58 protein-coding genes (2 of these 58 running past the window's edge) are annotated in these 57,671 nt (G+C 48.4%); 26 read left to right on the top strand and 32 right to left on the bottom strand.

Annotation, left to right across the window (positions count from 1 at the left end):
• The 17 genes from AC1RVX_RS17800 to AC1RVX_RS17720 all read left to right on the top strand — a co-directional run.
• Nucleotides 1-231, top strand: the final stretch of a protein-coding gene (locus AC1RVX_RS17800; RefSeq protein ID WP_493217924.1) for a thiamine pyrophosphate-binding protein. The gene continues 285 nt to the left of window position 1, outside the view; the window shows 231 of its 516 coding nt (coding positions 286-516); the start codon falls outside the window, past its left edge; it ends in the stop codon at nucleotides 229-231.
• An 8-nt stretch (nucleotides 232-239) separates the two neighbouring features.
• Nucleotides 240-839: a thiamine pyrophosphate-dependent enzyme gene (locus tag AC1RVX_RS17795; protein WP_493217923.1), complete on the top strand. Its 600-nt coding sequence runs from the start codon at nucleotides 240-242 to the stop codon at nucleotides 837-839.
• A gap of 27 nt (nucleotides 840-866) precedes the next feature.
• The gene (locus AC1RVX_RS17790) at nucleotides 867-1,550 is read left to right on the top strand and encodes an alpha/beta hydrolase (RefSeq protein ID WP_493217922.1); all 684 of its coding nucleotides are present in this window, start codon (nucleotides 867-869) and stop codon (nucleotides 1,548-1,550) included.
• Between the two features lie 34 nt (nucleotides 1,551-1,584).
• On the top strand, nucleotides 1,585-3,063 hold the full coding sequence (locus AC1RVX_RS17785; RefSeq protein WP_493217921.1) for an aldehyde dehydrogenase: 1,479 nt from the start codon (nucleotides 1,585-1,587) through the stop codon (nucleotides 3,061-3,063).
• A 37-nt stretch (nucleotides 3,064-3,100) separates the two neighbouring features.
• Complete coding sequence (locus tag AC1RVX_RS17780) at nucleotides 3,101-3,634, top strand: hypothetical protein (RefSeq protein ID WP_493217920.1); 534 nt, start codon at nucleotides 3,101-3,103, stop codon at nucleotides 3,632-3,634.
• A gap of 106 nt (nucleotides 3,635-3,740) precedes the next feature.
• Nucleotides 3,741-4,649: a LysR family transcriptional regulator gene (locus AC1RVX_RS17775; RefSeq protein WP_493217919.1), complete on the top strand. Its 909-nt coding sequence runs from the start codon at nucleotides 3,741-3,743 to the stop codon at nucleotides 4,647-4,649.
• 149 nt (nucleotides 4,650-4,798) lie between these two features.
• The gene (locus AC1RVX_RS17770) at nucleotides 4,799-5,599 is read left to right on the top strand and encodes an NAD(P)H-dependent oxidoreductase (RefSeq protein WP_493217918.1); all 801 of its coding nucleotides are present in this window, start codon (nucleotides 4,799-4,801) and stop codon (nucleotides 5,597-5,599) included.
• 54 nt (nucleotides 5,600-5,653) lie between these two features.
• Nucleotides 5,654-6,112: a VOC family protein gene (locus AC1RVX_RS17765; RefSeq protein WP_493217917.1), complete on the top strand. Its 459-nt coding sequence runs from the start codon at nucleotides 5,654-5,656 to the stop codon at nucleotides 6,110-6,112.
• A gap of 268 nt (nucleotides 6,113-6,380) precedes the next feature.
• Entirely contained in the window at nucleotides 6,381-7,130 is a 750-nt protein-coding gene (locus AC1RVX_RS17760; protein WP_493217916.1) for an electron transfer flavoprotein subunit beta/FixA family protein, read from the top strand.
• On the top strand, nucleotides 7,130-8,062 hold the full coding sequence (locus tag AC1RVX_RS17755) for an electron transfer flavoprotein subunit alpha/FixB family protein (RefSeq protein WP_493217915.1): 933 nt from the start codon (nucleotides 7,130-7,132) through the stop codon (nucleotides 8,060-8,062). The genes AC1RVX_RS17760 and AC1RVX_RS17755 overlap by 1 nt, the downstream gene beginning before the upstream one ends.
• A gap of 134 nt (nucleotides 8,063-8,196) precedes the next feature.
• Entirely contained in the window at nucleotides 8,197-9,837 is a 1,641-nt protein-coding gene (locus tag AC1RVX_RS17750; protein WP_493217914.1) for an electron transfer flavoprotein-ubiquinone oxidoreductase, read from the top strand.
• A gap of 114 nt (nucleotides 9,838-9,951) precedes the next feature.
• Nucleotides 9,952-11,247, top strand: a complete 1,296-nt coding sequence (locus AC1RVX_RS17745; protein WP_493217913.1) for an aspartate aminotransferase type Ic — start codon at nucleotides 9,952-9,954, stop codon at nucleotides 11,245-11,247.
• Between the two features lie 45 nt (nucleotides 11,248-11,292).
• Nucleotides 11,293-12,657 (top strand): MmgE/PrpD family protein, encoded by a 1,365-nt coding sequence (locus AC1RVX_RS17740; RefSeq protein WP_493217912.1) that lies wholly within the window; start codon nucleotides 11,293-11,295, stop codon nucleotides 12,655-12,657.
• Nucleotides 12,658-12,672: 15 nt separating this feature from the next.
• A complete protein-coding gene (locus tag AC1RVX_RS17735; RefSeq protein ID WP_493217911.1) occupies nucleotides 12,673-13,515 on the top strand; it encodes an HpcH/HpaI aldolase/citrate lyase family protein in 843 nt (280 codons plus the stop codon).
• 177 nt (nucleotides 13,516-13,692) lie between these two features.
• Complete coding sequence (locus tag AC1RVX_RS17730; protein ID WP_493217910.1) at nucleotides 13,693-14,559, top strand: HTD2 family dehydratase; 867 nt, start codon at nucleotides 13,693-13,695, stop codon at nucleotides 14,557-14,559.
• Between the two features lie 18 nt (nucleotides 14,560-14,577).
• Nucleotides 14,578-15,738, top strand: a complete 1,161-nt coding sequence (locus tag AC1RVX_RS17725; protein ID WP_493217909.1) for an acyl-CoA dehydrogenase family protein — start codon at nucleotides 14,578-14,580, stop codon at nucleotides 15,736-15,738.
• 11 nt (nucleotides 15,739-15,749) lie between these two features.
• Complete coding sequence (locus AC1RVX_RS17720) at nucleotides 15,750-16,928, top strand: CaiB/BaiF CoA transferase family protein (protein ID WP_493217908.1); 1,179 nt, start codon at nucleotides 15,750-15,752, stop codon at nucleotides 16,926-16,928.
• Nucleotides 16,929-17,106: 178 nt separating this feature from the next.
• Here AC1RVX_RS17720 and AC1RVX_RS17715 read toward each other — a convergent pair whose 3' ends face one another.
• Nucleotides 17,107-17,736, bottom strand: a complete 630-nt coding sequence (locus AC1RVX_RS17715) for a GntR family transcriptional regulator (protein WP_493217907.1) — start codon at nucleotides 17,734-17,736, stop codon at nucleotides 17,107-17,109.
• A 127-nt stretch (nucleotides 17,737-17,863) separates the two neighbouring features.
• Between AC1RVX_RS17715 and AC1RVX_RS17710 the strand changes: the two genes are divergently transcribed.
• Nucleotides 17,864-19,048 carry an NAD(P)/FAD-dependent oxidoreductase gene (locus AC1RVX_RS17710; protein ID WP_493217906.1) on the top strand — a complete coding sequence of 395 codons (1,185 nt, stop codon included), beginning with the start codon at nucleotides 17,864-17,866 and terminating at the stop codon, nucleotides 19,046-19,048.
• A gap of 155 nt (nucleotides 19,049-19,203) precedes the next feature.
• Here AC1RVX_RS17710 and AC1RVX_RS17705 read toward each other — a convergent pair whose 3' ends face one another.
• Nucleotides 19,204-20,229 (bottom strand): DNA-binding protein, encoded by a 1,026-nt coding sequence (locus tag AC1RVX_RS17705; protein ID WP_493217905.1) that lies wholly within the window; start codon nucleotides 20,227-20,229, stop codon nucleotides 19,204-19,206.
• 204 nt (nucleotides 20,230-20,433) lie between these two features.
• On the opposite strand from AC1RVX_RS17705, the gene AC1RVX_RS17700 reads away from it, so the two are divergent.
• Both AC1RVX_RS17700 and AC1RVX_RS17695 read left to right on the top strand, forming a co-directional pair.
• A complete protein-coding gene (locus AC1RVX_RS17700) occupies nucleotides 20,434-21,405 on the top strand; it encodes a site-specific integrase (RefSeq protein WP_493217904.1) in 972 nt (323 codons plus the stop codon).
• 118 nt (nucleotides 21,406-21,523) lie between these two features.
• Complete coding sequence (locus AC1RVX_RS17695; protein WP_493217903.1) at nucleotides 21,524-22,009, top strand: HAD domain-containing protein; 486 nt, start codon at nucleotides 21,524-21,526, stop codon at nucleotides 22,007-22,009.
• Between the two features lie 139 nt (nucleotides 22,010-22,148).
• Here AC1RVX_RS17695 and AC1RVX_RS17690 read toward each other — a convergent pair whose 3' ends face one another.
• On the bottom strand, nucleotides 22,149-22,472 hold the full coding sequence (locus tag AC1RVX_RS17690; protein ID WP_493217902.1) for a helix-turn-helix domain-containing protein: 324 nt from the start codon (nucleotides 22,470-22,472) through the stop codon (nucleotides 22,149-22,151).
• Between the two features lie 301 nt (nucleotides 22,473-22,773).
• On the opposite strand from AC1RVX_RS17690, the gene AC1RVX_RS17685 reads away from it, so the two are divergent.
• The 3 genes from AC1RVX_RS17685 to AC1RVX_RS17675 all read left to right on the top strand — a co-directional run bounded on the left by AC1RVX_RS17685 (nucleotide 22,774) and on the right by AC1RVX_RS17675 (nucleotide 24,240).
• The gene (locus AC1RVX_RS17685) at nucleotides 22,774-23,136 is read left to right on the top strand and encodes a hypothetical protein (protein ID WP_493217901.1); all 363 of its coding nucleotides are present in this window, start codon (nucleotides 22,774-22,776) and stop codon (nucleotides 23,134-23,136) included.
• A gap of 88 nt (nucleotides 23,137-23,224) precedes the next feature.
• Nucleotides 23,225-23,674, top strand: a complete 450-nt coding sequence (locus AC1RVX_RS17680; protein WP_493217900.1) for a hypothetical protein — start codon at nucleotides 23,225-23,227, stop codon at nucleotides 23,672-23,674.
• A 71-nt stretch (nucleotides 23,675-23,745) separates the two neighbouring features.
• Nucleotides 23,746-24,240, top strand: coding sequence for a cyclic-phosphate processing receiver domain-containing protein (locus AC1RVX_RS17675; RefSeq protein WP_493217899.1), 495 nt, complete (start codon nucleotides 23,746-23,748; stop codon nucleotides 24,238-24,240).
• A 91-nt stretch (nucleotides 24,241-24,331) separates the two neighbouring features.
• On the opposite strand, the gene AC1RVX_RS17670 is transcribed toward AC1RVX_RS17675, so the two are convergent.
• On the bottom strand, nucleotides 24,332-24,844 hold the full coding sequence (locus tag AC1RVX_RS17670; protein WP_493217898.1) for a hypothetical protein: 513 nt from the start codon (nucleotides 24,842-24,844) through the stop codon (nucleotides 24,332-24,334).
• Nucleotides 24,845-25,011: 167 nt separating this feature from the next.
• Between AC1RVX_RS17670 and AC1RVX_RS17665 the strand changes: the two genes are divergently transcribed.
• Entirely contained in the window at nucleotides 25,012-27,603 is a 2,592-nt protein-coding gene (locus AC1RVX_RS17665; RefSeq protein ID WP_493217897.1) for a DEAD/DEAH box helicase, read from the top strand.
• A gap of 152 nt (nucleotides 27,604-27,755) precedes the next feature.
• Nucleotides 27,756-32,828 (top strand): DEAD/DEAH box helicase family protein, encoded by a 5,073-nt coding sequence (locus AC1RVX_RS17660; protein ID WP_493217896.1) that lies wholly within the window; start codon nucleotides 27,756-27,758, stop codon nucleotides 32,826-32,828.
• A gap of 997 nt (nucleotides 32,829-33,825) precedes the next feature.
• Here AC1RVX_RS17660 and AC1RVX_RS17655 read toward each other — a convergent pair.
• From AC1RVX_RS17655 to fliQ, 26 genes are all read right to left on the bottom strand, one after another.
• Entirely contained in the window at nucleotides 33,826-34,515 is a 690-nt protein-coding gene (locus AC1RVX_RS17655) for a DUF1345 domain-containing protein (RefSeq protein ID WP_493217895.1), read from the bottom strand.
• Nucleotides 34,516-34,528: 13 nt separating this feature from the next.
• Nucleotides 34,529-34,951, bottom strand: coding sequence for a hypothetical protein (locus tag AC1RVX_RS17650; protein ID WP_493217894.1), 423 nt, complete (start codon nucleotides 34,949-34,951; stop codon nucleotides 34,529-34,531).
• 33 nt (nucleotides 34,952-34,984) lie between these two features.
• Entirely contained in the window at nucleotides 34,985-35,737 is a 753-nt protein-coding gene (locus tag AC1RVX_RS17645) for a sigma-70 family RNA polymerase sigma factor (RefSeq protein WP_493217893.1), read from the bottom strand.
• A 14-nt stretch (nucleotides 35,738-35,751) separates the two neighbouring features.
• Nucleotides 35,752-36,531 carry a flagellar type III secretion system pore protein FliP gene (gene fliP, locus AC1RVX_RS17640; protein WP_493217892.1) on the bottom strand — a complete coding sequence of 260 codons (780 nt, stop codon included), beginning with the start codon at nucleotides 36,529-36,531 and terminating at the stop codon, nucleotides 35,752-35,754.
• Nucleotides 36,524-36,802 carry a flagellar biosynthetic protein FliO gene (locus tag AC1RVX_RS17635; RefSeq protein ID WP_493217891.1) on the bottom strand — a complete coding sequence of 93 codons (279 nt, stop codon included), beginning with the start codon at nucleotides 36,800-36,802 and terminating at the stop codon, nucleotides 36,524-36,526. The genes fliP and AC1RVX_RS17635 overlap by 8 nt, the downstream gene beginning before the upstream one ends.
• 149 nt (nucleotides 36,803-36,951) lie before the next feature.
• Nucleotides 36,952-37,266, bottom strand: coding sequence for a FliM/FliN family flagellar motor switch protein (locus tag AC1RVX_RS17630; protein WP_493217890.1), 315 nt, complete (start codon nucleotides 37,264-37,266; stop codon nucleotides 36,952-36,954).
• Between the two features lie 42 nt (nucleotides 37,267-37,308).
• Entirely contained in the window at nucleotides 37,309-37,908 is a 600-nt protein-coding gene (locus AC1RVX_RS17625) for a FliM/FliN family flagellar motor switch protein (protein ID WP_493217889.1), read from the bottom strand.
• 194 nt (nucleotides 37,909-38,102) lie between these two features.
• On the bottom strand, nucleotides 38,103-39,275 hold the full coding sequence (gene flgF / locus AC1RVX_RS17620) for a flagellar basal-body rod protein FlgF (RefSeq protein ID WP_493217888.1): 1,173 nt from the start codon (nucleotides 39,273-39,275) through the stop codon (nucleotides 38,103-38,105).
• A gap of 23 nt (nucleotides 39,276-39,298) precedes the next feature.
• A complete protein-coding gene (locus tag AC1RVX_RS17615) occupies nucleotides 39,299-39,700 on the bottom strand; it encodes a flagellar hook assembly protein FlgD (protein ID WP_493217887.1) in 402 nt (133 codons plus the stop codon).
• 1 nt (nucleotide 39,701) lies between these two features.
• The gene (locus AC1RVX_RS17610) at nucleotides 39,702-40,754 is read right to left on the bottom strand and encodes a hypothetical protein (protein WP_493217886.1); all 1,053 of its coding nucleotides are present in this window, start codon (nucleotides 40,752-40,754) and stop codon (nucleotides 39,702-39,704) included.
• On the bottom strand, nucleotides 40,751-41,218 hold the full coding sequence (locus AC1RVX_RS17605; RefSeq protein ID WP_493217885.1) for a hypothetical protein: 468 nt from the start codon (nucleotides 41,216-41,218) through the stop codon (nucleotides 40,751-40,753). The genes AC1RVX_RS17610 and AC1RVX_RS17605 overlap by 4 nt, the downstream gene beginning before the upstream one ends.
• Nucleotides 41,215-42,558 (bottom strand): FliI/YscN family ATPase, encoded by a 1,344-nt coding sequence (locus tag AC1RVX_RS17600; RefSeq protein WP_493217884.1) that lies wholly within the window; start codon nucleotides 42,556-42,558, stop codon nucleotides 41,215-41,217. The genes AC1RVX_RS17605 and AC1RVX_RS17600 overlap by 4 nt, the downstream gene beginning before the upstream one ends.
• A 91-nt stretch (nucleotides 42,559-42,649) precedes the next feature.
• Nucleotides 42,650-43,159 (bottom strand): hypothetical protein, encoded by a 510-nt coding sequence (locus tag AC1RVX_RS17595; RefSeq protein WP_493217883.1) that lies wholly within the window; start codon nucleotides 43,157-43,159, stop codon nucleotides 42,650-42,652.
• Nucleotides 43,159-44,631 carry a flagellar basal-body MS-ring/collar protein FliF gene (gene fliF, locus AC1RVX_RS17590; protein ID WP_493217882.1) on the bottom strand — a complete coding sequence of 491 codons (1,473 nt, stop codon included), beginning with the start codon at nucleotides 44,629-44,631 and terminating at the stop codon, nucleotides 43,159-43,161. Before fliF ends, AC1RVX_RS17595 begins: the two co-directional genes overlap by 1 nt.
• A gap of 11 nt (nucleotides 44,632-44,642) precedes the next feature.
• The gene (fliE, locus tag AC1RVX_RS17585; RefSeq protein ID WP_493217881.1) at nucleotides 44,643-44,936 is read right to left on the bottom strand and encodes a flagellar hook-basal body complex protein FliE; all 294 of its coding nucleotides are present in this window, start codon (nucleotides 44,934-44,936) and stop codon (nucleotides 44,643-44,645) included.
• Between the two features lie 38 nt (nucleotides 44,937-44,974).
• A complete protein-coding gene (gene flgC / locus AC1RVX_RS17580; protein WP_422981876.1) occupies nucleotides 44,975-45,409 on the bottom strand; it encodes a flagellar basal body rod protein FlgC in 435 nt (144 codons plus the stop codon).
• Complete coding sequence (gene flgB, locus AC1RVX_RS17575; RefSeq protein WP_493217880.1) at nucleotides 45,409-45,792, bottom strand: flagellar basal body rod protein FlgB; 384 nt, start codon at nucleotides 45,790-45,792, stop codon at nucleotides 45,409-45,411. The genes flgC and flgB overlap by 1 nt, the downstream gene beginning before the upstream one ends.
• 56 nt (nucleotides 45,793-45,848) lie before the next feature.
• Nucleotides 45,849-46,982 carry a flagellar basal body P-ring protein FlgI gene (locus AC1RVX_RS17570; protein ID WP_493217879.1) on the bottom strand — a complete coding sequence of 378 codons (1,134 nt, stop codon included), beginning with the start codon at nucleotides 46,980-46,982 and terminating at the stop codon, nucleotides 45,849-45,851.
• Complete coding sequence (locus AC1RVX_RS17565) at nucleotides 46,982-47,554, bottom strand: flagellar basal body L-ring protein FlgH (protein ID WP_493217878.1); 573 nt, start codon at nucleotides 47,552-47,554, stop codon at nucleotides 46,982-46,984. The genes AC1RVX_RS17570 and AC1RVX_RS17565 overlap by 1 nt, the downstream gene beginning before the upstream one ends.
• A 5-nt stretch (nucleotides 47,555-47,559) precedes the next feature.
• Entirely contained in the window at nucleotides 47,560-48,540 is a 981-nt protein-coding gene (gene flgA / locus AC1RVX_RS17560; protein ID WP_493217877.1) for a flagellar basal body P-ring formation chaperone FlgA, read from the bottom strand.
• 13 nt (nucleotides 48,541-48,553) lie between these two features.
• Nucleotides 48,554-49,327 carry a flagellar basal-body rod protein FlgG gene (flgG, locus tag AC1RVX_RS17555; RefSeq protein WP_493217876.1) on the bottom strand — a complete coding sequence of 258 codons (774 nt, stop codon included), beginning with the start codon at nucleotides 49,325-49,327 and terminating at the stop codon, nucleotides 48,554-48,556.
• A 66-nt stretch (nucleotides 49,328-49,393) separates the two neighbouring features.
• Nucleotides 49,394-50,140 (bottom strand): flagellar hook-basal body protein, encoded by a 747-nt coding sequence (locus AC1RVX_RS17550; RefSeq protein WP_493217875.1) that lies wholly within the window; start codon nucleotides 50,138-50,140, stop codon nucleotides 49,394-49,396.
• A 54-nt stretch (nucleotides 50,141-50,194) separates the two neighbouring features.
• On the bottom strand, nucleotides 50,195-52,264 hold the full coding sequence (locus tag AC1RVX_RS17545) for a flagellar biosynthesis protein FlhA (RefSeq protein ID WP_493217874.1): 2,070 nt from the start codon (nucleotides 52,262-52,264) through the stop codon (nucleotides 50,195-50,197).
• Nucleotides 52,261-53,361 (bottom strand): EscU/YscU/HrcU family type III secretion system export apparatus switch protein, encoded by a 1,101-nt coding sequence (locus tag AC1RVX_RS17540; protein ID WP_493217873.1) that lies wholly within the window; start codon nucleotides 53,359-53,361, stop codon nucleotides 52,261-52,263. Before AC1RVX_RS17540 ends, AC1RVX_RS17545 begins: the two co-directional genes overlap by 4 nt.
• Nucleotides 53,362-54,123: a flagellar biosynthetic protein FliR gene (locus AC1RVX_RS17535; RefSeq protein WP_493217872.1), complete on the bottom strand. Its 762-nt coding sequence runs from the start codon at nucleotides 54,121-54,123 to the stop codon at nucleotides 53,362-53,364.
• A gap of 6 nt (nucleotides 54,124-54,129) precedes the next feature.
• The gene (gene fliQ, locus AC1RVX_RS17530) at nucleotides 54,130-54,396 is read right to left on the bottom strand and encodes a flagellar biosynthesis protein FliQ (protein ID WP_493217871.1); all 267 of its coding nucleotides are present in this window, start codon (nucleotides 54,394-54,396) and stop codon (nucleotides 54,130-54,132) included.
• 351 nt (nucleotides 54,397-54,747) lie between these two features.
• Here fliQ and AC1RVX_RS17525 point away from each other — a divergent pair, with 351 nt between their 5' ends.
• On the top strand, nucleotides 54,748-55,635 hold the full coding sequence (locus tag AC1RVX_RS17525) for a hypothetical protein (protein WP_493217870.1): 888 nt from the start codon (nucleotides 54,748-54,750) through the stop codon (nucleotides 55,633-55,635).
• A 165-nt stretch (nucleotides 55,636-55,800) separates the two neighbouring features.
• On the opposite strand, the gene AC1RVX_RS17520 is transcribed toward AC1RVX_RS17525, so the two are convergent.
• Complete coding sequence (locus tag AC1RVX_RS17520) at nucleotides 55,801-56,817, bottom strand: tetratricopeptide repeat protein (RefSeq protein WP_493217869.1); 1,017 nt, start codon at nucleotides 56,815-56,817, stop codon at nucleotides 55,801-55,803.
• Nucleotides 56,777-57,671, bottom strand: the 3' portion of a protein-coding gene (locus AC1RVX_RS17515; RefSeq protein ID WP_493217868.1) for a hypothetical protein. It continues 71 nt past the right edge of the window; only the last 895 of its 966 coding nucleotides appear in the window; the start codon falls outside the window, past its right edge; its stop codon occupies nucleotides 56,777-56,779. The genes AC1RVX_RS17520 and AC1RVX_RS17515 overlap by 41 nt, the downstream gene beginning before the upstream one ends.

Below are 57,671 nucleotides of genomic sequence, written 5' to 3'. Positions count from 1 at the left end.
ATCGTCACCATGCGTGGCGAATGGGGTGAATTCAATCCGTGGCAAATCCCTATGGGTAAATCAACCCAGGAATCAATGGAGGCGGCCGGCATGTATGTTTACCGCGCGGATTCAACTGATGAGATCGCGCCAACGGTGCGTGCGGCAGCCTTGATGGCATATCAGACCGGACGTTCAATTGCTGTGCTTATTGCGCAGCGTGTTATCGGAACCAAAAACTTCAATAAGTGAGTATCGCAATGTCATCTACAGTCTCGAAACTTCTTAATCGCCGCACCGTGGTAGCACAAATCCTGCAAAATCGTGGAAATGCTCTGGCGGTCACCAGCCTCGGAAATCCGACGTTTGACGTTGCCGCAGCCGGTGACTCACCACAGAATTTTTACTTGTGGGGGGCAATGGGAGGCGCAGTCATGGTCGGTATGGGAATAGCACTTGCTCAGCCTGATCGTCGCGTCGTCGTATTCACGGGCGATGGCGAAATGATGATGGGCATCGGTTCGCTAGCAACCGTTGCGGTCGAGAAACCTGACAACCTCGCAATCATCGTTCTGAACAATGAACATTACGCTGAAACGGGTATGCAACCAGCCCACGCAGGACGCGGCGTGAACTTGACAGGTATCGCACGTGCATGTGGCTTTGAGCAAGCGCACAGTATCGCTACAGAAGATGAAGTCGCCTCGCTCGCATCACGCTTATTCACAGAAAAGGGACTGATATTCGCAGCAATCCGCATTGCAACGGACCCTACACCTGTCGCGCTGCCGCCACGGGATGGTCCGTATTTGCGCAGTCGCTTCAGGGAAGCGCTGCTCGGGCAAGCTGCATTGAAATGAACTGAGCAGGGTAACCAGGCGATATTCATGGAGCTTTCTCGTGTCATTTTGCAAGATCGCGAAAGACTGATCATTCGTGGGCCTATTGGCGCTATTGATTTGTATGTCGATCATCCGGCAAGAGATCCACAGGGAGTGGCGCTACTTGGTCACTCACATCCTTTGCTCGGTGGTTCACCAGAGGATCAGGTCACGTCTTCAATTGCACAAACTTTATGTGATCTTGGTTATGTCGTTTTGCGACCATGGTTTCGCGGTACCGGAAAGACCGAAGGCAATCACAGCAATGGAGCAGGGGAAGCAGAGGACATGCTTGTTGTCCATGCATACGCTGCGGAACGGTTTAGTGGGTTGCCTGTATTGCTGTGTGGATTTTCATTCGGCGCATATGTTCAAAGCAAACTGGCAACGAAGCTGGTTGCGCAGGGGCAAGCGCCAGCTGAAGTTATTCTGACATCCATTGCGCTTGGGATTGTGAGGAATGTGCGCTTTTATGACACAGATGATTTGCCCGTGCATAGCGTGCTGATACATGGAACCCTGGATAACCGCGTGCCTATCGGGGATGTCATGCGGTGGGCGGAAAGGCAAGCACTACCAGTCTTGGCAATTCCTGATGCCGACCATTTTTTCAATGAGAAACTGCAGTTACTTTGCAAGGCAATCCAGATGACAGCGAGGCTCCGTACGTCAGTGACATCGCCAGCTTAATGATAAAAAACGTGGATTAGATAAAAAGGTTTGTATGCAACGTTATCAAATGTATATTGATGGGCAATCGGTTGATCCCATCTCTGGCAATTGGTTTGAAACCAGCAATCCCTATACAGGATTGCCATGGGCAGAAATTCCTGAAGGCGGCGCTGCCGATGTCGATGCTGCAGTTAATGCGGCACATCGGGCATTTAGTAGTGGACCATGGGCTGCCTTGTCGCCAAGTCAGCGTGGAATGTATTTGCATCGCCTGGGTGATCTGATTGCACGGGATGCAAAAAAACTCGCAGAGATCGAAGTCCGTGATAACGGCAAGCTGATGGCTGAGATGCACGGCCAGCTTAACTATATTCCACAATGGTATTACTACTTCGGCGGCTTAGCCGATAAAATCCAGGGTGCGGTTGTTCCTCTGGACAAAAAGGGCTATTTCAACTTTACCGTGAATGAACCCTTGGGTGTAGTCGCAGTCATCACACCGTGGAATTCGCCATTGCTGTTGGCGGCGTGGAAAATTGCCCCCGCCCTTGCAGCAGGTTGCACTGTTGTGATCAAGCCATCCGAGTTCACGTCAGCTTCGACTATCGAATTCGTGAAATTGTTTGAAGAAGCAGGATTTCCTCCGGGAGTAGTGAACGTTGTCACTGGTTTTGGCAAAGAGGTAGGATCGCCACTGGTTGAGCATCCGCTTGTTAAAAAAATTACATTCACCGGATCTGATAGCACAGGCCGGCAAATTAATGAGCAAGCGGCAAGGCATTTCAAGCATGTCAGCCTGGAACTCGGTGGCAAGTCTCCCAATATTGTATTTGCCGATGCCAATCTGGACGATGCCCTGAACGGTGCGGTGTCCGGTATTTTTGCGGCAACTGGGCAGACCTGCATTGCTGGCTCGCGTCTGCTGTTGCAGGATAGCATTTATGACCTTTTTGTCGAGAAATTACTTGCCTTGACCCGTACTGCCCGCATGGGCGACCCGATGTGTATGGATACACAGATAGGCCCGGTAACTACGCAGCCACAGTATCAGAAGGTGTTGGGCTATATCGACATCGCGAAAGCGGAAGGTGCAAAGCTACTGCTGGGTGGTGGGCCTGCACAACGAGCCGAATGTGGAAACGGATGGTTCATCGAACCAACCATTTTTGGTGAAGTCGACAACAGTATGCGTATTGCCCAGGAGGAGGTATTCGGGCCAATTCTCTCTATTATCCGCTTCAAGGATGAAGACGACGCAGTACGCATCGCGAACGATTCACGATTTGGTCTAGGTTCAGGTGTCTGGACCGCAGACATCGGACGCGCATTTCGCATGGCACAGCGCATCCAGGCGGGAATGGTATGGGTGAATAGCTATCGTGCAGTGAGTTACATGTCACCGTTTGGTGGTTACAAGGATTCTGGCATGGGGCGTGAAAATGGTGTCGACGCAATACGCGAATATTTACAGGTCAAGAGCGTCTGGATCAACTCAGGAGTGGTAACGGCGAATCCCTTTGTTTTGCGCTGATTCAAGCTCTGACCGACACAGAGCAGAGGAGAGTTTAATGTCTATGGACATCACATCTTCCATCTTTGGTGACCAGTATTTCCACCGGGAGCTCTGTCTGGTGACCGAGGTTCTGGCACACTTCTCGCGCTCTGCACCGAAATCATTGAGCGTTGAGCAAGTGAGCGTACGTGTCGATCGGCCTGTCAGGAAAGTGCGAGATCTTTGCCGGAAAATGGTGCAGGCTGGCTTGCTGGAAGACGATGCTGGTAGTCAACATGCCTGGCATATGCAAAACCGACGGAACTGCTTGACTTTGTCTGAGGTATACGAGTTCGTCATTGCAATGCGTGCCGACAACCGAATCAAGTCTGCATGCAACCGGACAAGCCAAACCGACGACTTCCGGGCCCAAATCTATTGGATGCAGGCTGCATTGGCGGCCAACCAAAGTGTGATACGTGATCTCAGGCAGTTCTCTGTTCATCAGATTGCCAGGTGTTCAACAAATCCGCTTCCGATGACCTCGGTTCCGATGCCGTTTTGTTGGGAAAAACAGGCGATTAATGATGAAACGGTCACAAGGTTTTAAAATTGACTACTCGGGGACAGCAATGTTGAGTATTTATTGCAGAAGTCATCAGGTGCCATATGCGCTGACCAGATTTTCCGCCACCTCACTTGAAGGCAGCTAGAGTATGCGATTACATTTTGATCTTATCGATTTGCGGCTTTTCGTTAATATCGCAGAAACCAATAGCCTCACCCGAGGTGCTGAGCGATCGCATATGGCTCTGCCATCGGCCAGTACGCGTATCAAGAATTTTGAGGAGCATCTTGGTACCAAGCTGTTGTTTCGTGCCAATCAAGGCGTAACTCTAACTGCGCCCGGGCAGGCATTTCTGCACCATGCTCGTTTGATACTGCAGCAGATCGAACATCTTCGTGGGGACTTGCAGGAGTATGTTGAAGGTTTGCGCGGACATGTCCGTATCTGGGCGAATACTACAGCCATGTCAGAATACCTGCCGGCTGTATTACCTGCATTCCTGGCCGAACATTCTGATGTGAGTATCGACCTATGCGAACGCTTGAGTCACGATATCGTGCTGGCCGTTTGCGAGGGAAAGGCTGATATCGGTATTGTTGCTGGCAACGTGCGCACCGAGGGGCTCGAAATCATTCCTTATCATAAAGACCGGCTGGTGCTTGCCACAGCACTCAATCATTCCCTCGCGAGCCGCTCTGATGTGTATTTTGAAGAGACGCTGACCTTTGATCACGTTGGCCTGTCGGAAGCCAGTGCGATTCACACGTTTTTAAATCAGGCAGCAAGTGCGATACACCGTGCCCTGAAAACCCGCATTCAGGTCGGCAGCTTCGAGACGATTTGCCGTATGGCTGAGGCCGGCGTGGGAATAGGTATTTTGCCCGGTTCGGCGGCCCGGCGCTACGCAAGGACAATGAATATTGCGATTGTTCCACTTGCCGACGAATGGGCGGCACGCAATCTTCAAATTTGTGTACGCAGCTTGAGCTTACTGCCAGCATTCGCCAGAGATTTGATCCAGATTCTTGTCGATGATGCACGGCGCTTGAGTTCTTAGTGGGTAGTTTCCAGGCACCACCGTGATGGTGCCATTGGAAATAAGTAAAATTATTTTCAGAAGGGGTGGCCGGAATAAAAAGCAGGAATCCAATTCTGGAAAGTCAGTAATGTAATTTAAAAGAAACATCAACTTCAAAAGGTATTGCCATGAAAGTCCTTATCGTTTTCGCTCATCCGGAACAGGCGTCCTTCAGCGCCGCGCTCAAGAACACAGCAGTTGCCACCCTGGAGCGGCTCGGTCACGAGGTGGTCGTCAGCGACCTTTATCAAATGAAATGGTCGGCAGCACTGGGGCCAGCGGATTTTGACAGTCGCGCAGATTCTGACTATCTGGATCTTTCCAAAGAGCAGGAACATGCCCTGGCGCACAACTGCCATTCAGCAGATGTGAAGGCTGAACAGGAAAAGGTGGCAGCGGCTGACCTCGTGTTGTTTCACTTTCCTGTCTGGTGGTTTTCCATGCCAGGAATCCTCAAGGGTTGGGTCGACCGCGTATTCAGCCGGGGTTTCGCGTATTCAACCGGGCGTAAGTATGAGTCTGGCCATTTCAAGGGGAAACGGGCGATGATCTGCCTGACGACTGGAACAGCATCCACCCTGTACGAACCTAATGGCATCGATGGTGATCTGCATCATGTGCTATGGCCTATTCACAACGGCATCCTTGGCTACACGGGCTTTACTGTATTACCACCATTTGCAGCCTGGATGCCTGCCCGTGTTTCAGCAGAAGACAGGAGCGCCTACTTGGATGCATATGCGCAACGACTGGAAACGCTTGACACCTGTGAACCTTTGTTCTTCCACCCCTGGAGTGACTACGACGAAACGCAAAGACTCAAGCCTGGTGTGCTGGCGCGCTCAGGGGTGCAATGGAACCCGACTGCCGGACAAACCTTTGAGGAATCTGCAGCGCTATTCTCAATGTCCAGGGAAGCGCAATCCTGATTTCGCCACCACGATCCCGTTACGATATCCGTCACATATATGGAGTCCCCAGAAATGAAGCATCCAGATCTCTTTCAGCAGTTGCACCACATCTGTATCGTTGTCCGAAATTTGGAAACGGCGGTGGCTTACTATGAATCAATAGGAGTCGGTCCGTGGCACGACTTTCCGCCATTGGATGCGTTCAAGTCAGATCTGAAAGTACCTGATCCTGCGGCTTTTTTCAAGCTGCGCTATCGTTACGCTGATTTGGGGAATGTACAGCTACAACTATGCGAACCAGGTGCAGGCAACAGCGCGCAAATGCATTTTCTGAAAACACGGGGCGAAGGGGTGTTCCATCTTGGCTTTACCGTGCCTGATTGCAACAAGGGTGAGGCGCAAGGTAACGAAATGGGGCTGCAGACATTAATGCGTGGGCGGCGGCCGGACCTGAGCGGCTTTACCTATTTTGACACGGCGGAAAAGGGTGCCGGTGTCACGCTTGAGATCCGCGCTACCAAGCCGTCGTAGAAAACGTTTCTCATCAACGGCATTCTGTGCATTGATTGCCGATCATCGCTGACGCACCCCAGATGTCAACTGGGGTGCCGTCTCGACTACGTGCAATCCAGTCGCGCATCCCCACTGACTGCTCTCACCACAGCCTAACTCCGGGTTCGTGACTTACGAATTGTCAGCACTGCCGCCATCACTCACACTTGCTCCGATTCCGTCAGATATTCCAGTGCAGTTGCGATTTGGAATGCCGGAGAAATTTAATTAAATTTTGGAGAACTTCATGAAAATCTTAGTGCCGATTAAGCGCGTCATTGACTACAACGTGAAGCCACGGGTGAAGGGCGATGGATCCGGGATTGAGCTAACGAACGTGAAGATGTCGATGAACCCGTTCGACGAAATTGCTGTAGAAGAAGCAATACGTCTGAAGGAACAGAACCTTGCCAGCGAAGTCATTGTGATCAGTTGCGGACCAGTTGCATGCCAGGAAACTCTGCGCACCGCACTGGCATTCGGAGCTGATCGGGCTATCTTGGTACAGACCGAGGCTACATTGCAGCCACTGGGCGTGGCGAAAATTCTAAAGGCAATTGCCGATAAGGAGGCTCCTGGTCTGGTCATATTCGGTAAACAAGCGATTGATGACGATGCTTGTCAGACAGGGCAGATGTTTGCTGGATTGATGGGGTGGGGCCAGGCCACATTTGCCTTCAAAGTAAGTCTGCATGATGGCGTTGCTACAGTAGTGCGCGAAATTGAAGGCGGCCAGGAAACGCTGGAACTTGATTTGCCAGCAGTGATTACCACGGATCTGCGACTAAATGAACCGCGCTACGTCACACTTCCCAATCTCATGAAGGCAAAGAAAAAGACTCTGGATGTCTGTACGATCGGGCAATTGGATGTGGATTGTCACCCGCGCCTCGAAGTCATCAAGGTTGAGGAGCCTCGCAAACGCAGCACAGGAATTCGGGTGCCAGATGTTGCTGCATTGTTGAATCACTTGAAAAACCAGGCAAAGGTAATCTAATGAAATCACTAGTCATTGCAGAGCACGATCATGGCTCACTTAAAGCCGCTACGCGAAACACGGTCACGGCAGCACTAAAACTTGGTGGCGAGGTACACGTGTTGTTAGCTGGCAGCGGTTGTAGTGCAGCAGCAGCGGATGCTGCCAACATTGGTGGCGTTGCAAAAGTACTTGTTGCTGACGCGTCTCATTATCAAGATCAACTGGCAGAAAATGTTGCGCCATTGGTGGCACGGGTAGCGGGCGGGTATACACATGTTTTTGTGCCAGCCACGGCTTCTGGTCGTAACCTGGCACCGCGCGTTGCCGCGCTTTTGGATGTGGCACAAGTGTCCGATGTCATCGACGTGCTTGATTCGGAAACATTTGTCCATCCCACTTATGCTGGTAATGCACTGGCAACAGTGCGCAGCAGTGAGCACATTAAGCTGGCAACGGTGCGCGCGACAGCGTTTGAGGCGGCGCCAAGTGATGGTGCCGCTGCCATGGAGACAATCCTTCCAGGGCCGGTGGTAAACACAACCCGCCTGGCTGGCAGGGAAGTACTCAAGTCCAGCCGGCCGGAATTGGGAACGGCACGCGTCATCGTGTCCGGCGGGCGCGGGCTGGGTAGTGGCAATAGTTATCAAAGCCTGCTTAGTCCCTTGGCCGACAAGCTCAATGCCGCGTTGGGCGCTTCGCGTGCTGCAGTAGATGCCGGATATGCACCAAACGACTATCAAGTCGGGCAAACCGGCCATATCGTGGCACCGGATCTGTATCTTGCCGTCGGCATTTCAGGTGCGATCCAGCATCTCGCCGGTATGAAAGACTCAAAGGTGATCGTCGCGATCAACAAGGATGAGGAAGCGCCAATTTTCCAGATTGCGGACTACGCATTGGTTGGAGATTTGTTCGAGATCATTCCAGAACTGACATCGGCACTTCAGTAAAGCATTGTTAAATGCATTGCTAAAAGGGCGTGCGTCATTGTGAAGTATTCACATGTGAATACACAGAGATCACAAGAGGTCTGCTTATTGAGTTTGATTGAGTTCTGTCAGATGGTAATGAAAAGGGAGGTGTGATGATGCGTGACGTGATGGAGTTCGATGTTTTGATTGTCGGAGCCGGACCTGCAGGGCTGAGCGCGGCGATTCGTCTCAAGCAATTGGCAAGCAACACAAAAAAAGAAATCAATGTTTGCGTAATCGACAAAGGGGCGGAGGTTGGTGCGCACATTCTTTCTGGTGCGGTAATCGATCCACGTTCTCTGGATGAACTGATTCCGGAGTGGCGGTATATGGAGGCACCACTCCAGACCACGGTCACCGAAGACAGGTTTCTGTTTTTGTCTGAAAGCGAGAGCTGGCAGGTCCCCAATTTTGCGTTGCCGTCATGTTTCAAAAACCACGACAACTATATAGGCAGTCTCGGCATGCTTTGTCGCTGGTTGGCACAACAGGCAGAAGCGCTCGGGGTGGAGGTGTTTTCAGGTTTTGCGGCGGACAGCGTCGTTTTCGGTACTGCAGGCGAAGTAAAAGGTGTTGTCACAAGCGATTATGGAGTGGGAAGCGATGGTCAGCCTACTGCGCAGTATCAACCTGGAGTAGAGCTGCACGCACGCTATACCCTGTTTGCGGAAGGATGCCGTGGGCATCTTGGGAAGATGCTGGAAACGCGCTACGCGTTGCGCGACAAAGATAATCCGCAAGTCTACGGTCTTGGATTCAAGGAATTGTGGGAAGTGCAATCAGATAAACACAAGCCTGGCACTGTGGTACACACCGCTGGCTGGCCGCTACAGAGCGATACCTATGGTGGTTCGTTCCTTTATCACTTCGGTGAAAATCTTGTCTCGGTTGGCTTTGTTGTCGGTCTCAACTATACGAATCCATATTTGTCTCCCTACGAGGAATTTCAGCGATACAAGAATCATCCCTCGATTCGCCCCATACTTGAGGGTGGGAAGCGCCTTTCCTACGGCGCACGAGCAATTGCAGCCGGAGGCTTGCAGGGAATGCCCAAGCTAGTGTTCCCGGGAGGGTGCCTGATTGGCGATAATGCGGGTTTCCTGAATGCTTCCCGCATCAAAGGAAGCCATGCAGCGATGAAATCGGGAATGCTAGCGGCGGAGGCGAGCTTTCAAGCATTGCAGGATGGTCGTTCGAACGACGAACTGTCGGATTATCCGCAGCGGTTCCGCGAAAGCTGGCTGTACGACGAACTGCACAAAGCGCGGAACTTCAAACCGTTGATGTCCAAGGGACTTTACCTGGGTTCCATTCTGTTTGGCGTCGACCAGCATGTGTTCCGTGGCCGTCTGCCATGGACACTACAATTGACGGCGGATCATGAAAAGCTTAAACCGGCAAGCGTAAGCCAGCCTATTGGCTATCCGAAACCGGATGGCAAGGTGACTTTCGACAGACTGTCGTCAGTGTATCTGTCCAATACCAACCATGAAGAGAAACAGCCTTGCCATCTGAGGCTGAAAGATCCGCGCAAAGCAATTGAAGTCAATCACGCGCTCTATGACAGCCCGGAGCAACGCTATTGTCCAGCAGGTGTGTATGAGATTGTCAATGATAAGACGAACGCACCCCTGCTGCAGATCAATTATCAGAATTGCATCCACTGCAAGACATGCGATATCAAAGATCCTTTACAAAACATTGACTGGACCACGCCGCCCGGTGGTCAGGGGCCGATTTATTCTGGGATGTAGTGTTCATTGTAAGCTAAGCCGAACTTCCAAATATCCAAATTGTGCAGATCCGGTGATTCGATCAGACTAAATCTGTATTGAAAAAATCAATCCCTTACCTTTAAAGAGCTCGATATGTTAAACCTGACTGATATGACGCAAGATGAGCTCAAGCCGCTGCACCAAAGCGTGGAGCAGCGCTATCAAGAACTCTGCTCAAAAGGCCTGCACCTGAATATGGCACGCGGTAAGCCTTCAGCGGAACAACTGTCATTGTCGAACGCTATGATGGCGCTGCCTGGTGAGTATGATTGTGTGCTGGAAGAAGGAATTGATGTCCGCAATTACGGTGGCATTCAAGGCATTCTCGAGGCGCGGCGCCTGTTTTCACCGTTGGTCGGTGTGCGACCTGAACAGGTTGTGTTAGGAGACAACTCCAGTCTGGCAATGATGTACGACTGCATTGGCTTCGCTTGGCGACATGGTTTTTGCGACTCGCCCCGGCCGTGGAGTAAGGAAGAGTCTGTATCTTTCCTGTGCGCCGTACCAGGATATGACAGGCATTTCCGCATTTGCGAAGACTACGGCATCAAATTGATCCCAGTGCCGATGGCAGAAGATGGCCCAGACATGGGGAAGGTGCGGGAACTGGTTGCTGCCGACGCCTCTATTCGTGGCATGTGGTGCGTACCGAAATACAGCAATCCGACCGGCACCGTGTATTCGTCCGACGTGGTGGAGTCGCTTGCCGCGATGCCCACCGCTGCAGAGGACTTCAAGTTGTTCTGGGATAACGCCTACGCTGTTCATCATTTGACTTCAGAAAGAGTCGAGATCGGGAACATCGTGGAGCTGTGCCAAAAGCATGGCCATCCGGAACGTGCGTTGGTCTATGCATCAACATCAAAGGTGACCCTGGCCGGAGCAGGCTTGGCGATTTTCGGCTCGTCCATAAAAAACGTTGACTGGCTGCTCAAGCTGACAGATGTGCGCACAGTAGGACCAGACAAGATCAACCAGCTCAGACATGTTCGCTTTCTGAAGAATGAGGATGGTTTGCATGCGCTCATGGCTGGACATCGGGCAATCATGGCACCTAAATTCCATGCAGTGATCACGCAATTCAAGACTGATCTTGAGGGGCGCGGCATAGCAAATTGGAGTGAGCCGCGCGGAGGCTACTTTATCAGTCTTGATGTATATCCTGGTTGCGCGAAACGTGTTGTTGAATTGGCTGCTCAGGCCGGCGTTATGCTGACCACAGCAGGTGCCCCGTTCCCCGGAGGACACGACCCACAGGATAGCAACATCCGTATTGCGCCGAGCCTGCCCAGCCTGGACGAAATCCGATCAGCGTCCAAGGCTATTACTTTATGTGTGTTATTGGCCGCGACTGAAAAATTGATGATTGAAAAATGCGCAACTCCCTGAGCGTGAAATGTCCGACCGTTCCTATACTTTGAAAGAGACAAGCCAATGAGTGAGATCACCACATCCCCGAGCAAAACGCTCGCAGACTTTGCTGCGAATTTGAAATTTATCGACATTCCTGAACCAGTAGTGCGCCGTGCGGAAGACTTGTTTCTGGATTGGGCTGGGTCTGCCATAGCGGGTGCATCAGGCGAGCCAGTCAAGATCATCAACAGGTTTTGCCAGAGGATGGCACCGTCCACCGGACCGTCGGAAATTCTTATGTCGCGCAGTAGCACGACTCCGCTGTTTGCAGCCATGATCAATGCGGCTGCGTCTCACTATGCTGAACAGGATGACGTGCATAACGGTTCCGTCTTCCATCCGGCTGCTGTGGTTTTTCCGGCAGTGCTGGCAGTAGGGCAGGCGTTGGCTTGTTCCGGGCGAGAATTGGTGACGGCGGCGGTAGCTGGCTACGAAGTAGGTATTCGCACAGGTGAATTTCTTGGCCGGTCGCATTATCGGATTTTTCATACTACAGGCACTGTTGGTACGATCGCTGCGGCCGCTGCCGTCGGACGGCTTTTGCAGTTGAACGAAGAGCAGATGCTCAATGCTTTTGGTTCCGCAGGTACGCAGGCTGCAGGCCTGTGGGAATTCCTGCGCGATGCGGCAGATTCCAAGCAATTGCATACCGCACATGCAGCTGGTGCCGGATTGACCGCCGCTTATCTGGCGGCAGATGGATTCACCGGTGCCAGGCGTATCCTTGAGGGGCCGCAAGGCTTGGCTGCTGGCATGTCCAGTGACTCCAACCCGGCCAAGCTGACCGACCGCCTGGGAGCACGATGGGCGCTTGCTGAAACCTCGTTCAAGTTCCACGCTTCGTGCCGTCACACACATCCCGCCGCCGATGCACTGCTTCAGGTAATCGTGCAACACGAGCTGACTCCGGACCGGATTGCAAATGTGACGGCGCGGGTGCATCAAGGTGCAATTGACGTACTTGGTCCGGTCGTGGATCCCAGAACTGTGCATCAGGCGAAGTTCTCGATGGGTACCGTACTGGGCCTGATAGCACATTTCCGTAGTGCTGGTATGAAAGAATTTGCTGAACATTTCAATTCAGATGCCGTTGTTGCATTTCGCAACAACGTGAAAATGGTACTGGATGACGAGGTAGACGGCGCGTATCCGGCGCGCTGGATAGGCAAGGTGACAGTAACGACTACGGATGGCGCTACCTTTCATGGACGGGTTGATGAGCCAAAAGGCGATCCTGGCAATACGCTGTCGCGCACAGAATTGGAACAAAAGGCGCTAAGACTGGCTGATTTCAGCGGTGCTGCAACTCCTGAGGACATGACACGGATGTTTGGCAGGATATGGAATATCACCAGCACGGATCAGGTGCGGTCCCTATTCAGTTAGCAAAGGAAGATGATCATGAAACAACACATTCCACGTTCCTATCTATTTGTCCCTGGCAATCGTAAAGAACGATTTGATAAGGCGCTCAAGTCAGGCGCTCATGCGGTCATCATCGACCTGGAGGATGCAGTACCACCAGGTGAAAAAATTGTTGCCCGCGCAGCAGTCGCCGATTGGCTCAGCCCCGACCACTCAGTGTTGATACGCATCAACGGTGCGGATACACCTTGGTTCAGGGACGATCTCGAAATGTGCCGCATGCGAGGGGTGGCAGGTGTGGTGTTACCGAAGGCTGAAAGAATCGACGACATCTTTCTCGTCGAATGCGCAGCTGCTACACAAACCATTTTGCCACTTATCGAAACGGCGCAAGGGATTTCCAATGCGAGGGTGCTTGCCCAGGCGCGTCATGTGCAACGCCTGATGTTTGGAACAATCGATTTCCGCCTGGATCTTGGCATTGAAGGCGATGGCGAAGAACTGCTGTATTTCAGGTCACAGTTGGTGCTGGCGTCCCGAATCGCGAATATTCTTCCACCGGTGGATGGTGTGACGACCGCCATCAATGATGGGGGGCAAGTGCTTGCGGATACCATGCGCGCCAGACGACTAGGATTCGGCGGCAAGTTCTGCATCCATCCCAATCAGGTGGAGATGGTCAATCGTGGTTTCAGCCCCACTGCGGAAGAGATCGAGTGGGCCAATCGCGTCATACAATCCGCAGGCAATACGGATGGTGCTGCGCTAGCACTGGATGGCAAGATGGTTGACCGGCCAGTCATACTGAAGGCGCAGCAGATTCTCGAGGAATCCTTGCGGCGAACCATGCACTCAGCCGAAATGCCAAGCAGAAATTAGGCCCGGGGTAGGGCAGTGATCGCGCAATATATCGACAACGCTATTAATGGTTATACGGCACCTTGATCCGTCGCTAAGCCAAAACCAAAGTCGCCCTTTCGATCTTCCGAATTGTGGTGATGGTCTGGTTAGCGCAAACTAGTTTCCATCCAGTCCAATCAATATGCGCTATATCTCATGAACACGACTTACTTGAATGAATGGCTTGGCCGTACGGAAGAACGGAGCGATCAAATTTCCGGAACACCAATTGCAGCCCTTGCAGCTCTGTTGGACAAGACAAATCTCCATCCGCAACATGGCGACCCCATTCCACCCTTGGGGCATTGGTTGTCCTTCTTACCAATTCATCCACAATCTAAAATCGGGCGTGATGGTCATCCCGAACGGGGAGGCTTTCTCCCAGCTGTTGATTTACCTAGACGGATGTGGGCCGGAGGGCGACTCAAGTTTCATCATCCGTTACGGATCGGGGATGCGGTAACCCGGATGTCATCCATAGTCGACATCAGTAGCAAGATGGGAAAGACAGGGCAATTGGTATTTGTGTTATTGCGTCATGAAATCTGCAATGCAGATGGTGTCGCAATCACCGAAGAGCAGGAAATCGTCTACCGGGACTCCCCTCGACCTGGAGATGCTGGGCCGGCACCTATCGCTGCGGATACCAATTATCAATGGATACGAGAAATCTATCCTGATCCGGTGTTGCTGTTCAAATTCTCCGCGCTGACTTTCAACAGTCATCGAATTCACTATGACCATCCGTATGCGACGAATGTAGAAGGTTATCCCGGGTTGGTTGTACATGGCCCCTTTATCGCCACCCTGCTCATCGATTTGGTACGTAGGCAACTGCCAGACGCAGAAATTGAAAATTTCTCATTTCGCGCGATCCGGCCGTTGTTCGATATTGCGCCATTCCATGTGTGTGGTCGCCTGGAACAAGACAAGAAAACACTTAGTTTATGGGCAAAAGATGCCACTGGATCGCTAGCCATGAGCGCTGTGGCGACCTTGGGTGCTCCACTTCGATTGAATTAGTTGAAAAGAGGATTTGACATGTTGAACGTAAATGACCAATACCAGGACCTGCGTGACGCCATTCGTGGACTTTGCTCGGAATTTCCCGCTACCTACTTCCGCAATATTGATGAAGCGCGTGCGTATCCAGAGCAGTTTGTGGATGCCCTGACCAAAGCAGGCTGGCTTGCCGCATTGATCCCTCAGGAGTACGGAGGCTCGGGCCTGGGCCTGACCGAGGCTTCCGTCATCATGGAAGAGATCAATCGTTCTGGCGGTAACTCGGGAGCTTGTCATGGGCAAATGTACAATATGGGGACCTTGCTCAGACACGGTTCCGATGCACAAAAAAATATCTACTTACCAAAGATCGCAAGCGGTGAACTGCGCCTGCAAAGTATGGCAGTGACAGAACCAACTACTGGTACCGATACCACGAAGATCAAGACTACAGCAGTTAAAAAAGGCGACCGCTACATTGTGAACGGGCAAAAGGTGTGGATCTCGCGCGTGCAGCATTCTGACCTGATGATCTTACTGGCCCGCACAACACCGCTTGCCGATGTCAAGAAAAAGTCAGAGGGCATGTCTATTTTCCTGGTCGACTTACGTACGGCAATCGGGAACGGGCTGACCGTGCGACCAATTCCGAACATGGTCAACCATGAAACAAATGAATTGTTTTTCGAGAATCTGGAAATTCCGGAAGAAAACCTGATCGGTGAGGAGGGTAAGGGGTTTAAATATATCCTGGACGGTTTGAACGCAGAGCGTACTCTGATAGCAGCGGAATGTATTGGCGATGGTTACTGGTTTATCGATAAGGTGACGAAGTATGTTGGTGAACGCATGGTGTTCGGTCGTCCAATAGGCCAAAATCAGGGTGTTCAGTTCCCGATTGCGAAGGCGTATGTCAATCTGGAGGCTGCCAATCTGATGCGATTCAAGGCTTGTGAATTATTCGATGCGCATCAAAATTGTGGCGCCCAGGCTAATATGGCGAAATTGCTCGCCGCCGATGCATCGTGGGAAGCGGCGAACGCCTGTCTGCAGTACCACGGCGGATTTGGCTTTGCTTGCGAATATGATGTTGAACGAAAATTCCGCGAAACCAGGCTCTATCAGGTTGCACCTATCTCGACCAATCTCATTTACTCGTATGTTGCAGAGCATGTGCTCAATATGCCTCGCTCTTTCTGAAAGGAATCGTCATGCGTCCTCTTGAAGGAATTACTGTCGTCACGCTCGAACATGCAATTGCTGCACCATTCTGCACCCGTCAACTGGCAGATCTTGGTGCACGGGTAATCAAGATTGAAAGGCCCGGCACCGGTGATTTTGCGCGTGCTTATGACGAGCGAGTGCGCGGATTGGCATCACATTTCGTTTGGACAAACCGGTCAAAAGAAAGCCTGACGCTTGACGTAAAACATGATGAGTCCAACGTCATCTTGCACAAACTGCTGAAAGATGCAGATGTACTGGTTCAGAACCTTGCTCCCGGAGCGGCGGCGCGCTTGGGTCTATCATATGAGGCACTGAAAGAAAAATATCCTCGCCTGATCGTATGTGATATTTCGGGATATGGTGCCGATGGCCCATATAAAGACAAGAAAGCCTACGACTTGCTGATCCAGAGCGAATCCGGATTTCTATCGATTACAGGAACACCTGACGAACCGTCAAAGGCAGGATGTTCGATTGCTGATATCGCTGCTGGCATGTATGCCTACACAAACATTCTCGGCGCAGTTATGCAGCGAGAAAAGACAGGCGTCGGCTGCAAAATCGACGTATCCATGCTCGAAAGTATGGTCGAATGGATGAATTTTCCTCTTTACTATGCGTTCGATGGAGCCCCGCCGCCTCCCCGTAACGGTGCCTCGCACGCGACGATTTATCCTTATGGTCCGTTCAAGGCAGGCGATGGCAAGGTTGTCATGCTCGGTTTGCAAAACGAGCGCGAATGGGTTGCCTTCTGCGAGTCAGTATTGGAGGAACCAGCACTGGCACAAGACTCCAGATTTTCGATGAACTCGCGCCGGGTTGACTCACGTTCCGAGTTAAGAGATTTAATCTTGAACAAGTTTGCGACGCTGACTGCGGAGCAGGTGATAGATCGTCTGGAAAAAGCACATATCGCCAATGCACGGGTCAACAATATGCAAGATGTCTGGGAGCATCCTCAGCTCAAGGCACGCGCTCGCTGGACTGAAGTGGAAACGGGTGCTGGCAAAATTCCGGCACTTCTTCCTCCAGGTATTCCCAATACATTTGTGCCGCGAATGGATGCTGTACCTGTGCTTGGGGAGCATACCGATTCCATTCTAAAGGAATTGGGTTATACCGATGAGAGTATTACCCAATTACGTGAGCAGAAAGCGGTTTAAGTATTTCTGATCCACAACCAGTCTGTTCATGCGTGGCTTGGTTTTGTGTCGTTGGCTACTTACTAATAGCAAGTATTTTATAGCGCCAAGTGTTCGCGATTTATGTAAAGTTTAGGCTAGTCACCAACTAGGGTGTTTGGGGTAATGATATCTAAGCTAGAGAGTCCAATCAATTGATTTATTCGTCTTGTGCAGCCAGAATTGCGCATTGTGTATGTGCAATATGCTCTTCCAGCAGCCTGACGGCTTTATCTTCATTGCCCAAGCGCAATGCAGCAAGAAGTTCATAATGCTCGCGTTGTGGCTGCTCTCTTCCCACGACATGGGAGATATAAATTCTTGTGTAACGCTGTGATCCCAGTACCAGGTCTTCGATCATCTTTGTCAGGCGGGGTTTCCCTGCTGCGCTGTACAGTGTCAAATGAAATTCAAGATTGAGCGCAGACCAGACACTGGGCTTGCTGGCCTGGTCATATCGCTCAAGTATGGCTTGGCAACTGTCAAGATGATTTTTTGTCAATTTGGGCATGGCGAGCCTCAACGCCCTGGTCTCCAGGCCTATGCGTATATCCAGCATCTCGACAATCTCTGGAATCGAGTGCCTGGTGACCACAGCACCTTTATTGGGTTCATGTTTGACCAAGCCTTCTGCTTCCAGCTTCTTGAGTGCTTCTCGGATGGGAATGCGGCTGACGCCAAATTGCTCAGCCAATTCTTCTTGCTTCAGAGGCACTCCTGCAGAGAGCAGCCCATCGTAAATATTCTTTTTCAGCGAAAAGCTGATCTGGTCTGATGTTGGCTTGGACATAAGCGCTTAATTCTAGTATTTTTTAATCTGCAAAAAAATTATACATTATTGGATCCAATTTAAGATACAATTTTTTGGCGGCTTCATTTTGCTACAAGCAAGGAAATTTTCACAAACAAGGATAGTAATGGACGCTATAGAAAAAACTCATTATGACGTGCTAATCATAGGCGGGGCCATCGTCGGTTCATGCGCGGCTTACTTCCTGAAAAAGACCAGCCCAGACATAGAGATTGCGGTGATAGAACCAGATCCTACCTATGAGTTTGCATCCACTGTCCGGGCATCTGGTGGTGCCAGACGCTTGTTTTCCTGCCCAGAAAATATCCAGATGTCGAACTTCAGCATTGATTTCATCAAGTCGTTTCCAACAACAATGGGCGTCAATGGTGACCTTGCCCCAATTGACTGGAAGGAGCAAGGTTACTTGTTCATCGTCCAGGGTGAGCACCTGCGTGTCATTGAAGAAAATGAAAAAATACAAACTGCATTTGGTGCAGAAATTCACTTACTGGATCGCCAGGGATTGCTCAAGCATTTTCCATCGATGAACGTCGATGATCTGGACGGTGGCGCATATTCCCCAAGAGATGGCTGGTGTGACCCATCCAGCTTCTTGCAAGGTGTACGCAAAAAGGCACGGTCGCTAGGCGTAGAATACATACAGAACAAAGTCGCAGGACTGAACTCCAGCAGACATGCTGTTACCAGCGCCATTTTGGCAAACAAGCGCGAAATCAACGCCGACTATTTTGTCAATGCTGCAGGTCCGTGGGCCAGCCAGATCTGTGACATGATAGGCATGCATTTACCTGTCAGTCCGCTACGCCGTTTTGAGCATTACTTTACTGGTCAAAACAAGATCGAAGCACTGCCCTACGTCAAAGATAGCAATCGCCTGGCATTCCGCCCCGAAGGTGTTGGCTATTCTGGTGGTCTAGTCAATTCTGACGAACCACGCGGTTTCAACTTTGACGTTGATCATGACTACTTTGAGCGCGTCGTCTGGCCAGTATTGGCACACCGCTTCCCTACTGCATTTGAAGGCAGCAAATGCCACCGCACATGGTCAGGCTTGTACGAACAATGTGAACTGGACGGCAATCCCATTATTGGCAACTGGAAGGGGCATTTCGACAATTTCTACGTCTCTGCAGGATTCTCCGGCCACGGCATGATGCACGCCCCAGCTGCTGGCCTGGCCATTACAGAGATGATCGTCAAAGGCCAACAAGAAACGATGGATCTGTCGCGCTTGTCTTATGCGCGAGTAGAAAAGAATGAGGCATATCGCGAGAACGGCATCCTGTAATTGAATGGGGAAATCTTAATAGCGGAACACACGATTCTCATACTAACAACGACTTCGATCCTGCGACTGTACGCTGCATTGTCGACGCGGTCATGGCAATAGATGCTGGGTTGGAGCCAATGCTGAAAAACCGCTGATCGTTCAAAGATTCAATTCTATGTGGGAGCTATTCTGGCGCTCATGAGGGCCTTAAGTTCAGTCATCATCAGTTGCTGCGCCTCAATTTTCGCAGCAGCGCTTGCCAGTTCAACCTCCATCTTGTGTAACTGTTCCTTTTGGTTGTTGGTTGTTGCGACGGATTGAAGCAACCGCGCCTCCAATTCTTTAATTTCGATGTCTTTTTCAGCTACTTGGGGCTCCAACACCTTTGCCCGTTGCTCTATTGCCCGCAGTGCATCTACCTGACTGCTGAGTTTTCGATGGCTGGTTTGCCCGTCATAGATCGTTTTTTGTGCTTGTGATATTTCCGTTACCCAGCGTGCTCCATCCTGGTTGAGACGAGTTATTTCATTCTGCTTGGTGACCAAGGTTTGCTGTAGTTGTCGTAATTCAGCCTGAAGTTGTTGCACTTGATGTTCGTGGCTCCGGATATCCTGGTCACGCTGCTCTTTCACTGAGTTGCGGTAATGTTCAAGTGCATCTCGGGAATGTTGATGTTTTTCTTCGAGTGACTGCCGATGCACATCGTTTTCTGCCAAGCGCTCCTTGAGATCTGCCACTTGCTGGGCCAGAGTGTGGTGGGCCATGGCCTCATTTTGAAGCGCCTCTTTTGTTTGCTCGTGTGATTCGATTTCTTGCTTGATAGCAGCAATTGTCAGATCCAGTTTTTCTTTTACTTGTGCATGTTTTGCTGTGATTTCTTCAATTTCTGCGGCATGTTGCCGATCCTTTTCAGCACTCTCAATAAACATGTCAGCAATACGGCTGCTAGTCTCGGATTCTAGCTGAGCAGCAAGCTGAGCAACCAGGTTTTGTAGGGCTGCACTGATTGAGGTTTTTCGATCCACTGTACTGCTACTTTCTTCTTCTAACTCCTTCAAATATTTGTGGATAGTGGTTTTGGAGCCAGTATTGCCTAGCGCAATTCTGACGGCATCTACGGATGGATGGCGACCCTGAGCTAACAGACTATTACGTGCTTTTTCGACTTCCGATTTATACAATCCGGTTCTGGCCATCATTTACTCCGTCAAATATCATAATGTATTACGTACCATGTAATTACATACTAAAATAAATTTAAAATCAAGGTAATAAAAGCAAGAGTTAAATACAGGATAAAGTAACTTTATCCAGTGTTATGGTCAAAAATGGGCTAAAATTCACAAGAAATTTGATATGCCCCAAATTGGCGCAATGAAATGAGAATTTGAGGTGGATGTAGCATGAGCAAAATCGATCATTACTTGCACGCTGGTACCCGTGACAATACGCGGGTCGCTTATCAGTCTGCCGTTAGGCATTATGAAGTGGAGTGGGGCGGTTTCTTGCCGGCCACCAGCGAAAACATTGCTCAGTACCTAGTTGATCATGCAGAAAAGCTGGCGATCAATACCTTACGTCAACGCCTGGCCGCGCTGGCGCAATGGCATGTCGATCAAGGGTTCCCTGATCCAACCAAGGCACCTCTCGTTAAAAAAGTCATTCGAGGCATACAGCGAGAACATCCAGCACAGGAAAAACAAGCCAAGCCATTTCAGCTTGATCAGCTTGGAATTGTTGATCGCTGGCTAGAGCAGGCGATTGCTACTGCGAATGCATCCGGTGACCGAGCTGCTGAACTGAGGCATACCAGGAACCGGGCATTGCTGTTCCTGGGCTTTTGGAGGGGATTTCGCGGTGACGAGCTTACTCGTCTGCAAATGGAATACATTGAAATCATTCCCGGCCAGGGCATGAGTTTTTTCTTGCCGCATACAAAAGGTGATCGGCAGAACAAGGGCGTGACTTTTAAAGCGCCCGCACTCAAGCAGTTCTGCCCTGTTGCCGCATATACGGCATGGAAGGAGCTGGCTGGACTTGAATCCGGGCCGATATTCAGGTCAGTGAACCGCTGGGGGCAAGTTGGCGATCAGGGCCTGCACATGGACAGCTTGATACCGTTGCTACGCACCATATTCAAGGATGCTGGCGTAGCTGGTTCTGACGATTACTCAGCTCACTCATTAAGGCGCGGATTTGCCAACTGGGCAACCGGTAATGGCTGGGATCTAAAAACACTCATGGAATACGTGGGTTGGAAAAGCGTACAAAGTGCCATGCGGTACGTGGATGCAGCGGATCCTTTTGCTCAGCAAAGAATTGAATCAAGTTTGACTACGTCAGATCAAATAGCTGGATCTATGCCTCTTATTTGAGTTTTCCCAGGGCGGCAGCTTTTGGACATGCATGAGACACTTTGTTTGCCATCGCAATCTGTAGTTTAATCGGGAAATTTCCTATCAGCGGTTTCATATTGGACAGGAATAAGGTAGCATGCGCGCCCCGATACTTACTCTCCGGTTGCAAATGATTCTGTTTTTAGATTTTGATGGCGTCTTACATCCGGAACCTTGCTACGATAAGGATCAATTATTCTCATGTTTGCCCCGACTAGAGGCAACTCTTCGTGATTACCCGACAGTGCAGATCGTCATTTCCAGTACCTGGCGCGAAAACCGGTCGATCTCTGAGCTGAGATCTTTTTTTTCAGATGATATTGGTGCACGGGTTATTGGTACCACACCATTGTGGGGAGACATTCCAGATATTGTGGAAGTGATTGGGTATCAGCGACATGCGGAAATTGAGGGATGGTTGCGACAATCTGGAGAGCCTTGGAAAGATTGGGTCGCAATTGACGACAAGTCCTATCTGTTCAAGCCATTCTTGAAAAATCTCGTTAAGACTGATTCATTAAAGGGATTTGATGGATTGGCCGAAAGGGATTTGCGCCAGCGCTTGAAGGAGGAGGGGAGTTAGGTACAATTTTCTGAAATCGGCTTTTGTTCAAAATGATCGGCATGAAATTCACATCTGAAGATGTGATTTGACTATTGCATTTAGTGCATCACATACCGTTGTTTGTCATAGGAATAGTTAACATGCTGATCCATTCAATTCAATCTTGCAATGCCCCTTTGACTGCATTGGTCATTTTCACCAATAACCCATAATCTGCTTTGCTTGCTGTTCTCAAGAGAAAATCGCGCAACTCCTCGGCTGACGGTTCTCCATCAAAATCAAAAAAATCTTTTAATTCGACGCCCAACTCGCTCCGAATCCGTTCCAGGGTTTCAAGGGAAGGGTAGTGAAGGCCTCGCTCTAATCTGCTTAGCGATTTTGTATCTATGTCAATTTTTCCAGCCAATTCTTCTTGTGAAAGTTGCTTTCGCTTGCGCAAAATCTGAACGCGCTCTCCGACTAGGTGCCGAACATCCTTCATGTAAACCTCCAAAGTTGACTACCGCTAGTTAATCAACATTGAGGGCTTCTTTAAACTTCCTATTGCGTTTATAATTTAATAAAATGAACGCACAAAGTTTACTTTTTGTATTTATATTTAAAATTAATTTGAACTACAGGCCATTTTAGTTAAATGGAGGCGCTTGAGCTTGTTCCTGTTGGAAAGGACTATTCGAATTGCATAGTCAATTAATGATGAGCAATCCTGGAAGAGAAGCACAACTGCCATTTGCAGATTGAAATACGTCCATCACTCAAACTGTAAGAAATAGGAGGTTCACTTGGATACGATAGAATGCCCCTACTGCAAGCATGAAGGCTTACCGCACCTGTATCATTACCGTCCATTTTTACTGGGAAAACTGCGCTATTCAAAAACTCAGCACCAATGCCGCATCTGTGGTGACGTGATGTACGTGACAGGTGGCGAGATCACTGGTTTTGGCTGGATTTGCCTGATAGCGTTGGGATATCTGCTTGGCGTGTTTTTTCTTCAGCGAGCATTTCCCAGTCTCGGTCTGAATTTGGATAATGTCATTAATCCTATTATCAGTATTTTTATTTTTGGCTTTTGGTTTTTGATCTTGCGAAAGATCATTCAGTATTTCAGAAACAAATCTCGAAAGCCGCCGTCAAAGCGATAAAGATATTCTCCCCACACTTGCCATACCTTTTTACAAGCACGACTCTGTATTTTTGAATTCAAATACATTGAAGTGACTGATAGCACCTATGATTACAACGAACGATTCCTATCTGAAGCGCAATTTTTTACCCTCCGGCGATTTCCCTATCTATACCTGGCTATGTGTTGACCTTGAATTAAACGCCCCATACTTTTTTATTGAATACGCGCAGACCGAGGAATATGCTCGTCTCACTGGCAGAAAGATTGTCAGCAATTTCCCCGATCTAGAAAAGGTTTGCAAACTCATTCATGGCGACGCCAAATCGGAATTGACGCAAATTTCCCTGCTGTCGCCTGGGTGGTTAAACAAGTCAGCTGGCTGGCAATTGGATGAATTGTCAGACGTCCAGTTTGGGAATTTCGGTCAGAAAGAGCCTTGGGTGCAAATATATACGCTAAAGGACGGTCGCCATCTGATTGAAACAAGCCTCAATTTGGACGTAGAGGATGCACTGGAACTCCAGTGCCAGTTTTCGGTAAAAGCCTACATGTAGACCGTCGGCCCTTCTGAGCTTTCTCCGAAAAATATTCTATTGGCCAGGTTTTGGACTCAAGGGGGACTGTAATGAAAATTCGCCTGAAGAAAAAATTCCTTTACGCCCGTTCTAAAATAGCCGCAAATGCCCGTAAAGAAAGAAGCGTATGCGAATGGGACAAGATGATCCCTGTCGGCCGAGAGTTTGGCAGCAAGGATTTTGATCGTTTAATGGAGCTCGACAACTTGGTGTATGCAGCCAGTTGTGCCGCCGATCCAGCTTCACTGGCCCTGCGCGTTTTCCTTGACGACGAACGAGCTACCCCAGAAGGTTGGGTACGAGTGTATTGGCCAGATGAAGCCATCTACTTGCTTGAAACCAAGGCAGTCGCAGAAATCAGTCTGGACCATGATCTGGGAAATGACGAGCGTGGCACGGGCTACGATGTCGTGTTATGGATAGAGGAAGCCGTCGCGCTTCATGGATTTACTCCACCGAAGATTAGCGTGCATTCTGCTAATTCTTCCGCCCGGGGAAAGATGCAAGCCGGAATTCGCGCCATCAATACATTTGTCAAAAAATAGTTGCCTGACAGGTAAATCGAAGAAAATGTGGCTTGCGTTACCCTTACGTAAATATGGCTCGGACTGCAGTAAAGTGTAGTCGCGCAGCATGTTAGCGACGTACCGTTCTCATTGACAGGGTAGGGAGCTCAGGCTGGTGTAAAAAATCGCGCTGGCTATGAGCAAAAATTCTGATGTGGCCCGGTTCACCGCGCGGCACTTCAAACTGAAAGGCCCTGTCCGGGCGCCCGATCCCGGCCATGAACCCGTCGACGCCCTTCAGAACCGAGGAAACGTCCATCCATGTGCCATTTCCTTCGACAAAGAAGCCGTGTGACTTGCCTGCGTACTTGAACTGTACAATGCCGCGACCGTTCAGCTCGAAGACGCGCACACCCTCCCGCGAAAGCTGCGGATCGTCTTCGATCCGAAAAGTTCGTTCGCTTTCGCCGACCAGCATCAAGTGTAAGCCCTCAGCCTTTCGCAGGCCCAGAATGAAGTTTGTGATGTTCCCGCAGTGCCTGTTTCGTGTCGTGATGATGTCAATGCGGTCTTCGCTGTCGATCATCGGGAAGTGTTCTGACAATTCAGCACCGGCACCAATCCAGGTCTGCGTGGTGATCAAGAGTATCTGTTAGCTTGCGCTGGATGATGACCCATCAATTGATCTGAATAAACATGCGTCATAAGGAGTAATGCAACGTTGTTCCAAAATATAATATTTTTCACAATAAAATTGGCTAAAGTGATATACACTTAATGCTATTGTTAAAAAGAAAACTTGGAGAATTTATGGCGTTCAAAACCCCATTTGTCGAGTCTATTGTTCCTGAAAGTCCAGATAGACTATTCCGGGACTTAACGCGTCGGCGTTTGCCGGATGTTCTGCCGCACCAAGCAGAGATCATGCGCAAGTACGCAACAGAAGCGACAGACCTCCCAGATGTAGCGTTGCAGTTACCCACTGGTAGCGGTAAAACTTTAGTTGGATTACTCATTGCTGAATGGCGCCGACGCAAGTTTAAAGAGAGAATCGTATATCTTTGCCCAACAAAACAACTTGTACACCAAGTGGCTGCGGAAGCTCATGAGAAATATGGTCTTTCAGTTTCAACGTTTGTTGGCTCAAATAAAGAGTACTCACCAACCGATAAAACAGATTACCAACAAGCACAGAAAGTCGCGATAACGACATACAGTTCACTGTTCAATACTCATCCATATTTTGATTCAGCAGACATAATATTTGTTGACGATGCACATGTCAGTGAAAACTATATCGCCAAGCAATGGACTGTGCAGATATCTCGTACAAATAAGGATCATGAATCCCTGCATCGAGCATTGACAAACCTCTTGGAACCGCAACTTTCTGCAACTGATATCACTCGATTGAGGGGAGTCTGGGATGATATTGTAGATCGAACCTGGGTAGATAAAATCCCTACACCTGTACTTGTGGAAATTGCTGACGAATTGACGGAAATCCTTGATGCCCATACTGCGGATACCTCTCTGGCATATCCTTGGTCATTAATCCGGTCCCATTTGTTGGCCTGCCAACTATATGTGTCCTCTAATGAAATTTTGTTGCGTCCCTTATTGCCGCCTACTTTTTCTCACGCTGCATTTGATCGCGCAAAACAGAGAATATTTATGTCTGCTACGCTAGGTGTCGGAGGTGATCTTGAGCGATTGACCGGTCGGAAAGACATATACCGTATTCCGGCACCAAGAGGATGGGATACTCAAGGAGTCGGGCGTCGATTCTTTATTTTCCCTGAAATGTCATTAAAGCAGGAAGAATTGCCCTATTTCCGCGCTCAGTTGATGGCACGTGCTGGCAGAAGTGTAGTATTGGTTCCATCGGATCCATTGGCAAATGCGACAGCAGAGGAAATTACTGAGACAATAAAATTTCCAGTATTTCGAGCGGAAGACATTGAAGATTCCAAAGAAGCGTTCGTAGCTGAGCCGAAAGCTGTCGCCGTGATCGCTAATAGATACGACGGTGTTGACTTTGCTGGAAATGATTGTCGCCTCCTCTTTATTGATGGCCTACCGAAAGCGACAAATTCGCAAGAAAGATTTTTAATGTCCCGCATGGGGGCAAATATCCTCTATAACGAACGTATTCAAACAAGAGTCATTCAAGCAATAGGGAGATGTACACGATCACTGGAGGACTTTTCGGCAGTAGTTGTTTCTGGAGAGGAGTTGCCAGATTACTTGACGGATATCCGCCGTCGTCGTTACCTCCATCCAGAATTGCAGGCAGAAATCTCTTTTGGCGCTCGACAGTCACGAGATACTGATGCAAAAAATATGATTGAAAATTTCGAAATGTTTTTTGAAAATCAAGAAGACTGGGAGCAAGTTAATAACCAAATAGTTGATGAGCGCTCAAGAACAACTCAGGAACAACTACCTGCAGTTAGCGAGCTTCAAAAAAGTGCAAATTTCGAAGTTGAATTTCAGACATTTATGTGGCGGGGTGATTACGAAGCTGCAGTAGATGCAGCAGAACGAGTATTGGGCAACTTACAAAGTCATGAATTAAAGGGGTATCAGGCGCTTTGGCACTACCTCGCCGGCTCAGCCGCGCATATACTGGCCACTAGTGGTAGTCAAACGATGAACGCAAAATCTCGTCAGCATTACATTGAAGCTCATCGATGCGCACCAGATATCAGTTGGCTAGCGACATTTGCTCGCAAGCATCAATTGATCGAAGCTACAGCTCAGTCGGCAGCAAATACTGCTGTACTAAAACAAGTCGAACGCATTGCTGCGAATCTGACGCGTTTAGGTACGACTCACGATCGCGAATACGCTAAGCTCGAAAGTCTGATTATGGAAGGGCTGCGCAAGCCAGAGACATTTGAACATGCACAAAAAGAATTAGGAAGTTTGCTTGGATTCATTGCTCAGAAAGTTGAACGCGAAGGTTCACCGGATCCCTGGTGGCTTTCCGGCGACAAATGTATCGTATTTGAAGACTATGTAGATACAACTAGCACAGCTACATTATCAGTTGAAAAGGCACGCCAGGCCGACTCGCACCCTAACTGGATCAGAGCAAACGCTGAAGATGCAAAAGACTGTGAAATTGTCTGTGTCCTAGTTTCCCCTGCGCGAAATTTCCGTCGCGCTGCATTGCCACACGTCAGCAAATTATTCTATTGGGAGTATGAAAAATTTGTAGAATGGTCCGATCAAGCTTTGAGTACTGTTCGCGAACTCAGACGAGATTTTGTAGAGGCGGGAGATTTGATTTGGCAAGCACGTGCTGGAACAATATTGCAAGAACGGCGTTTTGATATGGCTTCAATGATTGCTGATATAACTCAAAATCCATTGGCACAAAAAATGACTGCAGTATAGTAAGCCGGGACTGTTACTTGAATTTAAGTGAACTATGACTGGCTTTTAGTTCGTGGGAAAATAAAAGCTCCTTGCTTTTCACCGTAAGGGCCAGTAGCCAACAAAAGAATTTGGATACATTCGTACTCAGGAGGCACTGGGGCCATTCAACGATGAACAACAAAGAAGAAAAACGCGAACCATTACAGGGTACCAAAGTCGCAAGCCCAATCGCCACTGGCGGCGGCGGGGGAGTATTCCAATCCCGAGTAGGGGCGCTCTATTTGGCCAATATGCTCACCGGGTTGCCAACGGCTTTTAGCCTGCACGGTAGCCGCGTCGAAGCGCTTCGATTCGAGGCGCGCTACGCTGGCGCACACACTGATGATATTTACTGCAGGGTAAGAAACAATAATTGCACGCATCTTCAACTGATTCAGTGCAAGCGGGGACTCAACGCAACAGTCAGCAACGATGAATTTGTCGAAGGGTTGCAAGGTACTTGGCGGGATTTCCTTGGTATCGAGGGCAGTCCGTTCGACCGTTCGTGTGACGTGCTTGTCCTCGCTACGATTGCCCCAGCTACCGCTGCCAATCAAGCTGCCAAGCGGCTGTGCGAGCTATCCCGTGCTTCTGCAGACCTGGCCGACTTCCTTCTGAAGCTCAATACACCAAAACTCCTTAGCCACAAGCACAATGAGGTTTGGGGCACCTTCAAGGAGGTCTCGAAGAGCATTCTTGCGGACAAATACACTGAAGAGCTAGTCTTCCAGTTACTCCGCCGTCTTCGTGTTGACATACATGACCTCGGCACCGATTCCTCGCAAGAACTCAGTCTTGTCCAAGCTCTGTTGACATCCGGTGAGTCGGGAGACTCCGGCGAGCTCGTTTGGGATGGACTGTTCTCTTACGTCTTTGAACAAGGCGTTACCGCAGGCACTGTTACCAGAGCAACTTGGGCATCCACTGCCAAAACTGGCCTACAGGAAGCCATTAGTCGCCTGCGCCCTCGGCGGGGCCTTGGCAGCATCGCCGAGAATTTCAGCGAAAGAGCACGCCTTCAGTGCTCGCTCATCCCCACGACACTGCCCAATGACATCCACATACCACGCGGTGAATGTGTCGCTCGTGTGCTGGCAAGCCTGGAGGAACGGCAACTTGCCATCGTCACCGGAGGACCTGGTGTAGGAAAATCTGCTGTGATGGCATCCCTTGCGCCTCTCTTGCGCGAATCTGGTCCGCTGTTCTTCTTCCGTGCCGATGAGCTCGATGCGCCGAGTTTGGCGGCGGTACAGTCACTCACCGGGGTGTCCCATCCGATGTTAACAATTGCGAGCCTCCTGCGCGGAGGTACGCCTACTATTATCATCGACTCGCTCGAAAAGGTACTCGAGGCGAGAAACCCGGGGGCACTAGAGGAATTGCTGGGGCTGGTCCGGCAGAATACAGGGGCGAAGCTATGCATCACGACGCGCTCCTATGCTCTCAACCCACTTTTCACAAATTTCCTAGCCAGCTTTTCCGGTCAGGTTGTCGACATACCGCCACTCTCAGACGCGGAGATCTCTGCTGCGGTAACAGGCAGCACTCTGGAAGAAGTTGTAGCCAAAGATGTTGGTGTGCGCGAGGTGCTGCGTGCACCATACTATCTACGACTTGCTTTCGACTTCATCGCTGGTGGTGCAGCGCTGCCGGCTATATCGGGAAACGACTTGCGGCGCATGCTTTGGACTGAGCGCATTGCTCCTAGTAAGGGGTTACCCTCAGGTATGGCAGTGCGCAGGAAAACAGTCTTCGACCAGGTGTGCTACCAACGCACCGAGCGCTTCGCCCAATTTGTTGAGGCGCCAGCCGATGCAGAAGCGGTGGCGTCTCTTCTACATGACACAGTACTGATAAAGGACGCCGTTGACCGAGTGGCCCCAGCACATGATGTCCTGGAGGACTGGTCGCTCTTCTTTCGGATTGAGCGAGAGGTTGGCTCGGCTGAGCGCGACTGGGAAGCCCTCTTTGCCAAGTTGGGGACGCACGCAGGTATGAGGCGAGCTCTGCGCACATGGACGGCACAGCGGTCTGCTGAAGGAGACGCTGACGCCTACGCTTTACTCGAAGCAGCGTTAGAGCAAGAATCAGAAATTGCCCAGTTGTGGCGCGATGAGGTAGCCATAGGTCTGCTGCGATCCGACCGAGTGGAGGATTTGGTTTCAAAGCTTGGCAGCCGCGTGTCGTTTGACAACGCGAATCTTTTGAAGCGCCTGAGTCACCAGTTGCGGGTTGCTTGCAAAGGCCCGACGTCCATCGACTACTCACACTTGGCAGGTGACCTTGCGAATAACGAGATCATCTCTCGCATTGCAATGGGCACCCCTGTGGGCAAAGGCTGGGACGTGATGGTCAGGTTGATCACAAAAGCCTTTCCTGCTTTGCCTGTGGAGAATCACTCCTGGGTCGTCCAGTTTGCAGAGGATGCTATCGCGCACGATGATGATTGGTACCGACCTTCACAAAGAGTACGCGATGTGTTCAATATTGCTGAGTACCACTGTTTACGCGACAACGAGACTTGGTACCGCGAACAATCTGTCGGGAAGCGCTTCTATGGGGTGTTGATCAACTCCTGCGGCGCAGAGACGACGCGGTTCACGGAGTTTGTCGAAGCATTACTAAAGCGCGTTGACCAAAAGCCCGATAGCCGAGATTTCTATTCAGAAGAGCGTTTGGAATATCTGATTAATTTCAAGAACAGCAAGAAACCCAGTTACTTCACTCCAGACTTGGTGCGTAAAGTGTTCTGGAAACTGTATACCGAGGCTGGGCCGCGAACCCGACGTCAATTTGGAATGGGTGGTTGGGAACCCGATCTTGGACTCAGTGATCGGGCGGCTCGTGAGTTCTTCCCCCCATCTGTGCTACAAGGTCCGTTTCGCTGGCTCTTGCTCTATTCTTACACGAAGAGTTTACGGTTTGTGGTCGAGCTGTGCAATCATGCAGCCAACGCTTTCGCAAAGGCACAGCCAGACAGTGTAACCATCTTACCGCCAGAGTTTAGTCCCAACGGCCGTCGTCATATCCATCACTCCTGCTTTTGGACTACCTACCGTGGCCACTCTGTCACTAGCTACCTCATAAATTGCGCCCTAATGTCACTAGAAGAGCGTCTGCTGATCGAGGCAAAAGATCAGCAAGAATTCACGACTCGGGCGATTGAATTTATCTTGGACATTGGCGAGTCAAGCTTCACGACAGGGCTCATGGCCGGGGTGTTGATGGCGCACCCGAATCTTGTGACCGAGAAAATGCTCTCGATCTTTAAGTGCCATGAGTTCTTTGCTGATGACATGGCGCGAAGTCGGCAGGAAATCAACTCCCTTGCCATTCGTGGCGGGCATGATGGCTTGGATAGTGAACGGCAGAACGAGCGCCTAGCGAGCAACCAGCTTCCGCACAGACGGCACAGCCTGGAAGGTCTGATGCTGCAGTTGCAATTCAACCGACCGGACCTACGGGACTCCATCTTTGCAATCCTTGATGGGCACTTAGCTGTCGTAGCTACTTCTGCAGAGGTCTCTGACGGTTGGCGAATGACGCTCAAGCGCATGGATGCTCGTGGGCTACAGTTTGGTAATCGGGCAGGCGACGGAAATCTAAGAACTTTGGAAATTGCAAACCTTGAACCCGAACTGAAGCAAGTCAGTGATCAGGCTGACGCTCGCATGCAACTCCTAAACCGACTAGCCACAGTGCAGCTTTGGGTAAAGGCAATATTAGACCGCGAATCTATCGCAGACCCCAGTTGGGTCGAGAGCTTCAAATCACCTAATGAGCCTTACAACGAATTTTTCCAACTGAGTACTGAGTTCCAAGGACAAGAAAGTGTCATGCTCATCGGCTTGGAAGATGAACTTGCCTGCGCCTTAATTCAGCGGTGGCCATACGACCTCTCTAAAGCTCTACAGTGGGCCAGAACTCATTTGCTTGATATTTCTGCGCAGCTAGAAGATAAGGATGCTTGGTTGCACCACAGAGCCATGGCGGGTGATATCCGCGCCCAAACATTGATACTGCTTGCTAGCGTAGACCCACAGCTCCCGAAGATGGCCGAGGGCCTGGCTAATTTTGTCACAGAGCCAGCCTGGAGCGTAAGGCTGGCTACCGCCAACGCCATCTCAGATGTTTTAAGGCCAGGGCAACCTTTACTGGCTGACGTGCTGACATCAGCTCTCTCTCAGTATGCTGAGGCGCTAGACATTACCAGCAAACGACCTCCCAGGTGGGGTCTTGATTTCGTCGATGAGGCGCGAGCAGCCACGGTCAAAGCGTTACTTGCATCCTTGCGCGAGATGAAACCATGCGCGCGCGCTATGCCCACGAGCTTGACTGCAGTCAAGGAATGGGCGATTGCAATAGACGCAGCTCGCAGCGAAACAACTGGTACTTGGCGAGTTCAGGCGCTCACCGCACTTATTCGTCTCATGGCAGATCAGGAAGGTAACCCCAACATAGGAGAGAGCGATTCTGACTACGTTGACTATGAGGTTTACTGGGAGGTTGGAGACTTGTTTGCAGTGGAGTTGCTTGCACAGCCTACTGACCAGTCTTCACTATTTGAGCTCCTTGACTATTGTCTGGAGCACGCGCCAGATTTAAGTGAAAGAGTACTGGATTCAACGCTAAGTGAATGCATGAAGCAGGAGTTTGCAAACGGCGACGCTTTTTGGCAAGTGTGGAAACGAGCGGTTGCGAAGATTCTTCCTGATGAGTCACTGAGGACTCAATCGAAGCGGTCTTACTGCCAGTTTGAGAAAGTACTTCGGACCTTGTTGTTTTGCTCGATGTCATGGCCCAAGACTTGGAGTGACCTGCCGCTGTTCCAGTCTTATCCTAACTACATAGGCAATTGCATAACTATTGCGGGCGATAGCCGACCCGCAATGGAGAATATACTGAGGCTGATGGCCGGGGTAGGTAGGATACGGTCAGTGCCATCTGCACTTCCCCAACTGCGCGATGCTCTCGATCGAGCGCCAGCCGATCTCTTTGATGACGGCAACACTCTTTGGTATGCAGAGACCGTCTGCCGAGTAGCCGTACATGACCATCGAGAGATACTCATTCGAGATGTCACCCTTCGTAGGGCAACGCTTGACATACTTGACCGTCTGATAGATGCTGGTTCTTCTCTAGCCTTCCAATTAAGGGACTATCTTGCGGCAAGTCCGGCTGAACGGGCAGGGCGAGCGTCATAGTAATGCGTTGTTGCTTTTGTTTGCTTCTTGAGCAAGTAGGTATCGTTGCCCGATAAAAAATACGAGTTACAGCTGTTTTGGCAATAAGCCTGAAATTTCAAGAGTTTGCTGCAAACGGATTTATGCTAGCCACTTGTAATTTCAAGTTTTTTGCTGGATATTATTTATATGATACAGAATTGGTTTTGAATACCCCTTTGAGGGTAGATATTCCTTGTGTAACAGTGTTCGCCAGAAAGTAGAAGGTGGATTAAATTACGTAAGAAATTTTGCAAGGAAACGAACCCATAAATACCTAAAAGTACGAAATCTAGAAAATCTCATTTTATCTGACAGAAATGAAAAAAATCTCAACTATTGCGACAATCAATCTCAAGCTGCGCGACAATTTTCTGTTAATAAGTCCGTTCTCTACCAAATCCAGTCTCAACTTTCGTGGCACTTTACGCTTTTTCTGTGATTTCACATAGACCTCATAATGTTGTCGCTGCGAGCCTCGGTTTCTTGTCGGCTAACTTTTTACGTCGCCGTGACCAGAGCAGCCCAAAGCGTTGTAATCGTAATAGATACAGCTGGCAACTCAAAGATTCGCCATTGGGTTTCGTAAAGTAACTGCGACAGCAAGGGGAAGAACAACTTTGTTCAAATGAACGGATATTTTGGAGGGCTGCCCATTTTCTGCGAAACTTAAGCAAAATTGCACATTTCACGCATAACTCGAAAAGTTCCCGCATTATGGAATCTGTGCAAAATGCGCAAATAAAACAGTGAAAGATATGCGAACGATCTTGTGGAGGCCATATTTTCTAGTTTTTGCATTGTCCACTTACGCAGTCTATTTAACATAATATAAATTATGCGAAATTAAGGGTGGCATTAAGATGGCTGCAAAAGGTGCTGAATTCGGCCGTAAATCGGTCGATACTCGCCTTTGCAAATGGGCAAACTTTGCTCTTCTCACTGGTCGGCAGCACGTTAACTGGATACAACCTAAATTTCAAAACAATCCGGAAGCAATATTGATTGTTAAAGCTAACACCGTGGTGTTGAAGAAAAACGCTAGCACGCAATGAATGGCGCCAATTCTTCGCATAAAACGGCAAGTAAAACTGACATCTGCGGTCTGTCCTGAAGTACCAATGACACACGCAAAATATAAAAAATCACCGTAATCTGGAGCGTGTCCGCCTGGGAACTCCAACCCACCCGAATTGCCACGTGCTTCAGCCGCATAAAAATCATGCGCGTAGTGCAGCGCGAACATCAATTGAGTAAATGTCCAGGAAGACAAAATCGTAAGTACAGCCAATGCAATATGAGCATAACGCAATTGACCGTGCATTTCTTTTACCACTCCTAACTCTGCAACGATGGCACCAATTGACATCAGTGCTGCAATGACAACCGAACTTAATATGATCAATCGGCCTTCATTTTGTTCCATCGCACGCTTGCGCATGCGCTCATGACTCGACCAAAACATCATTCTAACGGCGAGTATCAAATACAGAATTGCACCTACATTCCAGCCTACAATCAATCTTGTAATTGTGTGCTGGGCAAGTGATATTGGTAGAAATAGAACTGTTACAACACCAATTAACGCACTGATGAAGAGCCTCGGCCGCGCAAGGACCAAGCGGATTGGATTGAATTGCGCAGATCGTTGCAAGGAGGTGTTTGTCATTTGCGCATGTTTCTTAAATACTGGTTTTACCGTCGGCTGCTGATGCAGAGTTTTTTCCGAGCAGATCAGCAACTGCCTTGTCTATAACAGGTGAAATTTGTGGATCTGTTTCCATTGCAGTCTGGATATCGTTCACCATCCGATAAAAAGCAGGGTCATTAATTAAATTTTCACCTAATTCGCTAAGCAAAACAGATTCCAAAAATATTCTAAAGGCTTTTTTACCCTTTTTAGGATCGTCAGGGTTGATGCTCTTAATTCGCAGGGAAATCATCTTTTCAATTTTCTCTGACGCTTCAGACGATGCTTGAGAGCTCTTTTTTTTAGCTTGCTCCCCTTTAGTTGTATTTGAAAGCTTTTCCCCGGGGCTAACTTTATTCGCCATCTGAGTACGCATCAAGGCAACAATTTGATTTACGCTATTTATTCCTACCATTGGTGTTTCCTTTTAAAAGCGACGCGGCCAGTCTTACAATACTACATCACGCAATTCAGAATTCCGAATGGCCTTATGCAATAGTTTCAGAGCTTTTTTATGTAATTGCGCAATTCTGCCCCTGGTCAGTTGCAAAGTCTCAGCGATAACGTTGAAGGGCAGATGATTGAGGTAGTGGGATTTAATGACTATTCGCTCTTTATGCGGCAAACGGTCAATAAGCGCCCTCACCTTTTCGCACAGCTGTTTTAATTCTAAACCACCGTAAACGCTATCTTCAATGGATGCATCAACGTGATGATAAACGTAAGGGTTGTCTAACATATACCCTAAAGCAAAACTAACAGCGATTTCGGCCAATTGCTGAAAAGCATCAAATTCAGGTTCGGAAATGACGGCCTTTACTGACAAACTTCGTTCATCACGTAGTCGTCTTTGAGTCGAAATTTGCTCATGCTTTTCGGTCATCGACCCCAGGCCATTCAGAACTGAACCGTTGATACGATGGGAGGAAAATGTAGCAAACAAGATTCCTTTGGCATGGTCAAACTGATCCACTGCCTGTATCAGACCTAAACTGGCAAGCTGCATATAATCTGCAAAATCGATATCGTTATCCATCCGTTTTGCAAAAAGCCTGGCTGCAAGTATGCGCGCAAACGGCAAATAGTTTTCTATCAGTTGCTGGCGCGCCAAGTCATCCCCATGTTGCATGCGCTTCCACAAACTGGCTTCTGCTGTCGGGGTAGTCGAGTTGTATTTTTGCGGTTGGTCTATATTCGACACGTGGCTAAACTACGCTATTGAAAAGTACCAAGCAAGGCACGTACGACGATATTCCAACCGTCAATCAATACAAACATCAGTATTTTCAATGGCAAAGAGATCGATACTGGAGGCACCATCATCATGCCCAGGGACATTAAGATGGTGGAAACTATCAAGTCGATTAAAACGAATGGTAGAAAAATGACGAAACCAATTTGAAATGCGGACCGCAATTCGGATAACATAAACGCAGGTATTAACTGCACCGTTGAAATATCGTCAATTGTCTTAGGTTCCGGACTTTTGGCGATTTCCACCATGAGCTGCAGATCTTGCTCACGTGTTTGACGAACCATGAATTCCCGAATGGGTTTTAGCCCATTTTCAAATGCCGGCCCAGCAGCCATCTTTCCATCCATAAATGGCTGAAAAGCATTTTGATTTACCTGCGTTATCACTGGTGACATCGTAAACAAAGTCAAGAACAAAGCCAAACTGATGAGTACCGTATTAGGAGGAGTTTCAGGCATGCCAATGGCATGACGCATCATCGACAGAACAACAATAATACGAATAAATGAAGTGACAGATACCAATAAGGCTGGCGCCAGACTCAGGACCGTTAGTCCTAACAGTACCTTCAAGGCTGCAGACACTTGTGACGTTTGCGAAATGTCATTTGCAACACGCACATCTACGCCGGGTAGTGAGAAAACACTTCCATTGGCAGCAGCCATACTTTGAGAAACCGTAAATAAAGCCAATAAAACGAAGGTGACTTTCAAACTTTGCGAGAGCCGGGAATTAAACATCACTCGCCACACTTTCTTCCTGAGGCTTGACAGGGTGACTATTGAGCAATTGCAAGCCGTGCGTGCTTTCTGCAATCAACAATTCTTCCCCATTATATTCAACGACATACAACATGCTTGTTTTTCCCAGGCGTATGGCTTCGACAGTTCTCAACCTGCGTGAAGACTTAGCCCCTCCACCCATTTTGTCTCTATATCGTTTCAGACCCAGCACAATGCCATATGCTGCGCAGGACGCGAGGAATAAAGCAGCAATACTTTGATATGCCATCGTGTCATTCGATTGCTTGTCTTGTTTGAACGGGATACTTGTATGCGGTGTAGAGGCCAGCGTTTGGCCCACAGCTGGTCCCGCACCGAAAACAATTCCGAATGCAAAGAAAAAATGCAGATACCTTGCTTGCATCAAGTAACGAAACATTACTTCTTGTCCGATTGTGGTAACTCAGAAATTTGCACGCCAAAATTGTCATCGACAGCAACCAATACACCTCTGGCAACCACATTACCATCCAATAAGACATCAACAGGTGCATCAACAGCTGTATTTAATTTCAGAATATGATTTTCACGCATGGACATGAGCTCGCCTATACTGACCTCTGTCTCCCCTACCCTGATCGAGAGTTTGACTTTTACGCCCTGGACTACGTTCAGATTGCCATTCAATAAAGATTGACCTGGCACATGCGCATTTAACTCTGACAGTTCGATGGTATGTGTTGAAGAATTCATTTTTGTTTCCTATTTACTCTACGGTACTTCTTATCATTCGTATCAATGAGGTTTGATGACTTCAATAGCGAGCGCACCAGCTTTACTACCAAGGTGGGCGTGGCATACCGTAGTATTGTCACCAGTCATTACTCTCAAAGCCTGGTCAAGTTTATTTGGCAGCTTCAAGACGTCCCCAATTGCCAGGGTACTCAAGTATCCTAACGTCAATTCGGCATCACTTACCTCTACATGCAAGTTCACAGGTATTTTTTTCAAAGCTTCATGCAAGGAAGTCAGCCCCAGCTTTGGCCGTGTCGTTTGTGCTTTCCCGCCTTGGAGTATTGCTGCAGCAGGCAACAGTACGCGCAGCGTATGTTCACCAATACTTATCTCACAAATAACCGCACCTGATCCAGGTTTGAATAAATGTGCAGGTGGAGGAAAGACTGCCGATTCTGGCTGGATACTTAGCTGACAAATAGTACTTATGATAGTGTCGATCAGTTCATCCAGCGCTTCAGCGATTACTTTGCTGGCAAACGCAGAGCTTTTATTTCTTTCGACGGTAGCATCTGCATTGTGAAGGCCAAATGCAGATTGCTCCAAGTTTCGACTCAATGCTTCAGAAATCTGGAACCAGGCGGTGCTACCATTTTGCAAATGCCGCTGCCCCCAGGTGGCATCCAGGAAAAAATCATTTTTATACTGACTTGCGGGTAAGCAAGTGGCCGAATTTTTCAGGGGCATTTCCCAAGCGCTTGCCCAGTTTTCCAGACAGGCCTCAACTTGCGCAGAAATCGCTTTAGCAACACTCTTCTTTAACAATAAATACGGAGATACATTCACTAACTCACTTAGCCTTTCATATGCAGTAAGGTATCCAGCATTTGATTTGCTGTACTAATCAATTCTGAAGATGCCTGATAGCCACGTTGCGTAATAATGATTGCGCTAAATTCTTTGGACAAATCTACGTTAGACCCTTCTAATGATCCGCCGTCAATGGTACTCAAATTACTGCTTGCCACACCCAACGAGACATCTTGCTGGTTCGTACTCTTGAATTTATTTCCACTAATGGCAATCAGGTGGTCAGTAGAACTAAAATTAGCCAATGCCAGGGTCTGATTTTTTGATGTCTGGCCATTCGTGTAGGTGACAACCAGGTTGCCTTCTCCATCAAAACTGGTCTTGGACATGTCGCCCTGCGCAAAACCATCAATACTTGCAACAGCCAGTGTTGACGCCCCCGTCGCTGCACTGGTGGTGCTGGAATCAAGAGTCATGGTAAGTGAGAGAGGGGCAACACCTGCAGGTGAATAGGTAAAAGTAACTGAGCTGTTCGCAGGGTCTAATGCACCATTGATGAACTTCACCTCGCCTGTTCCCACGGTATCATTACCATCCTTGATGGTTACCAGCCAGCTGCCTGGGGTTACAGCAGTATTATTTTTAAAATCAACTGCGAGCGTGTGTGTACCACCTACTGCATCAGTAACGATGACACCGCCGACAGCTTTATCTGTATCTGCAGTTGATAAGCGGCCTGTTAACTGAATTGCCTTGGTTGCTGAAGCTGCATTGTTTTTTAAACCGTTGATACTGATATCTTGTAACACGCCTTGTTTTGTCAGGGCCTGTACATGGTTACCGTCAGCATCAACCAAAAAACCCTTGCTGTCGAATTTGAATGAACCATCACGAGTATAGAAAGTTTCGCCTTTGCTATCACGCAATACAAAAAATCCATTACCGTCAACCGCAACATCCAGGTCATTGCCAGTTTGATTGATCTGCCCTTGAGCAAAATTGACCACGCTAGGCAAAACTGACAGACCGCCACCTGAAGACCCACCTTGATGACCGCCGCTGGCGCTATCACCTTCGTGTGAAAAAAAGCTGCTGAATTTAGCGTTTGATCCTTTAAATCCAGGAGTGTTCAGATTGGCGACGTTATTACTAATCGTCTGCAATTCTTTTGAAAAGCCAATCAATCCGGTCGTTGCAATTTTAATTGAGTCCAACATAATGATTCCTTACCGAAGTGGCTTTAACGAATATCGAAGACTTGTTTGAGTTCGACACCAGAAATATCTTGTCCTGTTGTCGGATGTATTGTCAGTACAGGTGCATTTCCACTGACAGAAATATCCGTAACAGTACCGGTTGCAGTCGTCCCGTTATTGGTGATGCTCACGACATGGTTGAGCAAACCTACTGACTGTACGGCAGTTTGTACTGCCAACAATTGATTCACACTGGCAGTCAATTCCTGCGTCTGCGCCAACTGAGAGAATTGGGCGAGTTGCGCTACAAAAGCGGTATTGTCCATTGGCTTCAAAGGATCTTGCGCATTTAGTTGCGTCAGCAAAATCTTCAGAAAGTCCTGTTGATTGATATGCGCCTGGCCAGTTGTTGCCGTGCTAACCGTGCTTACACTATTGAGTGCCATATTAATGTGCTTTCTTTATGAAAGTAGTCGGTACGTTGCGGGTTTCTTCGTCGCCCGAAGAAAGTACAAATTCATCGCTTTTTAATATTGATGTTTCATCTTCCGTATCAACATCTTTATATTTGAAAACAAGTTCCCCGTTAATCGTTGCGCCATTCAGACGCAATCCAGATTCGGCCATTTCACTTGTCAATTGCTTGATAAGCTGTGGAGTCTGCTCTGCGCTGATATCCTGGTCTCTGATCCAGACGTTAACATTTTGCTCTTCAGTCGTTACATGCATCATGCGTTTTTGCCAGACTTGCTTATCGTCTGTCAGCTCTGTGGCATGGCCCTTTTCTTCTTCCGCAGCATCTAAATCTTCGCCTTGATTTTCACTGTATTCAGGATTGTTTGCACGGGATATGTCACGTGAAAATTGAGATGCACGCGGCAATATCGGTTGCGCAGAAATCTGATCAATAGCGTTGTTCCTACCCACAGGCGATGTATTTCTAAGAGCCTGGGCAACAGCACTTCCAGTAGAGCCCGTTGGCAATGCGATGACAGCAAGCCCTTCCTGGTTGAGTTCAAATCTACCTGACGTTACGTCAAGCATGTTATTTACCTTTGCGCCCATTGCCTCGGCACTCGTTGTTGCTTCGCTGGAGGCTGTAACCGTTTGCGCAAGCGTTTCCTGATGGAAGCCGCCAATTTGCCCTTGCCCCATAGGTTCAGACACATTGTCGGTAGTGCTACCATTTTCAACACTGCTAACCTTCGTGGCTTGTGGAGCAACGGGATAAATATCCCTTTTAATTTGCGATGTTTTTTCTTGAGTATAGGGTTGCTCTAATACTGGCTTTCCATTACTGGATTCAGATTTCACTCCAGGCTTTTGTGCCTGAATAGCCGACGCATTAAAACTACCATGCTGATTTAAATCAGACATCATGGAAAATTCCATTTGACGTAACCAGTTTTCATGCTGACTATCCAGGTCATTTTTCCCAGAATACATGTCACGCTTGCTGACATCAGCTGGCAACTGCAAGAATGCGCTAATTTTTGTCACGTTGATTTCCTCCAGTGCATACGTTGCAGCCAATTGTCATCCGACAATTGATATTCTTTTTTTGCAGCTTCCTGGTCAAATTCATTACCTACAGCTTCTTTATTTTTTTCCAGGTTGTCGACAAATTTCCTGACTTCATTCAGTTTAACTTGTACTTCATCACGCGTTACAACAAGCTGCTGCAACTGTACACTTTCTTCCTTTTGCTGATGCTGTATTTGCACCATATAGTTATGTGCCATACGTTGAGCGTCAATATTGATAATGGCTTTATGCTGCCTTTGCTTCATCAATTCCAGCCGCGCAGAGGCGATTGCCTGATTAAGTCCGTCAACTTTCAATTGCTGCTCATTCACTTTGGCATTGTGTTCTGCCAGCTCCTGAAACAAATCATTCATTTCCCATTCTGTCATCTTGAGCACAGGGTCAAGAGCATATTGGAATCCGCGCCGGTCTTTAGTCATTGCAATGCACCTTCACTCAACACTCTATTTTTGCCAGCATTTACCATGATAGCGCGTAGTTGCATCAGGACTTGTCGCCGGTCAAGCACGGCTTCATCCCGTTGACGTAAAAACTTCACCAGCTCTGGCCATAACTGAATCGCCAGATCAATCTCCGTGCTGCTACCAGCACGATACGCACCCATGTCAATCAACTGACGATTACGTTCATAAGTCGCCATACTTTCCAGGGCGTCATGAACCAGGATCTGATCCTCAGAAGAAATCAAATCGCCCAACAAACGACTCACGCTATGTAATACATCGATTGCCGGATAATGTCCCTGCTGCGCCAAGCGGCGCGACAACATGATATGTCCGTCCAAAGTTGCTCTTAGCATGTCAGATACAGGCTCATTGAAGTCATCACCTTCAACCAGTACCGTATACAACGCAGTAATTGCACCACCAGATGACGCCGTTCCACAACGTTCACACAATTCAGGTATTTCCGCAAAAACGGAAGGGGTATATCCCCGCGCCGTTGGCGGTTCACCGATGGACAGACCAATTTCACGCTTGGCCATTGCAAATCGGGTCACCGAATCCATGGTCAGCATGACTTGTCTGCCGCTATCGCGAAAATACTCAGCGATGGCCGTCGCAGCATACGCTGCACGGGCACGCGCCAAGGCAGGTTGGTCAGAAGTGGCGACGACAACCACAGATCGTTTGATTCCCTCTTCTCCCAGATGCTTTTCAATGAATTCGCGTACTTCCCTGCCACGTTCACCGATCAAGGCAATCACATTGACATCAGCAATGGTATGACGGGCAATCATGCCTAATAAAGTACTTTTCCCTACCCCACTACCGGCAAATATACCTACACGCTGACCTTTACCTATGGTCAGCATGCCGTCTATGCAACGTACGCCCGTCTCCAGAATGTCAGTAATACGTGGCCTGGAAAGCGGATTCAAAGGGGCTGCTTTCAAGGGGCGGTACTCAGACGCTGTTGCCAACGGTAAACCGTCAAGAGGATCTCCAAACGCGTCAATCACTCTGCCAAGCAAATGTTCGCCAACTGCAATGCGTGGTAACTGCCCGGTGGCGAGAACTTCACTTCCAACGCCTATTCCATGAATTTCTCCATAAGGCATCAGCATTACCCGGCCATCACGCAAACCAACCACTTCGGCCTTTAATTTACGGTCGCCATAGCGGGTACGTATTTCACAGATTTCACCAACCAGTACATCCGGACCTGTTGCCTCAATACTAAGGCCAGCCAATTGGCGGACGTAACCTAATTTTTGAATAAAATCAGCTGCTTTGATGGCATCGAGAACAGTTTGCATTACACAGTCTCCAGCCATTCAAGAACCACAAGCGGTACGTAAGCACGGCATGCTGTCATTGCGTTATCGTGATCAAAGACTGATTTCATGTTCATCTGCCAATTACCTGCAAAAGGCGCTGGCTCCATTTTCGGGGTGCCGGCACATCTTCCGACAAGTTCGATACCTCAGTACGGGCCTGTTTTAATTCTTGTAGCAAATGAGACCTTAAACTTTGCCTTGTGCGTGATCCAGGTGGTGGCAACTTCATCTGCTGAAGTTTATCTGCCTGCGCTGAATTCAATCCGGCCAGGAATTCATGTTTCCATGGCCAATTTTCCAGTGACAAAACCTGCTTGATCAACCATACAGGTTCGTCTTTCAATAGCATTTGCATATCTGCAGCAGATGCCGCCTGCAAATCATCGAGCTTGCCACCTGTTTCAGAAATTCCCAAATTGGCCAGCATATTCCGGTCAGCCGGGATACCTAAATCCTTTAGCTCAGCAAGATGGCTACGCAGTTGCACTTGATCATCTTTGCTCAATTGATCAAGTATCCAACGCTGGTCTTGTGTGCCAAGACCGTGCAGTAGCAAAGCTGATTGCCTGTATCCGGACATTAGTTACGCTCCAGCGAGTTTTCTCTGCTGCTTTCCAGCCAGTCAGTCACCTGTGCCAAAAGCCGTTTTCTTTCATGCTCGCTCAAACTTCTGACGGGCGCAGGGCGACGTGTCAAACGAATGGCAAGTATGATCAAGAAAAATCCAGTCAACCCAGCCAGGGCCCAGACAACATACTCATTCTTATAAACAAAACCCTGAGACGCAGTATCTGCAACGGCTTTTGCCTGTGACGACAAATGCTCTTCATCAATCAATACTTCTTTTGCAGGAGAAGTGACTTCAGTGGAAGGAATAGTCGAAATCTGTTCAACCGAATAAACAGCAACTACATCACCACGTGCCTTATCAATACCAACTGCAGCAGCAAGCAATTCTTTCAAACGTTCCTGCTGTGCTGGCTGTAGACTACGTTGAACTACAACGGCGATATTGACATGATTGACAGCACCAGCAGCCGAAATCACCTGCTCTACCTTGCGCCCAACCTGGTATTCCACTTCACGGCTACTCTGGGTGAGGTCACCGGTTGCGGGGTTATTTGTGGTTTCTGCCTTATTGCCACGATTAGTTTCATTCGCCGTCTGCTTGTCCTTGATAATCACGCCTGTAGGCTGACCTTCAAATTTGGAATCAGCAGCCAAGGGGCTTTCTGTGGTGGTCTTCTTTTGCTCATGATTGAGCGTGACATCAACACTGGCAATACCTTGTCCCACACCAAAAGTCTTGTCCAATACTTCCACGACTTTTTTATTGAGATACACTTCAATCGCACGTTTCTCATCCAGGCCGCTGGACGATGAAATCATGTCCTGACCAGGTTCTCCGCTCTTCTTTGTCAGGGCAACGCCGTGCTGATCCAATATGGTGACATCATTAGGCTTAATATCTGGAACAGCCGCGCCAACCAGACGCTGGATACCCTGTATTTGTGCCATATCAAGAGACTTGCCCGGTTTCACTGCAATCGTGATTGATGCCTTTGGCTGAGTGCCAATTTTCTTGAATAAAGCTTGCTCAGCCAATACCAAATGAACACGCACGGACTGTACTTCGTCCAGGGCAGAAATGGTACGCGTCAATTCGCCCTGCAAGGCGCGTTGATAATTGATCTTTTGGGCGAACTCCGTCATGCCGACTTCGCTGTTATTGAACAGTTCAAAGCCAACAGCACCGCGCAAAGGTAGTTCTTTGCCAGCCAGTTTCAGACGCGTCTTGTACACCATATCGGCAGGCACGAGAATGGTATTGCCATTACCTGTCAGACGATAAGGCACCTTCATCTGATCCAGCTCGGCAACCATGGTCGAGGCATCCTGTGGTGCCAAATCGGCAAACAAGACCTGATAATCGGTACGCAAGGTCATGGCACCAATTGTTACGGTAGCGATTACGATCAGCAAAACACCAAAAATCAGGCCAAATCGTGCACGGCGATCAATGCGTCGCCAATATTCAATAAAATCGTTCACTTGCTATTGCCTTAAACTTGCATCTGTAAAATTTCATGGTAGGCATCCAGCACGTGATTCCTGACTTGCATCACGAGTTGCATAGACAGCTTTGCTTGCTCAAGGTTGATCATGACCTGATGCAAATTGCTCGCATCCCCTGCGGCAAGTTGCTGCACACCTTTATCAGCCGTTATCAGCTGATCATTCACTTGTGATAATTGTTCTGAAAACCAGTTGGCAAATTGCGCTGCCGGCGGTGCAGATAAAGATTGCGCCGCTCCCATTCCCATTCCCGCAGTTCCCACTGAATTCAATTCAGGCATGGAAATCGCGGGTAAAAAATTGATCGCATCGACAGTCATCATGCACCTCCCAGTTCCAAAGCTTTCAAGGCCATGCGCTTGGCCGCATTCATGGCGACCACGTTCGCTTCGTAGGCGCGCAATGCGCTGGAGATTGTGACCATTTCCGTTACGTGATTAATACCAGGCATGGATACATACCCCTTGTCATCCGCATCAGGGTTACCTGGTTCGTAAACCTTGCGTGGTGCAACATCAACTTCCTCGACTTTGGCTACTTGCACACCACGTAAAGTGGCACCGGACATGCGTTCGAAATCAACTGCAAAATTATCACTGGCCTCAACCACCTTAACGCGCAAAGGTTTGTAAAGCTTTCCATCTGCACCCTTGGTACTGTGCAGATTGGCAATATTGTTTGCTGTTGTATCCAGGCGCAGCTTTTCTACATTCATGCCTGTCGCGCTAATTGCGAATGCATTACGGTAATCCATTAACGTTTCCCTTCTGCTACGGCTGAACTCAATATGGACATATGTTTGCCCATTGCTTTCAGCAAGGCTTCGTATTGCACTGTGTTTTGCGCCATGTTCGACACTTCCGTGTCCAACAATGCAGTACGGTCTGTATCTGTCACTGGTGCCATTCGTTCTATAAATGGGAGTACGCCGCGCAGCATATCTGGCTGTACTGTTTTCCCCTGCGCCAGGGTAGAACGAATAGCGTCCATCTGCTGTTCGAAATTGACAGTGGCCGGGCGGTAGCCAGCCGTATTAACATTGGCAATGTTATTGGCAATAGCCTGATGCCTGAGACTGGCCGCATCCAGGGCCGTCTTCAACATATCCATCGTGACTGCTTCAGCTTGTCCAAACATCTGAATTTCCAAAATGAGTTAATTGGTTAATATTTGCTACGTTTTTTTTGTACACATTACTGAATAATCAAATCTGCCCGTAATGCCCCCGCTGCTTTCACCGCACGCAAGATGGATATAATATCCCTCGTACTGGTTTTAATGCGGGTCAGCGCCTGAATCAAATCTGCAACCGTATTATTCGAAGCACTGACTAAACCGGATTCATTTTTTTCGGACACATTTATGCGAGAATTTGACACAGTTTCGGTCCGGACTTCTGCCGCCATATTTCTGACCAAAATAGGCTGCGAAACCGAGTTATCTGTGATGATGGACAATTTAAGATCACCATGAGAAACAACCACTTTTGCAATACGCACATCACCACCTGAAACAATAGTCCCGGTACGCTCATCGATTACAACGCGGGCACGGGTATCAGGTTCTATGCTGATTTTTTCTATACGTGTCACAAAATCGACCAGGTATTCACGATTCGCTTCTGGTACGCGGATTTGCACGCCTTCAGCATCTTCTGCCTTGGCCAGTTGCTCACCAAAGGCATCATTGATCGCGGCAGCAATTCTTGACGATGTTGTAAAGTCCGCATCAGCCAAAGTAAATGTCATGGTGTTTTCACGACTCAATATCTTGGCCTGCACACCCACTTCTACAATGGCTCCAGCGGGAATCGAGCCAACCGTAGGATGATTTTTTTGTGCCACATTGCCATTCATATCGTACTTGTAACCGCCGACGAATAATGCCCCCTGCGCCAATGCGTAGACTTTGCCATTGGGTGCTTTCAGTGGAGCAGTCAATAAAGTACCACCAACAAGGCTGCGGGCATCACCTATAGAGGTCACGGTAACGTCAATATTGTCACCCTGTCGTGCAACTGGAGGAAGCTTTGCGGTTACCATAACCGCGGCAACGTTACGGCTCAGCACCAGATCGGGTTGTACTGCCACATCAAATTGTGCCAATACATTTGCTATAGATTGTCTGGTTGCCTTGTTATTGGGGGAATCGCCGGTATTTGCCAGGCCCGTTACCAGTCCATATCCAACCAGCGCATTTTCGCGCCAGCCAGCAAATTTGCCTATATCCTTAAGCCGCACCAATTCTGCGCCAATGACATTGCTGCTGAATGCCAAGGTCAACAAAACCAGCAAGACTTGACGGAATGGGGAACGAAGTGAAAACATCAGAACCCCACCCAGGCAAATAATTTGGTCCAAAATCCCGGGCGCTGATGATTCGCCAATTCTCCATCACCGGCATAACTTATTTTGGCATCAGCCAGTCTGGTAGATAAAACCGTATTATTGTCAGCAATATCAAGCGGCCTTACCCGTCCTTCAACAGTGATTCTTTGTTGATCGGAATTAATTTCCAGCAATTGCTGGCCCTTAACCACGAGGTCACCGTTATCTTCAACGCTCATCACAGTCACGCTCATCTGTGCCAGCAATTTGCCGCTGCGCTGAACGGTACCGCCGCCATCAAAATCATTATTGACCGCAATACGTGCCTGATTATTTTTTTGATTGACACCTACCTGCGCACCTATTTCACTTTTTCTTTTCAAATTTGTGTCCGCATTGGACGATGCACTTGAACTTTCGTAGATCAACACGGTCAATACGTCACCGGGCAACTGTGCACGCTTATCACTTGCCAGCGACCTGTAATTGTTCTCGTTATATAAATTGTCGGACCATGCCGAAGATGGCAGTGCCGACAATAAAAACATAAATGCAAAATAAAATGGTTTCATTATTCTCAATTTCCGATGACCTTTGCAACCCCTGGGGCCACCACAACCGCAGCGATGGTATCTGTTGCCGCAGTCGGCTTAACTTGTATACGTTGACCAATTTCACCATCTGCCATAGCAATACCACGCGATTCCAGTATGAGTGCGCCAGCGCTCAACAGCAGATTAATCGTGTCCCCATGGCTGATAGCCATCGGTGCCTGTATATAGCTGCGGGTTAAAGCTGCACCGGCCTGGATATTTCTTTTTAAACTACCCTTCAATATTGCACAATCTGCTGGCACGTTCGCACCATCCAGGCTCGCCACATCCAACTCCTGAACCAGCAAATCTTCACACGTGGGTGCAACACCTTTAGGCAAATCCCGCCTGGCAACCAAGGTCTTATCAAATACTTTGACTTTAACAGGCACACGTACCGAACGACTAAACACACCAGCGACAGCAATATCCAGCCATACCGTCACCTTGCTGTGCATAGCCTCTGCCACCGTTAAAGGGCGAGGTTTAATACCGACCTTACCTTCTGCCAGCAGCAACTCTGGCAGATGTTCTACAAGTTCAACTTCAACCTGATTTTGACCATTGCCCAGTAATTCTTTCAGATACGATTCGACAGTTACTGCAAGTTGGTTGCTGTCAAAAAATTTGGCCAGCCGTTCTACCTTGACGGCATCTGCACCTCGCCACTCTATGCTTTGCGCCTGCCCATTGGCGCGTACAATTCTGTCGATTTCTTTGCGGCTATAACGGACACTGTAACCAGGCAAAGGCGCAGTACCCAGATCGATTGATCCCAATGCTTTGCTGATTGTGCTGATTGCGTCACCCGGCTTTGCATTGTCTGTTTCAACCTGAATAATATCTGCCAGCTTGACTCTTGAAGCATTGACCATTGCTTCAGATTTCAAAGACGCCACTACACCTGCCATGGCAGTCGTAGCAAACATTCCAAGAACAAATAAAAGCAAGGCAGATAAACGCATGGGCAATGCCGGTTTAGCGACGCAGGTTATTTGTTAACGACATCATTTCGTCGGACGCCTGCACGATTTTTGAACTCATCTCATACGCACGCTGGGCAATCATCAAGGTCACCATCTCGTCAACCAGAGAAACGTTCGAGCCTTCCAGAGTATTCTGTGCAACTGTGCCAAAACCTGCTGCCCCTGGTTTGCCATAGGTCGCATCACCTGAAGTTGCCGTTGGCTGGTAAACACCACTCGCCACCATTTTTAAACCAGCAGGGTTAGAAAAGTTCACCAATTCTATTTGCCCAACTTCTGTCGCCTGTGTCTGATCTGCACCCTGTGCCATCACCTTGCCATCGGTGCCGATGACAATACTGGTCAGATTGGGGGGTAAATGAATTGAAGGCTTTAACACCTGGCCGCTGCTGGTCGCCAAATAAGAATCCTGATTCACCTGCAAAGTACCGCCGCGCGTATAACCGTGGCTACCGTCAGCCAGTGTCACTTCAATAAAACCACTGCCATTGATGGCAATATCCATAGGCGAATTGGTCTGCGTCAGTGCACCAGACACAAAATCACGGGATATATTTTCTATGCCTATACCCAAACCAACCGGGTTCAGCGTTGCCAAAGGGCTTTGCGACGATGCGCTGCCATCCACATGCAACATCTCTTGGAAATTCACACGACCTTTTTTGAAACCGGATGTATTCACATTCGCCAAATTATTAGCAATCGTATCAATGCTCGTTTGCTGGGCCTGCATGCCTGTGGCGGCGATATAAAGCGAATTATTCATAAATTTCTGTTTTCAATACTTTACGAAGTGTACTAAGGGGTGCTAAAGCGCGCTAATTAGCAATCTTTAAAACTCACCCAGTTTTTGTATGGCTGTGTTCAGCATATCGTCATATCCTTGAAACAACTTTTGAGCTGATTCAAAGTGACGCGTCGTTTCCATCATGGCGACCATTTCACGCATGGGTGTGACATTCGAATTTTCCAAAAAGCCAACCTGGATTTCCGATTTGCTCTCCATCGCTTTATTTTCCGCATTAGCCGGCTGCATCAGTCCACTAAGCGTCTTGACCAAATCCTTGGGGTCATCAAACTTCATGACCTTCAATTGAGCAATCTGCATTTCACCCTGCATCACACGTCCAGTATGATCAACACTGACATCATTTCCACGTACCTGGATATCGCCCCCCAACCCCTGCACGGCAAAACCCTGAGAAGAAACCAGACGACCACTGCCATCCACATGGAAGTCCCCTGCCCTGCTATAGGCCAGACCGTCCGGTGTCATCAATTCAAAATAACCATCGCCAGCGATAGCCATATCCCAAGGCTTGCCCGTTTGCTTGATTGCGCCAGCGGACAAATCCAATACGCTACTCAGCACGTTCGATTTTTCAATAGTACGGCTAACATCACCAGCAAGTTCCGTGCCTTTCATGACCGTATCAAAAAGGCCAGATAGCGGCTTGGCTGTCGGGATAGCACGTTTATAACCAGGTGTAGCCACGTTCACCATGTTCTGGCTGACGGTATCCATATATTGCAGATCATTCTGCATGCTCTGTACGGCGGTAACTAATGCATTTGCCATCTGGTTCACTTAAAAATTTCAGGGTTCAACAACATACACTGCAACCGAAGATCATTACAATGACAAAGTTGCAAAAGCACGCAACTCTAAAGTGTTTGGGACTTCAGCCAATGACACCACCCGCAATTGCGGCACCATACGTTCTGACAATACACGCATATGCCGTCTCAATTCTGGTGCACACAACAACACTGGCAACAAATTACTTTTCATCATTTTTTCTGCATGCTTGGCCACGCCGGTAATTACCTGTTCAGCAAACTTCGGCTCCACCACCATCGCACCACCGGTTTCCACTGCACGTATGCTTTGCATCAAACTGTGCTCTATCGTCGGGTCCAGTGTCAGCACCTGCAATACATTGCTGCCTTGCGTCAATGACTGGCAAATCAAAGCGCCCAAACGTTGTCTGACCATTTCAGTCAGGTACAAAGTATCTTTATTAATCTTGGCCGCATCAACGATGGTTTCCACAACAGCATCCAGATTGCGGATAGAGACTTTTTCTTTCAATAAATTCTGTAATACTTTTTGTATCTCGCCCACACCCAGCACGGTTGGCACAACTTCTTCCACCAGCCCTGGCTGCGATTCACGCACGCGTTTTAACAAGCGCTCAGTTTCCTGGCGGGTTAACAAGGTGGCAGATTGCTGGCGCAATACCTCACACAAATGTGTCATGAACACCGTAGGTGGTTCCACCAGGGTATATTTGCCTGCCCTGGCTTCTTCCGCCTGGGATTCCTCTATCCACAATGCAGGCAAACCATAGCTAGGTTCCTTGGTTTCCACACCGTGCAACTTGATACCCTCTACTGCTGGTTTTATTGCCAACAATTTTTGCGGCATTAAAGTACCACCTGCAACCGTCACACCAAAAATCACAACCTCATATGCATGTGCCGCCAGCCTGCCACCTTCACGGAAACGAATATTCGGCACCACCAAGCCCGACTCCAACGCATATTGCTTACGGAATGCGGTAATGCGCTCTGCAAAAATAGCGTGTTCAGTGTCCAGCATCGGTATCAAGTCCACACCCAGCAAGACTTCGGCAGCCTCAACTGGCAACAAACCGTAGGCATCCTGCTCTTTGTCCGCTGGCTTGGCTGATGCACCAAGAGCAGTGTCGACAGCAGCCCCCTGCCCGTCTGCATCTCCTTCCTGATTAACAGCACCACGACGAAACATGACCAGCGCCACATAAAAACTGATCAATATCAGCACTGGCCATGCCGGGATACCCGGTAAAAATAACAAGCCCAGCAAAGCCGCAGCCACCAGCCACAAAGTCTTGGTGAATGAAGTAATCTGCTGAAATGCCTCCACACCCAAATTAGTATCAGAAGAAGAGCGCGTTACAATCAAACCCGTCCCCACCGAAATAACCAATGCCGGCACCTGCGTCACAATACCGTCACCAATGGTCAGCAAGGTGTAACTCTTCAATGCCTGGTCCCAGCGCATGCCCATTTGCATGACACCAATCACCAGGCCGCCCACGCAATTGATCAGCATGATGATAATGCCGGCAATGGCATCGCCCTTGACGAATTTACTGGCACCATCCATCGCGCCATAAAACGCCGCTTCTTTACTGATGTTCTTGCGACGACGCTGGGCCTCTTCCTGATCAATAAAGCCCATATTCAAATCAGCATCAATACTCATTTGCTGACCAGGCATACTGTCCAGTGTAAAACGTGCAGCCACTTCTGAGACGCGCTGCGCACCATTCGTCACCACCACATACTGCACCACCACCAGAATCAAAAATACAATCAGGCCAATGACGTAATTACCGCCGACCACATACGAACCAATGGCACCAATCACCCTGCCCGCATCCGCATCGCGCAAAATCAGGCGCGTGGCAGAAATATTCAAAGCCAGCCGGAACAAGGTGGCCACCAGCAACATTGATGGAAAAGTAGAAAACTCTACCGGCTTTGCCATGTAAAACGTCAACAACAAAATCAGCAAGGCAAAACTGAAATTCGCCAGAATTAAAAAATCCAGCATCTCTGACGGTATCGGTGCAAACAGCATGAACAACACGCCCACCACCAGCAACACCATCACGATGTCAGTATTTTTTTGCAATACCTGTCTTAATGCACTCATGTAAACGCCCCACGCACAGAACCAGCATTAGCTTGCTGGCGGTTCTTGCGCATCGCATAAACCCAAATCAAAATCTTCGCCACTTTAGGATACATATCCTCAGGCACAAATTGATCAGAGTTCAGGCGCTTATACAATTCCCGCGCTAATGGCGGGTTTTCCACAACCGGAATATGATGCTGCCTGGCTGCCGCACGCATTTTGGCTGCCAGCTCCCCCTTACCCTTGGCCAGCAACTTTGGCGCTGGCATTTCGCCGTGGCGATAAGATATCGCCACAGCAATATGGGTAGGATTGGTAATCAACACATCTGCTTGCGGCAACTTACCGACCGCCTGCGACTGCTTCAATAACTCTGCACGCAATTGCTTGATGCGCTGACGGATACGCGGATCACCCTCTCTTTGCTTATGTTCATCACTGATATCTTTGTGACTCATGCGCATTTTTTTTGCAAATTCCCAGCGCGTGTACAGCAAATCAATTAATGCGATGATCAGAATCGCTAAAAACAGTTTGAACAAAAAAGGCCCCACAGTGCCCAACACAATCCCCGCATGGGCACGTGCATTCACGTAGGAGAGCTTCAACATCTCTGGCATCAGATGTTTCAACGCACCCCAGGTCACACAACCAAGAATGGCAAGTTTGACCAGGCTGCGCAGCGCATCATAAATAAGACGCTTGGAAAAGAGTCGCTGCATGCCTGTAGCCGGATTCAACTTGGTAAAGTCCGGCGTAATTGGATCAAAGCTGAATATGCCGCCTACCTGCCCCACGTTTGCCAAAATAGCGACCACGCAAATAGCAACCAATAATGGCGCAATGGCACCCATGCTATCCACTAAGGCATTCAACAACCACTGCATGGTTGCCAGGCTTGACCAATCCGTCCGCCCTGCATCTTGCATCACTTGCTGCGCAATCCCCAGTTCTTGCCGGGCAATGCCAGGGCCAACTGCAAAACAAATACCAACCAAAGCTGCTAACACTGCAGCAAAAATGGCCTCATTGCTTTTGGCAACCTGCCCCTTCTTTTGCGCTTCGCGCAGCTTATGGGGCGTGGCTTCCTGGCTTTTGTCAGTATCTTCAGACATTTACAGAATGTCCTCCCAATATCCAAACAAAGAACCAAATGCCTTGGTTGCCACAGATGCAAAATGGCCACTGACATACGCCAGCACGGCCAAGCCCACCGCAATCTTGATAGGCACACTCAACATAAAAATATTGAGCTGCTGCAAATTGCGCGACAACACTGCCAGACCAATCTCCACCAGAAAAAGACAAAAGAATGGCGGCGCAGCAAGCATCAAACCATAACTGAACACCGTACCAAACTGTCTGGCCAACAACATAGGAGGCGGCAATTCCAGCATCTGACCAAGAGGGATTTTTTCAAAAGAATATGCCAGGCCACGCAACAAGGTGTGATGCGCATCCATGGTAAAAAACAGCGCCAGCGCCACCATGCCAAACAGGGCTGCAATCAAAGGCGCATGGCTACGGGTGGTTGGATCAAAAATGTTGGCAATATTGAAGCCGATTTGCAAATCCAAAGAATTGCCAGCAAATGAAAAAGCAGCAAAGGCCACAAAAATACCAAATGCCATCAACGCACCCAGCATCACCTCACCCAGGCCCGCCATGACCAAGCCAGACAAATCAGTGGGAATAGCCGCCGGTGTCAACTGCATGCCCGACACCAAAGAAAACGCCAGTGTCACCACCAAAATGACACGAATACGCATCGGCAAGCCCAATGCCTGCCAGATAGGAGTCATCAGCAATAAAGCGGCCAAACGAAGGGAACACAATAAAACGGCAGTTACCCAACTGACTGAAGTAGTAAAAATCATGGGTAACTAAAAATAATTGGGGATATTCATGATCAGCTCTCGTGCAAAAATCAAGAGCTTGCGCAACATCCACGAACCAAACACTGTCAACGCCAATATGGTCGCCACCAGTTTAGGGATAAAGGTCAGCGACATATCCTGGATCTGCGTCACCACCTGTAACACACTGACCGCCAAACCAACAACGAGAGTACAAATGAGAATAGGCGCACAGATCAACAGTGCGCCCCATAACAATTGCTCCATCAAATGCAGTGCAACATCAGACCCCATTACCCAATTCCTTCAAGCCACTTCCCTAAAACACATTCCAACACTGGAAAACGGCAACCCAAAATCAGGCGCAGCCCTCTTAAAATACAAAGCCGACCATTAAATTCACGGGAATCAGATAAGCGAAAATGACATCAAAATTGTTGCTTTGCAGCAAAATTTAATGCAATTGTGATTAGATTGTTTAGCAATGTTACTGAATGTTACACTTCAACTTGTCGTGTGTCAATACCAGTAAAAATTAACTGCTCCATTGCGAAATTTTCAGGCGCTGCCATTAGTGTCTTGCTATACGCATTTTTTTGTAAGGCCACGGCAAGACCAGTTCTATTTTTTAGAGTCGCCAATCTAATGAGCTTTAACGTCAATGCATCGACATCAAAAATACAGAAAGTATCGAAAAACAGATTAATTTGCTTCAAACAAGCGCCGGACAGAATACTCAGTTCACTTATTTCCCTTGCCCCGTTCACAACAACCGCCATCTATAGTATTGTCAATATTCGCGCCGTGACTTCACGGCATCGCAAAAAATTTACCCTGCCTTTGAAAGTTTTTATTATGACTGAAGATGCATCCTCAAATGCTCCTCCACAATTCACATCCGCAGAATACGAGCTACTTGCCATGCTTCTGGAAGAGGCCGCGCGGGAATTCTCAGACCATGGCTGCAACGACTTCAGTATGCCCAATACATCAGAGATGAAGAAATTATTTAATGCCATCACGAAGTATACAAAAACAGTTGCAGGTGATGTGAGTAGCGTTGAAGAAGATGAGGATGAAGCCGGCACAAGTACTGTTGAAAAGCACGAGGAAATATATTCCTACGATACAGATGCAATGGCTTATCTTGCATCTCGCTGTGGCGCACTCATCAAACATCCACAAACCACACCCCCATTGACACTTGCAGAATTAAATGTCATGGGGGAAATGCTGCTATTAGCTTATGAAGACCATCAGGAATCGGCTGAAAATGTTTGCTATGACCTATCCTTCAATACGTCTGAAGAAAACAAAGTTTTAATGTCGGCGGTGCTCAAGAACTTTGCGCCGATTATTTACGATTACGAAGATGGTGATTTTAAAGAACAAGCACTGATATCCGCAGAGCAGGCCAACAACACCATCAGCGCTGCCGAAAATGGCGATAGTGAAATTGATATCCCTGATTACTGGATAATGTATTATTTGGGGAATAAATGTAAAACCCTGTCTGGCAATCCGATTTTGTAAATAGAGTTACTATGCCTTACGCAAAATCATTCATGCAATGTTGCAGATCACAACCATACTAATCGAACAGGTTTTGTTTCAGACAAGATGTCATCTGAAATGATTTATGCAATCTAAAATTGCACTTGTGAGACTTGCAATCTCATTGCAAGTCTCAGGTGAAAATTACTTGTGCCAAGGTGCATTGCGATTATTTGCGTTATATGCCTGAAGTTGCGCTAGGGCTTGCTCATGTCCCTGCTCTGCTGCCTTACGACACAATTCTGCCGCTTTGACACTATCCTGGGTTACACCCAAGCCATTTGCATAAAGTGCACTTAAATAAAACTGCGCGCCCGCCAAACCATTATCTGCTGCTTTTTGCCACCACAATGCAGCCTGCCCAAAATCCTGCGCGACACCCTGGCCATTGGCATACAAAACACCTATATTAAACTGGGCATTGCTGTGTCCCTGTTGTGCCGCTTTTTGATACCATCTGGCAGCTTCTGCTTCGTTTTTTTTGAAGCCTTGCCCAACTTCATACATCATAGCCAAATTGTATTGTGCGCTGGGATTGCCCTGCTCCGCCGAAACACGTAGATGTTCCAGACCATCTTGATCATTCAGAATTTTTTTTACATCATAAAGATCCAAATGCTGCGTCAACAGCCAATAGTAAAATGCTTCATTTTGTTTGAAAATTTCAGCTTTTGCTGTCACTGTCAAAGAAATGAGGATTTTTTCTGTGCTTAAACAAAGCACCAGATAATGACTGGAAAAGTCTTGCGCTGGAAATTCACCTTGATATTCGGCTGCGATGCCCGTCCAAGACTTACCTATTATTCCATAACTGGTTTTAACACTTTTCAAAAAAGGCATTGCTTCAGCAACTATCGCCTGCCTGGTGTCAGCCCACGTCTCCAATGAAACACCTGGGTTTTCATAAAAGCTGGCTGTGAATTGCACATTATTTTCGGGGTCAACAATTTGAAAATACGTATCGTCGCTATGATCTTGCCAATTGTCGGGGGCATTCAGCAGCAAGCCATTTCGGGCACTAACAAATTGGCGCAAGCTTACTTTTGAAAAATTATCGTAGTCTTCAGTACCTTTCATCAAGATATTGACAATGTTTTCTTGTTTCTTATCCATAAACGCATCAATCCTTGCAACTTTCTGCATAGATAGCATCTTCATCATAGCCATCCAACACCATGCGTTCACGCACGCGCTGAATTAAAGTATCGGGCTGAAAACCCACTTCTTCAGGCAAAACGCCGAGTGGTGTATTCATTAATGGATGATCTAGCTTTGGATTTTGCAAACCGGATAGCTGACGCAATTTAAACAATAACAATATCTCGATCGGCAAGCGCGTCCATCGCCCCTCTGGAAACTCACCTTCCGTATCAAATTTACAGCTGCGGGTATGATAGTCACAGGCCGCAAGACAAATCAGCGTTAAGTCTTCTGGGTCTGGTGTTTTCCAATGCTCGAACAGCGCCTGGAAAATCGGTTCTTCTGTTGGAGCACCGTGTATGGTTAACGGGCCTTCGCCCAGATGATCTGCCAATAAACGTAAGATAAAAGTAAATATGGGATAACGCCAGGTATCTCCTATCCAACCTTTGTAATAAGCCGCTATATACATCCGTGTGAGTTTTGCAGATTCTTCCTTGCAACCAATCACCATGCCAAGTGCGCAATACAAAACCTCTTCCATTTGCAAATTAGACAAGGGCTTGCCAAGGCGTATTTTGGCCTTATTGTGTGTTTCAAACTCAACTGTTCGTGCAGTAAAAAATGCTGCAAATGCGTTTAAAGCCAAATTCGTATCGAAGGGGATACCAGACATGCCGTTCTTTTCCAATTCAAATAAACGCAATAATCCATAAATTGACAAGTCGTTGCTAAGTGAAAATCGTTCCCAGTTTTTATAGGGAGGATTGTATTCAGGGGCCTTTCGAAGAGCATCTTTCGGATGGCTACCAGAGTCAGCGTAATGTTTCAAATTGTCAAATGTGGATTGATTTATTTGGTCGTACCAGCCCTGT

The sequence above is a fragment of the Undibacterium sp. GW821-FHT11B02 genome, assembly GCF_058808955.1.
This window is presented reverse-complemented; position numbering and strand designations above follow the sequence as displayed.

Bases quoted from the DNA above. Each gene is read 5' to 3' on its own strand.
- AC1RVX_RS17795 (WP_493217923.1), top strand. From the start codon at position 240: ATGTCATCTACAGTCTCGAAACTTCTTAATCGCCGCACCGTGGTAGCA.
- AC1RVX_RS17790 (WP_493217922.1), top strand. From the start codon at position 867: ATGGAGCTTTCTCGTGTCATTTTGCAAGATCGCGAAAGACTGATCATT.
- AC1RVX_RS17785 (WP_493217921.1), top strand. From the start codon at position 1,585: ATGCAACGTTATCAAATGTATATTGATGGGCAATCGGTTGATCCCATC.
- AC1RVX_RS17780 (WP_493217920.1), top strand. From the start codon at position 3,101: ATGTCTATGGACATCACATCTTCCATCTTTGGTGACCAGTATTTCCAC.
- AC1RVX_RS17775 (WP_493217919.1), top strand. From the start codon at position 3,741: ATGCGATTACATTTTGATCTTATCGATTTGCGGCTTTTCGTTAATATC.
- AC1RVX_RS17770 (WP_493217918.1), top strand. From the start codon at position 4,799: ATGAAAGTCCTTATCGTTTTCGCTCATCCGGAACAGGCGTCCTTCAGC.
- AC1RVX_RS17765 (WP_493217917.1), top strand. From the start codon at position 5,654: ATGAAGCATCCAGATCTCTTTCAGCAGTTGCACCACATCTGTATCGTT.
- AC1RVX_RS17760 (WP_493217916.1), top strand. From the start codon at position 6,381: ATGAAAATCTTAGTGCCGATTAAGCGCGTCATTGACTACAACGTGAAG.
- AC1RVX_RS17755 (WP_493217915.1), top strand. From the start codon at position 7,130: ATGAAATCACTAGTCATTGCAGAGCACGATCATGGCTCACTTAAAGCC.
- AC1RVX_RS17750 (WP_493217914.1), top strand. From the start codon at position 8,197: ATGATGCGTGACGTGATGGAGTTCGATGTTTTGATTGTCGGAGCCGGA.
- AC1RVX_RS17745 (WP_493217913.1), top strand. From the start codon at position 9,952: ATGTTAAACCTGACTGATATGACGCAAGATGAGCTCAAGCCGCTGCAC.
- AC1RVX_RS17740 (WP_493217912.1), top strand. From the start codon at position 11,293: ATGAGTGAGATCACCACATCCCCGAGCAAAACGCTCGCAGACTTTGCT.
- AC1RVX_RS17735 (WP_493217911.1), top strand. From the start codon at position 12,673: ATGAAACAACACATTCCACGTTCCTATCTATTTGTCCCTGGCAATCGT.
- AC1RVX_RS17730 (WP_493217910.1), top strand. From the start codon at position 13,693: ATGAACACGACTTACTTGAATGAATGGCTTGGCCGTACGGAAGAACGG.
- AC1RVX_RS17725 (WP_493217909.1), top strand. From the start codon at position 14,578: ATGTTGAACGTAAATGACCAATACCAGGACCTGCGTGACGCCATTCGT.
- AC1RVX_RS17720 (WP_493217908.1), top strand. From the start codon at position 15,750: ATGCGTCCTCTTGAAGGAATTACTGTCGTCACGCTCGAACATGCAATT.
- AC1RVX_RS17715 (WP_493217907.1), bottom strand. From the start codon at position 17,736: ATGTCCAAGCCAACATCAGACCAGATCAGCTTTTCGCTGAAAAAGAAT.
- AC1RVX_RS17710 (WP_493217906.1), top strand. From the start codon at position 17,864: ATGGACGCTATAGAAAAAACTCATTATGACGTGCTAATCATAGGCGGG.
- AC1RVX_RS17705 (WP_493217905.1), bottom strand. From the start codon at position 20,229: ATGATGGCCAGAACCGGATTGTATAAATCGGAAGTCGAAAAAGCACGT.
- AC1RVX_RS17700 (WP_493217904.1), top strand. From the start codon at position 20,434: ATGAGCAAAATCGATCATTACTTGCACGCTGGTACCCGTGACAATACG.
- AC1RVX_RS17695 (WP_493217903.1), top strand. From the start codon at position 21,524: ATGCGCGCCCCGATACTTACTCTCCGGTTGCAAATGATTCTGTTTTTA.
- AC1RVX_RS17690 (WP_493217902.1), bottom strand. From the start codon at position 22,472: ATGAAGGATGTTCGGCACCTAGTCGGAGAGCGCGTTCAGATTTTGCGC.
- AC1RVX_RS17680 (WP_493217900.1), top strand. From the start codon at position 23,225: ATGATTACAACGAACGATTCCTATCTGAAGCGCAATTTTTTACCCTCC.
- AC1RVX_RS17675 (WP_493217899.1), top strand. From the start codon at position 23,746: ATGAAAATTCGCCTGAAGAAAAAATTCCTTTACGCCCGTTCTAAAATA.
- AC1RVX_RS17665 (WP_493217897.1), top strand. From the start codon at position 25,012: ATGGCGTTCAAAACCCCATTTGTCGAGTCTATTGTTCCTGAAAGTCCA.
- AC1RVX_RS17660 (WP_493217896.1), top strand. From the start codon at position 27,756: ATGAACAACAAAGAAGAAAAACGCGAACCATTACAGGGTACCAAAGTC.
- AC1RVX_RS17655 (WP_493217895.1), bottom strand. From the start codon at position 34,515: ATGACAAACACCTCCTTGCAACGATCTGCGCAATTCAATCCAATCCGC.
- AC1RVX_RS17650 (WP_493217894.1), bottom strand. From the start codon at position 34,951: ATGGTAGGAATAAATAGCGTAAATCAAATTGTTGCCTTGATGCGTACT.
- fliP (WP_493217892.1), bottom strand. From the start codon at position 36,531: ATGTTTAATTCCCGGCTCTCGCAAAGTTTGAAAGTCACCTTCGTTTTA.
- AC1RVX_RS17635 (WP_493217891.1), bottom strand. From the start codon at position 36,802: ATGGCATATCAAAGTATTGCTGCTTTATTCCTCGCGTCCTGCGCAGCA.
- AC1RVX_RS17630 (WP_493217890.1), bottom strand. From the start codon at position 37,266: ATGAATTCTTCAACACATACCATCGAACTGTCAGAGTTAAATGCGCAT.
- flgF (WP_493217888.1), bottom strand. From the start codon at position 39,275: ATGTTGGACTCAATTAAAATTGCAACGACCGGATTGATTGGCTTTTCA.
- AC1RVX_RS17615 (WP_493217887.1), bottom strand. From the start codon at position 39,700: ATGGCACTCAATAGTGTAAGCACGGTTAGCACGGCAACAACTGGCCAG.
- AC1RVX_RS17605 (WP_493217885.1), bottom strand. From the start codon at position 41,218: ATGACTAAAGACCGGCGCGGATTCCAATATGCTCTTGACCCTGTGCTC.
- AC1RVX_RS17600 (WP_493217884.1), bottom strand. From the start codon at position 42,558: ATGCAAACTGTTCTCGATGCCATCAAAGCAGCTGATTTTATTCAAAAA.
- AC1RVX_RS17595 (WP_493217883.1), bottom strand. From the start codon at position 43,159: ATGTCCGGATACAGGCAATCAGCTTTGCTACTGCACGGTCTTGGCACA.
- fliE (WP_493217881.1), bottom strand. From the start codon at position 44,936: ATGCCTGAATTGAATTCAGTGGGAACTGCGGGAATGGGAATGGGAGCG.
- flgC (WP_422981876.1), bottom strand. From the start codon at position 45,409: ATGGATTACCGTAATGCATTCGCAATTAGCGCGACAGGCATGAATGTA.
- flgB (WP_493217880.1), bottom strand. From the start codon at position 45,792: ATGTTTGGACAAGCTGAAGCAGTCACGATGGATATGTTGAAGACGGCC.
- AC1RVX_RS17570 (WP_493217879.1), bottom strand. From the start codon at position 46,982: ATGTTTTCACTTCGTTCCCCATTCCGTCAAGTCTTGCTGGTTTTGTTG.
- AC1RVX_RS17565 (WP_493217878.1), bottom strand. From the start codon at position 47,554: ATGAAACCATTTTATTTTGCATTTATGTTTTTATTGTCGGCACTGCCA.
- flgA (WP_493217877.1), bottom strand. From the start codon at position 48,540: ATGCGTTTATCTGCCTTGCTTTTATTTGTTCTTGGAATGTTTGCTACG.
- flgG (WP_493217876.1), bottom strand. From the start codon at position 49,327: ATGAATAATTCGCTTTATATCGCCGCCACAGGCATGCAGGCCCAGCAA.
- AC1RVX_RS17550 (WP_493217875.1), bottom strand. From the start codon at position 50,140: ATGGCAAATGCATTAGTTACCGCCGTACAGAGCATGCAGAATGATCTG.
- AC1RVX_RS17545 (WP_493217874.1), bottom strand. From the start codon at position 52,264: ATGAGTGCATTAAGACAGGTATTGCAAAAAAATACTGACATCGTGATG.
- AC1RVX_RS17540 (WP_493217873.1), bottom strand. From the start codon at position 53,361: ATGTCTGAAGATACTGACAAAAGCCAGGAAGCCACGCCCCATAAGCTG.
- AC1RVX_RS17535 (WP_493217872.1), bottom strand. From the start codon at position 54,123: ATGATTTTTACTACTTCAGTCAGTTGGGTAACTGCCGTTTTATTGTGT.
- fliQ (WP_493217871.1), bottom strand. From the start codon at position 54,396: ATGGGGTCTGATGTTGCACTGCATTTGATGGAGCAATTGTTATGGGGC.
- AC1RVX_RS17525 (WP_493217870.1), top strand. From the start codon at position 54,748: ATGAGCTTTAACGTCAATGCATCGACATCAAAAATACAGAAAGTATCG.
- AC1RVX_RS17520 (WP_493217869.1), bottom strand. From the start codon at position 56,817: ATGATGAAGATGCTATCTATGCAGAAAGTTGCAAGGATTGATGCGTTT.